The 57,671-nt window shown below is 64.8% G+C and carries 51 protein-coding genes (1 of these 51 running past the window's edge); 32 read left to right on the top strand and 19 right to left on the bottom strand.

The window, feature by feature from the left end; genetic code table 11:
• Positions 1-7, top strand: the end of a protein-coding gene (locus BLIN9172_RS11155) for an MgtC/SapB family protein (RefSeq protein ID WP_101555150.1). Its footprint begins 740 nt before the window's first position; only the last 7 of its 747 coding nucleotides appear in the window; its start codon lies beyond the left edge, outside the window; it ends in the stop codon at positions 5-7.
• 31 nt (positions 8-38) lie between these two features.
• Here BLIN9172_RS11155 and BLIN9172_RS18145 read toward each other — a convergent pair whose 3' ends face one another.
• A complete protein-coding gene (locus tag BLIN9172_RS18145) occupies positions 39-641 on the bottom strand; it encodes a TetR/AcrR family transcriptional regulator (RefSeq protein WP_083532605.1) in 603 nt (200 codons plus the stop codon).
• Between the two features lie 138 nt (positions 642-779).
• Here BLIN9172_RS18145 and BLIN9172_RS11145 point away from each other — a divergent pair, with 138 nt between their 5' ends.
• The 3 genes from BLIN9172_RS11145 to BLIN9172_RS11135 all read left to right on the top strand — a co-directional run bounded on the left by BLIN9172_RS11145 (position 780) and on the right by BLIN9172_RS11135 (position 2,848).
• A complete protein-coding gene (locus BLIN9172_RS11145; RefSeq protein ID WP_101555149.1) occupies positions 780-1,214 on the top strand; it encodes a hypothetical protein in 435 nt (144 codons plus the stop codon).
• Positions 1,215-1,220: 6 nt separating this feature from the next.
• Positions 1,221-1,916, top strand: coding sequence for a hypothetical protein (locus BLIN9172_RS11140; protein WP_101555148.1), 696 nt, complete (start codon positions 1,221-1,223; stop codon positions 1,914-1,916).
• Between the two features lie 104 nt (positions 1,917-2,020).
• Complete coding sequence (locus BLIN9172_RS11135) at positions 2,021-2,848, top strand: MBL fold metallo-hydrolase (RefSeq protein ID WP_101555178.1); 828 nt, start codon at positions 2,021-2,023, stop codon at positions 2,846-2,848.
• A gap of 46 nt (positions 2,849-2,894) precedes the next feature.
• On the opposite strand, the gene BLIN9172_RS11130 is transcribed toward BLIN9172_RS11135, so the two are convergent.
• The 5 genes from BLIN9172_RS11130 to BLIN9172_RS11110 all read right to left on the bottom strand — a co-directional run bounded on the left by BLIN9172_RS11130 (position 2,895) and on the right by BLIN9172_RS11110 (position 8,099).
• Entirely contained in the window at positions 2,895-4,070 is a 1,176-nt protein-coding gene (locus BLIN9172_RS11130; protein ID WP_240812092.1) for a fatty acid desaturase family protein, read from the bottom strand.
• Between the two features lie 104 nt (positions 4,071-4,174).
• Entirely contained in the window at positions 4,175-4,825 is a 651-nt protein-coding gene (locus BLIN9172_RS11125; RefSeq protein ID WP_101555147.1) for a response regulator, read from the bottom strand.
• Positions 4,822-6,129 (bottom strand): sensor histidine kinase, encoded by a 1,308-nt coding sequence (locus BLIN9172_RS11120; protein ID WP_101555146.1) that lies wholly within the window; start codon positions 6,127-6,129, stop codon positions 4,822-4,824. Before BLIN9172_RS11120 ends, BLIN9172_RS11125 begins: the two co-directional genes overlap by 4 nt.
• 120 nt (positions 6,130-6,249) lie before the next feature.
• Positions 6,250-7,623 (bottom strand): purine-cytosine permease family protein, encoded by a 1,374-nt coding sequence (locus BLIN9172_RS11115; protein ID WP_240812091.1) that lies wholly within the window; start codon positions 7,621-7,623, stop codon positions 6,250-6,252.
• The gene (locus BLIN9172_RS11110; protein ID WP_101555145.1) at positions 7,620-8,099 is read right to left on the bottom strand and encodes a YybH family protein; all 480 of its coding nucleotides are present in this window, start codon (positions 8,097-8,099) and stop codon (positions 7,620-7,622) included. Before BLIN9172_RS11110 ends, BLIN9172_RS11115 begins: the two co-directional genes overlap by 4 nt.
• Positions 8,100-8,410: 311 nt before the next feature.
• On the opposite strand from BLIN9172_RS11110, the gene BLIN9172_RS11105 reads away from it, so the two are divergent.
• A complete protein-coding gene (locus BLIN9172_RS11105) occupies positions 8,411-9,676 on the top strand; it encodes an SLC13 family permease (protein ID WP_101555175.1) in 1,266 nt (421 codons plus the stop codon).
• 30 nt (positions 9,677-9,706) lie between these two features.
• Here the strand turns inward: BLIN9172_RS11105 and scpC are convergent, their stop codons facing one another.
• Together scpC and BLIN9172_RS11095 are read right to left on the bottom strand one after the other, a co-directional pair.
• Positions 9,707-11,212 (bottom strand): succinyl-CoA:acetate CoA-transferase ScpC, encoded by a 1,506-nt coding sequence (scpC, locus tag BLIN9172_RS11100; RefSeq protein ID WP_101555144.1) that lies wholly within the window; start codon positions 11,210-11,212, stop codon positions 9,707-9,709.
• A gap of 10 nt (positions 11,213-11,222) precedes the next feature.
• A complete protein-coding gene (locus BLIN9172_RS11095; protein WP_101555143.1) occupies positions 11,223-12,572 on the bottom strand; it encodes an MFS transporter in 1,350 nt (449 codons plus the stop codon).
• A 178-nt stretch (positions 12,573-12,750) separates the two neighbouring features.
• On the opposite strand from BLIN9172_RS11095, the gene BLIN9172_RS11090 reads away from it, so the two are divergent.
• On the top strand, positions 12,751-13,683 hold the full coding sequence (locus BLIN9172_RS11090) for a LysR family transcriptional regulator (protein ID WP_101555142.1): 933 nt from the start codon (positions 12,751-12,753) through the stop codon (positions 13,681-13,683).
• A gap of 9 nt (positions 13,684-13,692) precedes the next feature.
• On the opposite strand, the gene BLIN9172_RS11085 is transcribed toward BLIN9172_RS11090, so the two are convergent.
• Positions 13,693-14,565 (bottom strand): formylglycine-generating enzyme family protein, encoded by an 873-nt coding sequence (locus tag BLIN9172_RS11085; protein ID WP_101555174.1) that lies wholly within the window; start codon positions 14,563-14,565, stop codon positions 13,693-13,695.
• 414 nt (positions 14,566-14,979) lie between these two features.
• Here BLIN9172_RS11085 and BLIN9172_RS11080 point away from each other — a divergent pair, with 414 nt between their 5' ends.
• On the top strand, positions 14,980-15,768 hold the full coding sequence (locus BLIN9172_RS11080) for a fructosamine kinase family protein (protein ID WP_101555141.1): 789 nt from the start codon (positions 14,980-14,982) through the stop codon (positions 15,766-15,768).
• Between the two features lie 2 nt (positions 15,769-15,770).
• On the opposite strand, the gene BLIN9172_RS18750 is transcribed toward BLIN9172_RS11080, so the two are convergent.
• On the bottom strand, positions 15,771-16,586 hold the full coding sequence (locus tag BLIN9172_RS18750; protein ID WP_101555140.1) for a DUF4352 domain-containing protein: 816 nt from the start codon (positions 16,584-16,586) through the stop codon (positions 15,771-15,773).
• Between the two features lie 159 nt (positions 16,587-16,745).
• On the opposite strand from BLIN9172_RS18750, the gene BLIN9172_RS11070 reads away from it, so the two are divergent.
• From BLIN9172_RS11070 to BLIN9172_RS11060, 3 genes are all read left to right on the top strand, one after another.
• The gene (locus BLIN9172_RS11070; RefSeq protein ID WP_240812089.1) at positions 16,746-18,167 is read left to right on the top strand and encodes a sensor histidine kinase; all 1,422 of its coding nucleotides are present in this window, start codon (positions 16,746-16,748) and stop codon (positions 18,165-18,167) included.
• 68 nt (positions 18,168-18,235) lie between these two features.
• Positions 18,236-18,901, top strand: a complete 666-nt coding sequence (locus BLIN9172_RS11065) for a response regulator (protein ID WP_101555138.1) — start codon at positions 18,236-18,238, stop codon at positions 18,899-18,901.
• 108 nt (positions 18,902-19,009) lie between these two features.
• Positions 19,010-19,744 carry a phosphatase PAP2 family protein gene (locus tag BLIN9172_RS11060; RefSeq protein WP_240812088.1) on the top strand — a complete coding sequence of 245 codons (735 nt, stop codon included), beginning with the start codon at positions 19,010-19,012 and terminating at the stop codon, positions 19,742-19,744.
• A gap of 6 nt (positions 19,745-19,750) precedes the next feature.
• Here the strand turns inward: BLIN9172_RS11060 and BLIN9172_RS11055 are convergent, their stop codons facing one another.
• Positions 19,751-21,607, bottom strand: coding sequence for an acyl-CoA dehydrogenase (locus tag BLIN9172_RS11055; protein ID WP_240812087.1), 1,857 nt, complete (start codon positions 21,605-21,607; stop codon positions 19,751-19,753).
• A gap of 174 nt (positions 21,608-21,781) precedes the next feature.
• On the opposite strand from BLIN9172_RS11055, the gene BLIN9172_RS11050 reads away from it, so the two are divergent.
• The 6 genes from BLIN9172_RS11050 (at position 21,782) to rraA (ending at position 26,136) form a co-directional block, all read left to right on the top strand.
• Positions 21,782-22,009, top strand: coding sequence for a hypothetical protein (locus tag BLIN9172_RS11050; protein WP_101555136.1), 228 nt, complete (start codon positions 21,782-21,784; stop codon positions 22,007-22,009).
• A gap of 113 nt (positions 22,010-22,122) precedes the next feature.
• Positions 22,123-22,395: a hypothetical protein gene (locus tag BLIN9172_RS11045; RefSeq protein ID WP_101555135.1), complete on the top strand. Its 273-nt coding sequence runs from the start codon at positions 22,123-22,125 to the stop codon at positions 22,393-22,395.
• Positions 22,396-22,540: 145 nt separating this feature from the next.
• Positions 22,541-23,848 carry a dicarboxylate/amino acid:cation symporter gene (locus tag BLIN9172_RS11040; RefSeq protein WP_101555134.1) on the top strand — a complete coding sequence of 436 codons (1,308 nt, stop codon included), beginning with the start codon at positions 22,541-22,543 and terminating at the stop codon, positions 23,846-23,848.
• A 211-nt stretch (positions 23,849-24,059) separates the two neighbouring features.
• Positions 24,060-24,524, top strand: a complete 465-nt coding sequence (locus BLIN9172_RS11035) for a hypothetical protein (protein WP_101555133.1) — start codon at positions 24,060-24,062, stop codon at positions 24,522-24,524.
• Positions 24,525-24,607: 83 nt separating this feature from the next.
• On the top strand, positions 24,608-25,630 hold the full coding sequence (locus BLIN9172_RS11030) for a D-cysteine desulfhydrase family protein (protein WP_101555132.1): 1,023 nt from the start codon (positions 24,608-24,610) through the stop codon (positions 25,628-25,630).
• Positions 25,631-25,668: 38 nt separating this feature from the next.
• Complete coding sequence (rraA, locus tag BLIN9172_RS11025; RefSeq protein WP_025777722.1) at positions 25,669-26,136, top strand: ribonuclease E activity regulator RraA; 468 nt, start codon at positions 25,669-25,671, stop codon at positions 26,134-26,136.
• A gap of 12 nt (positions 26,137-26,148) precedes the next feature.
• Here rraA and BLIN9172_RS11020 read toward each other — a convergent pair whose 3' ends face one another.
• The gene (locus BLIN9172_RS11020) at positions 26,149-26,658 is read right to left on the bottom strand and encodes a hypothetical protein (RefSeq protein WP_101555131.1); all 510 of its coding nucleotides are present in this window, start codon (positions 26,656-26,658) and stop codon (positions 26,149-26,151) included.
• 184 nt (positions 26,659-26,842) lie between these two features.
• On the opposite strand from BLIN9172_RS11020, the gene BLIN9172_RS11015 reads away from it, so the two are divergent.
• On the top strand, positions 26,843-27,802 hold the full coding sequence (locus tag BLIN9172_RS11015; protein ID WP_025777720.1) for a VOC family protein: 960 nt from the start codon (positions 26,843-26,845) through the stop codon (positions 27,800-27,802).
• A 92-nt stretch (positions 27,803-27,894) separates the two neighbouring features.
• Here BLIN9172_RS11015 and BLIN9172_RS11010 read toward each other — a convergent pair whose 3' ends face one another.
• Positions 27,895-30,003 (bottom strand): heavy metal translocating P-type ATPase, encoded by a 2,109-nt coding sequence (locus BLIN9172_RS11010; protein ID WP_240812086.1) that lies wholly within the window; start codon positions 30,001-30,003, stop codon positions 27,895-27,897.
• Positions 30,004-30,223: 220 nt separating this feature from the next.
• Between BLIN9172_RS11010 and BLIN9172_RS11005 the strand changes: the two genes are divergently transcribed.
• The 5 genes from BLIN9172_RS11005 (at position 30,224) to BLIN9172_RS10985 (ending at position 36,417) form a co-directional block, all read left to right on the top strand.
• The gene (locus BLIN9172_RS11005; RefSeq protein WP_101555129.1) at positions 30,224-31,285 is read left to right on the top strand and encodes a 2,3-butanediol dehydrogenase; all 1,062 of its coding nucleotides are present in this window, start codon (positions 30,224-30,226) and stop codon (positions 31,283-31,285) included.
• A gap of 323 nt (positions 31,286-31,608) precedes the next feature.
• Positions 31,609-33,105: a GntP family permease gene (locus BLIN9172_RS11000; RefSeq protein ID WP_180956968.1), complete on the top strand. Its 1,497-nt coding sequence runs from the start codon at positions 31,609-31,611 to the stop codon at positions 33,103-33,105.
• The gene (locus BLIN9172_RS10995) at positions 33,102-34,511 is read left to right on the top strand and encodes a four-carbon acid sugar kinase family protein (protein ID WP_240812085.1); all 1,410 of its coding nucleotides are present in this window, start codon (positions 33,102-33,104) and stop codon (positions 34,509-34,511) included. Before BLIN9172_RS11000 ends, BLIN9172_RS10995 begins: the two co-directional genes overlap by 4 nt.
• Before the next feature lie 65 nt (positions 34,512-34,576).
• Positions 34,577-35,623, top strand: coding sequence for a 4-hydroxythreonine-4-phosphate dehydrogenase PdxA (gene pdxA, locus BLIN9172_RS10990; protein WP_101555128.1), 1,047 nt, complete (start codon positions 34,577-34,579; stop codon positions 35,621-35,623).
• Positions 35,624-35,691: 68 nt separating this feature from the next.
• A complete protein-coding gene (locus BLIN9172_RS10985; protein ID WP_101555127.1) occupies positions 35,692-36,417 on the top strand; it encodes a DeoR/GlpR family DNA-binding transcription regulator in 726 nt (241 codons plus the stop codon).
• Positions 36,418-36,445: 28 nt separating this feature from the next.
• Here BLIN9172_RS10985 and BLIN9172_RS10980 read toward each other — a convergent pair whose 3' ends face one another.
• On the bottom strand, positions 36,446-38,023 hold the full coding sequence (locus BLIN9172_RS10980) for a BCCT family transporter (protein ID WP_101555126.1): 1,578 nt from the start codon (positions 38,021-38,023) through the stop codon (positions 36,446-36,448).
• Between the two features lie 227 nt (positions 38,024-38,250).
• Positions 38,251-39,222 (bottom strand): NADPH:quinone oxidoreductase family protein, encoded by a 972-nt coding sequence (locus BLIN9172_RS10975; RefSeq protein ID WP_101555125.1) that lies wholly within the window; start codon positions 39,220-39,222, stop codon positions 38,251-38,253.
• Between the two features lie 176 nt (positions 39,223-39,398).
• Here BLIN9172_RS10975 and BLIN9172_RS10970 point away from each other — a divergent pair, with 176 nt between their 5' ends.
• The 4 genes from BLIN9172_RS10970 (at position 39,399) to BLIN9172_RS10955 (ending at position 44,305) form a co-directional block, all read left to right on the top strand.
• Positions 39,399-40,421, top strand: a complete 1,023-nt coding sequence (locus tag BLIN9172_RS10970) for a phosphotransferase family protein (RefSeq protein WP_101555124.1) — start codon at positions 39,399-39,401, stop codon at positions 40,419-40,421.
• Positions 40,418-41,212, top strand: a complete 795-nt coding sequence (locus tag BLIN9172_RS10965) for an SDR family oxidoreductase (protein WP_101555123.1) — start codon at positions 40,418-40,420, stop codon at positions 41,210-41,212. Before BLIN9172_RS10970 ends, BLIN9172_RS10965 begins: the two co-directional genes overlap by 4 nt.
• Positions 41,213-41,295: 83 nt before the next feature.
• Positions 41,296-42,501, top strand: a complete 1,206-nt coding sequence (locus BLIN9172_RS10960; RefSeq protein ID WP_101555122.1) for an acyl-CoA dehydrogenase family protein — start codon at positions 41,296-41,298, stop codon at positions 42,499-42,501.
• An 85-nt stretch (positions 42,502-42,586) separates the two neighbouring features.
• Entirely contained in the window at positions 42,587-44,305 is a 1,719-nt protein-coding gene (locus BLIN9172_RS10955; protein WP_101555121.1) for a class I adenylate-forming enzyme family protein, read from the top strand.
• Positions 44,306-44,404: 99 nt separating this feature from the next.
• Here the strand turns inward: BLIN9172_RS10955 and BLIN9172_RS10950 are convergent, their stop codons facing one another.
• The 3 genes from BLIN9172_RS10950 to BLIN9172_RS10940 are packed head-to-tail and all read right to left on the bottom strand — an operon-like array spanning position 44,405 to position 48,425.
• Positions 44,405-44,638, bottom strand: coding sequence for a hypothetical protein (locus BLIN9172_RS10950; RefSeq protein WP_101555120.1), 234 nt, complete (start codon positions 44,636-44,638; stop codon positions 44,405-44,407).
• 53 nt (positions 44,639-44,691) lie between these two features.
• A complete protein-coding gene (locus BLIN9172_RS10945) occupies positions 44,692-47,295 on the bottom strand; it encodes an ATP-binding protein (protein ID WP_101555119.1) in 2,604 nt (867 codons plus the stop codon).
• A complete protein-coding gene (locus tag BLIN9172_RS10940) occupies positions 47,292-48,425 on the bottom strand; it encodes a metallophosphoesterase family protein (RefSeq protein WP_101555118.1) in 1,134 nt (377 codons plus the stop codon). Before BLIN9172_RS10940 ends, BLIN9172_RS10945 begins: the two co-directional genes overlap by 4 nt.
• Before the next feature lie 123 nt (positions 48,426-48,548).
• Here BLIN9172_RS10940 and BLIN9172_RS10935 point away from each other — a divergent pair, with 123 nt between their 5' ends.
• From BLIN9172_RS10935 to BLIN9172_RS10925, 3 genes are all read left to right on the top strand, one after another.
• On the top strand, positions 48,549-49,373 hold the full coding sequence (locus BLIN9172_RS10935) for an ABC transporter ATP-binding protein (protein WP_164742783.1): 825 nt from the start codon (positions 48,549-48,551) through the stop codon (positions 49,371-49,373).
• 105 nt (positions 49,374-49,478) lie between these two features.
• Entirely contained in the window at positions 49,479-50,522 is a 1,044-nt protein-coding gene (locus tag BLIN9172_RS10930; RefSeq protein ID WP_101555117.1) for an ABC transporter substrate-binding protein, read from the top strand.
• A 3-nt stretch (positions 50,523-50,525) separates the two neighbouring features.
• The gene (locus BLIN9172_RS10925) at positions 50,526-52,661 is read left to right on the top strand and encodes an iron ABC transporter permease (protein ID WP_170286902.1); all 2,136 of its coding nucleotides are present in this window, start codon (positions 50,526-50,528) and stop codon (positions 52,659-52,661) included.
• 3 nt (positions 52,662-52,664) lie between these two features.
• Here the strand turns inward: BLIN9172_RS10925 and BLIN9172_RS10920 are convergent, their stop codons facing one another.
• Positions 52,665-53,576 (bottom strand): LysR family transcriptional regulator, encoded by a 912-nt coding sequence (locus BLIN9172_RS10920; RefSeq protein ID WP_101555116.1) that lies wholly within the window; start codon positions 53,574-53,576, stop codon positions 52,665-52,667.
• A gap of 64 nt (positions 53,577-53,640) precedes the next feature.
• On the opposite strand from BLIN9172_RS10920, the gene BLIN9172_RS10915 reads away from it, so the two are divergent.
• From BLIN9172_RS10915 to BLIN9172_RS10905, 3 genes are all read left to right on the top strand, one after another.
• Positions 53,641-55,122, top strand: a complete 1,482-nt coding sequence (locus BLIN9172_RS10915; RefSeq protein WP_101555115.1) for a malate:quinone oxidoreductase — start codon at positions 53,641-53,643, stop codon at positions 55,120-55,122.
• A 212-nt stretch (positions 55,123-55,334) separates the two neighbouring features.
• Complete coding sequence (locus tag BLIN9172_RS10910) at positions 55,335-56,897, top strand: ABC transporter substrate-binding protein (protein ID WP_101555114.1); 1,563 nt, start codon at positions 55,335-55,337, stop codon at positions 56,895-56,897.
• Between the two features lie 2 nt (positions 56,898-56,899).
• Positions 56,900-57,583: an ABC transporter permease gene (locus BLIN9172_RS10905; protein WP_180956967.1), complete on the top strand. Its 684-nt coding sequence runs from the start codon at positions 56,900-56,902 to the stop codon at positions 57,581-57,583.
• Positions 57,584-57,671: the final 88 nt, after the last annotated feature.

The following is a 57,671-nucleotide window of genomic DNA, read 5'->3' as shown; positions in this document are numbered from 1 at the left end:
CGTCTGAGCAGCGGAGGAACGAAGAAGTCGACGCTGACTCAGAACTCGATGCTGGAGAGCACGGCTTCGATTCCGGCACGGACTCGCACTCTGGAGGGTTCGCCGAAGACGGTCGACTGGACGACTGCGCCCTGGATCATGGCCAGCAGGCCGGGCACCAGAACCGCGGCCCGAGCCCGCGCGGTCTCTGCATCCACTCCCCGTTGGTCCTGCAGGTAGAGAGCGAGGTAGTCGGTGAACTCTGCGATGAGCGTTTCGAAGGTACCCCTGGCGAAATTCGCGAACTCCATGTCGTAGGAGGACTCACCCCACACCTGAACCATCACCGGTGAGAACGGGTTGTCGATGAGCAGTGAATCGATGATCTCGACGAACACCTCCGCAGGAGCCGTCACCTCACCACCGGATGTGGCTGCATCGAGCACCGCCATGCGCGGCCCCATCACCCGGCGGGCGACGTCGATCATCAGGTCGGCCTTCGACGCATAGTAGACATAGACGGCTCCGGCCGACAGCCCCGCCTCCTTGACGATATCGGCCATCGACGCACCGGCGAATCCTTTGCGGGCAAAGCATGTCAGAGCCGCATCCTGGATCCTGGTACGCATCGCGGCCTTGTGCTCCTCGGTGACCTTCGGCACTTCTCCCCCTAAAAACGAATGGCCATTCTTGATATATCCTAGCCGATGGTTTCATAATGAACGAGTATTCGTTTTCGATGATTGGACAGAGATGCCGACACAGATACTCAAAGAGAAGACCAGGCCGATCGCTAGGCCGTGAGCAAGACACCGGGGAATGCGGCGCAAGCCGCTCCCCTGCAGTTCAGGCGGGCGATCCTCGTCGCCGTCCTCGCCGCCGCTGTCGTCAGCCTCGTCCTCCTCGCCTTCAGCTGGCCGACTGTGACCACGGACCCCAAGGACCTGCCGATCGCCGCGGTCGGGGACGAAGAGCAGATCGACCAGATCGCTGACAACGCTACCGACGGCATGCTCTACCTCAAACAGATCGACTCCCGCGCCGAGGCGGTGCGGATGATCGAAGAACGTGAAGTCTACGGAGCCTTCGTCCCCGAGGACGACCCGGAGATCCTCATCGCCAAGGCCGCCTCCCCGGCAGTCGCTCAGCAGCTCAGTTCGATCGGCGCCCAGATGCAGCACAGCATCGATGAACAGGCGATCTCGGGCTTCCAAGAAGGCACGAAGAAGATGTAGGAGCAGATGCAGAAGGCCCTCGAAGCCGCTGCCGCCGGCCAAGCTCCGCCACAGCGCAACCCGGCAGGAGCCGGGTCCGATCCGGCCGCCTCGGCGAAGGACATTCCCCAGGTGACGATCACCGACGTCGCACCGCTGTCCGATGACGACCCCTCCGGTGTGGGACTGGCCATCGCGGGTCTGCCGTTGACGCTCGGCGGGATCGTCGGCGGTGTGCTCACCTGCATGGGCATCCGCTCACGGCGGATGCGTCTGGTCGGCACTATCGTCTACGGCGTCGTCGGAGGACTCGCTCTGGCACTCATCATGCAGACCTGGTTCGGGATCCTGCAGGGCAACTTCGGGATCAACGCGCTGGCGATCGGACTGTCGATCGCGACCGCGGTCGGCCTCATCAACGGCTTCGTCTCCGTCATCGGTCCTGCCGGCATCGCTGTCGGTGCGGTGCTCACCATGATCATCGGCAACCCGATCGCCTCACTCAATCAGCCGAAGGAATTCCTCGCCGGTTCCTGGGGTGATATCGGCCAGTTCTTCGTCCCCGGTGCCGCAGGCACCCTGCTGCGCGACCTCTCCTACTTCCCCGACGCGCCCATGGCGCTCCAGTGGTGGGTGCTCAGCGCATGGCTTGCCGTCGGCATCGCACTCATCCTCGTCGGCCACGTCATCGCTCACAGGAAGGCGCATACCGCCGCCCACTGACGAGCCGTGCAGGTGCTGGATCCCATCGATCCTGGTCTTCACTTGATCGGAGGACTAAGCTCGGTGGGAGTCTGTGGTTTCACATGTGGGACCGAGAGGGTGACATGGTGGCACCGAGCGATGTGACGATCTGCCGCACCTGCGGGGTGGAGACGACGACGCCTCCGCCCGCGCAGTGTCCGATCTGTACCGACGACCGGCAATGGGTTCCGGCCTCCGGCCAGCAGTGGACGACTCGGGCAGAGCTCGAGTCCGAGGGACATCACATCAGCACTGCGCAGCGCGAACCCGGCCTCTTCGCCATCCGCGTCGAACCGAAGCTCGGGATCGGGCAGACCTGCTATCTCGCCTGCACCGATTCCGGCAATCTGCTCTTCGACGTCCCCGCTTATATCGACGCCGAGGCGGTCGCGGCGGTCCGCGAGCTCGGCGGAGTTGCCGCCATCGCCGCCAGCCACCCGCATATGTTCGGCGCCCAGTTGGAATGGAGCGCCGCGTTCGACGATGCCCCCGTCTTCGTGTGCCGGGCCGACCTCGAATGGGTGCAGCGGACCGGGCCGGCCATCTGCCCCTATTTCCACGAGACGGAGCCGGTTCCGGGAGTGAGGCTCCGGCGCGTCGGCGGTCATTTCCCGGGCAGTGCGGTGGCGATGTGGACGGGCTCCGACGGCACCGGAGTCATGCTCAGCGGTGATTCCATCGGCCCGGTGCCGCGCTCTGGTTGGGTGAGCTTCATGCGCAGCTTCCCGAACTATCTGCCCTTGTCAGCTGCTGTTGTCAGGCGGATCGCCGCCTCGGTGTCCGATCTCGATTTCGACCGCATGTACGGCAACTTCGGCCAGATGATCGGAAGCGAGGCATTTGCTGCGGTGCAGAACTCGGCTCAGCGCTACGCCGAGTGGGTCTCCGGCGATCACGATCACCTCACCTGAGCTCTCCCGCCTGTCTGCCAGTGCGCACGGACCGGACGTCGGTGTCTCAGCGCGACCGGAACTGCGCTGTGATGGGGCAGTCGAAGGGATCGGCTTCGCCGAGGCCGACGCGGTTGAGGTAGGCGATGATGATCTTGTAGGACTCGAGCAGAGTCGTCTCCGTGTAGGTGATGTCCTTCTGGCGACAGTATTCGCGGACCATCGGCTGGACTTTATGGAGATTGACGCTGGGCATGCTCGGGAACAGGTGGTGTTCGATCTGGTAGTTCAGACCACCCATGAGGAAGCCCATGAAGCGGCCGCCGGAGATATTGCGTGACATGAGCGTCTGCCGGCGGAGGAAGTCGATCTTCACATCTTTGGGCACGATCGGCTGGCCTTTGTGGTTCGGGGCGAAGGATCCGCCCATGTGGATTCCGAAGACGGCGAGCTGCACGAGGAAGAACACGCTGCCGATGAGGGGGCCGGCAGCCCAGATGGCCAGGGCCGGAAATCCGATGAGGCGAATGCCGATGAAGATGCCTTCGATCCAGCGGCGCTTGACCGAGGACTGTCCGCGGACGATGGCTTTGACGGATTCGACGTGGAGCTGCAGACCGGCCAGGGTCAGCAGCGGCAGGAAGAACCAACCTTGACGGGCGGCGAACCATTTGGCCAGACCTGTGCGCTCACGTGCGTCATCGGGGGTGAAGACGAGGGCGCCGGGAGCGATGTCGCCATCGACTCCGGCCTTGTTCGGGTTGGCGTGGTGGAGGGCATTGTGCTTCTTCAGCCACCAGCCGTAGCTCAGCCCGATGAAGAGGTTGCCGATGATCGTCGACACCCACTCCCCCACTTTGCCGTTGGTGAAGATCTGGCGGTGCGCCGCATCGTGGGCGACGTAGGCGGTCTGAGTGAACAGAGCACCGAAGACCACTGCAGTCGCCAGCTGCCACCAGGACTCTCCGATGAGGAAGAGCATGGCAAAGGACACGACGTAGCCGAGGCCGAGGAGGACGAAGCGCAGAGTGTTCCAACCGGGGCGTCTGGCCAGCAGACCGGCCTCTTTGACCAGGGCCATCAGCGCGGAGAAGTCGCTGGTGAATTCCTGTTCGGTCGTTCCCCTCTTGGCTCGGCGGCGTTCGAGCACTTCGGCCCGCGACGCCCGATCTGGGGCGGGAGTCGCCAACGGGGTCGAGGCAGGAGCGGTCGGTTCGGAAGTCATGAGGTCAGACGGGTTCATAATGACTACCGTATGGATCCGGGCGTGGCTTTTCGTCACCCCTGGGAGCCGTTCTTCACCCCCTACTCGGGTAGGGGGTGCGAGACGAAGACGAGCGCTCGGACTCAGCTGTTGGGAATGACGAGACCGGATTCGTAGGCGGCGATAACTGCTTGGGCGCGGTCGCGGGCATCGAGTTTGTACAGGATCCGGGAGACATGGGTCTTCACGGTCTGCACCGCGATGTGCAGGCTCGACGCGATCTCTGTGTTCGAAGCTCCGCGTGCGACTTGGATAAGGATCTCGCGTTCCCGGTCCGTGAGTTCGGGCAGCGCTGTGCGGTTGGCCGTCTTCCCACCGGTAGCGAAGTGCTCGATGACTCGCTTGGTCACGCTCGGTGCCAGCAGCGCTTCGCCTCCGGCGACGATGCGGACCGCCTCGGCGAGTTCACCGGGTGGAGCGTCTTTGAGGAGGAATCCGCTGGCCCCGGCACGGATGGCGTCGAAGACGTAATCGTCGATGTCGAAGGTGGTGAGCATGATGATCCGGGTCGCGGCCTTCGCCGCGACGATCGTGCGGGTCGCTTCGATTCCGTCCATCAGCGGCATCCGGACGTCCATGAGGACGATATCGGGGGCGAGGTCGGCGACGAGCTCGACGCAGTGTGCGCCGTCCTCGGCCTGTCCGATGACGTCGATATCCGGATGGGCGCTCAACAGTGCGGCGAAACCGGCGCGCACCATCGCCTGGTCATCGGCGATGACGGCCCTGATCATGGGATCTCCTTGTCCGTGCCCGAAGTGTCCGTACCCGGAGTGCCGGTGGTCGATTCGCTGCCGTCGGTGAGAGGTTCGCGCGGCGCCAGCGGCAGCACTGCTTCGACTTCGAAGCCTCCGTCGGCAGTGGCTCCGGTGCGGATCTCCCCGCCGACGGAGGCGGCGCGTTCGCGCATGCCGATCAGTCCCTGCCGGTCGTGTTTGTCGTGTTTCGCGGCGTCGCCGGGGCCGTCGCCGTGGTCGTTGGTGACGCTGATCCAGACGGCGGAACTGCCGCCGCGGATGCGGATGGCGATGGTGGAGTTGCGGGCGTGGCGGACGGCATTGCTCAGGGCCTCTTGGATGATGCGGTAGCCGACGAGTCCGGTGCTGTCGCGCATGAGGTCGTCGATGGGTTCGCCGCTGCGTTCGACGCTGACCTGCACTCCCGCCTGTCGGGCTTTGTCGACGAGCGGATCGATCTCGGAGAACTTCGGCTGCGGGGCCAGTTCGCCTTTGCCCTCATCATTGCGCAGGACACTGAGCAGACCGCGCATCTCCGTCAGCGCGGTGCGGGCCGAGGTGGAGATGACGTCGAACTCTTTGGCCACCTCCGGGTCGATACCGGCATGACGGAAAGGCGCGCTGGAGGCCTGGATGTTGATGATCGACATGCTGTGGGCGACGATGTCGTGGAGTTCCCGGGCGATGCGCGCCTTCTCCTCGATGGTCACTCGTTTGGAGTGCTCCTCCGCCGTGTTCTCCTTCTCCTGGACCAGCTGGGAGCGGATGAGCTGCCATTGTTGGATGATGACCGCGGCGAGATAGACGCCGCCGGCGATGCAGGAGTAGATGAGGATGTTGACGATGGCGCCATCGGTGCGGGTGTCTGCGACGAGCAGATGAGTGATGAGCACCGCGGCTGCCGAGCCTGCGATGCTGCCGAGCAGTGCGCCCAGGGCCACTCCCCAGTGGGCCCGGAGTCCGATGATGAGGATGATGACAATCTGAGTGATCATCATCGGGACCATCCACGGCCACGGCACCCCGGACACGTGGGGCCCCAGCAGCGGCAGCACCGTGCAGGCGGCGATCGACATGAGCGTGCCGAAGAGCGGACGCAGCATGGACAGCAGCATGGATCCGACATGGACGATGGTGACGATGAAAGCCAGTGCGACGGGGACATCGTTGACGGACACGGCGATCGACGACTCCACGGCCAGCATGACGATGGCCAGAACGATCACCGCGACCCAAGCCAGCGCCTCGGGGTTGAGTCGACGGTTCGGCGGCATGAACCTGTCGAAGACTTTTGTGACCATCACAGACACCCGGTTCCCTTCTGCGATTCCGGCCGACCGTTGCGATCATAGCGCCTGAACTGCGTCATCACCTGGGAACGGCACATGGTGGTCGGCCAGGCCGGGACCGGGCACACCCGCTCAGTCTCCGCGGATCCCGTCGGCCAGGTGCGCGTGTTCCGTTCTCGCGAACTTCTCTCGGCTGCCCCAGGACAGCACGAGATAGAGCACGAAGGAGACGGCGAAGGACGGGATCGTCGCTCCGATCGGGCGCGGATAGGCGTAGGTGAGCACATAGGAGGCAAGAGCGCCGAGGACCCATACGCCGACTGCCACCCAGTTGACTCCGCGAGTGTAGGCGTAGACGCCGCCGGAGTCCTTGAGGATGTCGGGTGAGTAGGCACCGCGTTTGATGATGTAGTAGTCGGCGATGAGGATCGCGAAGACGGGGACGAAGAAGGCACCGATCATCACCAGGAAGTCGGTGTACTGGTCGAGCAGGGCCAGCCACGTCGACCCGATGATCGAGATCGCGCCGAGGATGAGGGCCGTCGGCAGGAATCTCAGCTTCGTCTTGCTCTGCGCGCCGACGACGGAATTGACCATTCCGTAGACGACCATCGTGTTCGTGGCCATGACGGACAGGAAGATGACGATGGCCAGCGCCCACCCGAACTCGGCGGCCAACGCCGTCGGGTCGAACTCGGCCGGGTCTCCCCCGTCGAGCAGGATGAAGCTGAACGCCGTGAGACCGAGCAGCATCGCCAGCACGGTCGAGCTCAGGTAGCCCAGCCCCGATCCGACGATTCCGGCTGTCTGGGTGCGGGCCAATCGGTTGAGGTCACCGGAGAGCACGGTCCAGGAGATGGCTGTGGAGATGACGATATCGAGTGCGAGAACCGGAGTGAAGCCGAGTTCCGGCAGGCTCTCGATCCCTGCGTATTCGCTCGGTGAGTGTCCGGTGAAGGCGATGACGAAGATATAAGCCATGACCAGCAGGATGAGGAGAGCGAACCAGGGTTCGGCCTTCTCGATGCCTTCATGGCCGAGAATCGCCAACCCGACGACGAGCGCCTGGCAGAGCACCGAGAAGAGGATCGGATTGGAGAACCCCGTCGTCTGGGCGACCACATAGTTGACGCTGATTCCCGCCAACATGGCCTGCACCCAGCTCCAGCCCATGAGGATGATGACGTTGGCGGCGACCGGCAGGAAGCTGCCCTTGGCGCCGAAGGCACCGCGGGTGATGGCCATGGTCGCCAAGCCCGTACGGGTGCCGATGTTGCCGATGAGCGTGAGCACGATGGTGCCGATGACCGTCCCGAGAATGATGACGATGACCGCTGTGGTGAAGTCGATGCCGGGAACGAACAAAGTTCCGGTCAGCAGGGTCGTGACGACGAGGTTCGCGGCCAGCCAGATCATGAACATCCGTCCCCCGCTCAGGGTCCCGCGGATGGCTCCGGAATCGTGCCCGGATTCCAATCGCTGTTCCAAACGGCGGTACCAGCTCACTGCGGGACCTCCTCGGTGTCGGGTGTGCTCTCGTCGGCACTGGGGCCAAGCGCCGACGAGCCGTCGGCAGGGTCCGGGACCGTGGAGAGGTGTTCGTGGATGGCGATGAGTTCACCGTCACCGAGGCGGCGGAAGACGATCGATTCGCGTTCCCGGTACGATTCCCGCCCGTCTGCGGTGTTCACGGTCGTATCGACGGTGTGGGAGAAGACGGCTCCGCCGGGGAAAGTCTGCACGAGCTGATCCGACGAGGCGCAGGCGGCCACTGACCAACCGTCGGCCAACCACGAAGCCCACTCCCTTTCATATTCCGCACGAGTGTTCAGGCGTCGCGCTTCGGGGTGGAAGACGAACGAGGCGTCCTCGGCGAATCGGGAGAAATACGACTGAGTGTCCGTGGCAGCGAAGGCATCGACGATCGCCGAGGCGGCCGTGAGCACATCTGATGCGCTGGGCTCCGGTGTGGATTCGTTCATGATCGACGGCGACCTTTCGCAGACTGAGAAACAGAGGATGCCGCGTTGAGTCCAAATGATTCGCGTGCGGCCCGATGAAGCTGAATGACACACTAACGAGTCTGTGATCGTCCGCACTATCCGCGATGGACGAATTCTGACCTCAGTTGTACGAAGCGGCGAATCGGCGCGTGAATTCTTCCGCTGAACGTCACTGTGAGTTCATATGCCGAATGGACCTGATCGCACCAGGTGACATGCATGAATTTGAGTCGCATGCCCGTGTGCCGCCGGACATTCCGCGGCTGACGTTCGAAGGAGAAGCTGAACCCATGAGTGCAGAACTGATCTGCGTCGTCGTCCTCGGACTGATGTTCGTCATCGGAACCTGGCGAGACATCAATATGGGACTCCTCGGCTTCCTCGCGGCCGCCGGGGTCGGCGGCCTCGTCCTCCACCAGGCACCCGACGAGTTCCTTGCAGGATTTCCCGTTGATCTCTTCCTCACCCTTGTCGGCCTGACCTACCTCTTCGGATTCGCCCAGAACAACGGCGCCATCGAAGTGATCGTCCATTGGTGCGTGAAGCTCGTCGGCGGGCGCGTCGGACTCATGCCGTGGATCTTCTTCGCACTGACGGCTGTCCTCATCTCGCTGGGAGCGCTCTTTGCGGTGGCCATCATCGCCCCGCTGGCGCTGACAGTCGCACGCCGGCACCGGATCAATCAGTTCATGGTCGGTCTGCTCGTCGTGCACGGAGCATTGGCCGGCGCGTTCTCCCCGATCAGCGTCTACGGCATCTTCATCAATGACTATCTGACCACGAACGGTCTCACACCGACGCCGCTGACCTTGTTCCTCGCTCCGTTCGTGTTCAACGCCGCCTTCGCTGTCGTCGTCTACTTCGTCCTCCATCGCAGGCCCGGATTGCGCGCCGAAGCCGACGACGCACTCACCCAAACCGAGTCCGTCGGCAACGACGGAACCGCTATCAGGCTCACACGCTCTCAGATCCCGACCCTCATCGGGCTCGTCGCCATGGCGCTCTCAGTGATCATCTTCAGCTGGGATGTGGGCCTGGTGACCATCACGATCTCGGTGGTCCTCGCCGCCATCGACCCCGCCGCAGGCAAAGCCGCGATGTCGAAGGTCTCGTGGTCGATCGTCATCCTCATCTGCGGTGTGCTCACCTACATCGCCGTGCTGCAGGAGGCCGGAACGGTCGAATGGGTGTCGGCCGGAATCTCAGCGATCGGCGTCCCCCTGCTGGCAGCGCTGCTGCTGTTCTACATGTCCGGCCTGATCTCTGCGCTGGCGTCGTCTCTGGCGATCATCGGTGTCGTCATCGCTCTGGCGGTGCCGTTCCTCGAATCGGGAGACGTCGATGTCGGCGGATTCGTTGCGGCTCTGGCGATCGCTGCGACCATCGTCGACATCAGTCCGTTCTCCACCAACGGCGCCATGCTCCTGGCGAACGTTCACACGACTATCCGCGACCGCTACTACAGGCAGATGATCGGCTACGCCGGTCTCATGTGCCTCATCGGGCCAGGACTCGCCTGGGTGGTCGCGGCAGCACCGACCATCATCGGCAGCTGAACCGGCGGGGCCGTACGGCCCCGCAGCTGATCACATATGACCGGTCGTGAGGAAGTTCTCGTGCCAGGACAGAGCCTCGGCGAGGATATGCGGGGTGTGTCGACCGGTCGGGTTCGCCGCGAGCGCCCGCTCGAGGTAATCGGTGAGACGGTCCCGGTAGTCCGGGTGGGCGCAGTTGTCGATGATCTTCCGTGCCCTGGCCACCGGCGGCAGTCCGCGCAGATCGGCCAGGCCCTGTTCGGTGACCAAGATCTGAGTGTCGTGTTCGGTGTGGTCGATATGGCTGGCGAACGGCACGATCGCCGAGATCGCTCCCACTTTGGCCTGCGAACTCGACACGAAGAAGTTGAGGTAGGCGTTGCGGGCGAAGTCACCGGAGCCGCCGATGCCGTTGATGATCGACGATCCGGTCACGTGCGTGGAGTTCACGTTGCCGTAGATATCGGCTTCGACCATCCCGTTGATCGCAATGACGCCGAGGCGGCGGATCGCTTCGGGATGGTTCGACATCTCCTGAGTGCGCAGCAGGATCCGGCCCTTGTACGACTCGATCCGGTCGTTGAAATCCGCCGCCCGTTCGGCCGAGAGTGAGAACGCCGTCGCCGACACCGAGGCGAGCTTTCCGCTGTCGATGAGGTCGAGCATTCCGTCCTGGATGACTTCCGTATAGGCGCTCAGTCCCTCGAACTCGCTGTCAGCGAGATTGCCCATCACCGCGTTGGCGACATTGCCGACGCCTGACTGCAGCGGCAGCAGCTCCGGTGGCAGTCGATCGGCTGCGATCTCATGACGAAGGAAATCAACGAGGTGGCTCGCAATCGCCTTCGAATCCTCGTCGGCGGGTTTGAACGGCAGGTTCCGGTCCGGCGCGTTCGTCTCCACCACGGCGACGACCTTCGCCGGGTCGACACGCAGATAGGGGTCACCGATGCGCTGCATCGGCTCGAGCAGCTGGATCGGCAGCCGCTCGGGCGGGCGCCGGGTTCCGTAGTAGACGTCGTGGAAGCCTTCGTACCCACGCGGGTGCCAATCGTTGACTTCGAGGATGACCTTATCGGCCAGGTCGAGCCACGTCTTCGAGTTCCCGACGGAGCTGCCGGGCACCAGCAGACCGTTGGGCAGGATCGCCGCGACTTCGACGACGGCGACGTCGAGGTTGCCGTAGAAGCCGAACCACGCCTGCTGCGCCGCATGGCTGAGGTGAGTATCGACGTAAGCGGTGTCGCCAGAGTTGATCGAGGCCCGCATCGCCGGATCGGATTGGAACGGCAGACGCTTGCTCACCGCGTTCGCTTCGGCCAGCACTCCGTCGAGTTCCGGTGCCGTCGACGCTCCCGTCCACAGTTCGACGCGGAAGTCTGCGCCCTTCTCCTGTGCGGCCTGAGCGCGTGCGGCCACTGCCCCCGGCACTGCCTTCGGGTAGCCCGAACCGGTGAATCCGCTCATGGCCACACGTTGGCCATTGTCGATATGGCGGGCCGCCTCCTCGGCGGTGACGGTCTTGGTACTCAGCTCGGGGCAGGTGATTCTCGACATGGCTGGCAGTCTATCGGGCGGCCGAGTCCGCGGCCGAGTCGGTCCTGCTGTCGCCGTCGGACGCACCGCGGCCGTCGTCGACGCGCCCGACCTCGACGAAGCCGAATGCCGACTCGGATTCGCTGCGTCGGATCACAGGCTCAGCCTTCGACTGTCGAATCGCCGTCTGAGACAGGCTCGGCACTGGAATCGCGACGATCGTCGCCAGCAGCAGAGCCAAGGTGAAGATCATCGTGCCGATGACCAGAGGCATACTCAGCGCCAGCACCCCGACGATGACAGCCGGCGCACCGGCGCCGGCGTAGAAGGCGAGATAGAGTGCCGCGGATATGCCGGCACGGTTCTTCGGCGGAGTGAGCACGTCGATCTCCCGGTTGGCTCCCCAGTAGCTCAGCCCGTGACCGACGCCCGTGGCCACGGCTGCGAACACCATGATGATCTTCACCGCCGAAGGGCTGATCTCCGGCAGATTCGATGACAGCAGAAGAGCCGCTCCGAGTCCCATGAGCGTCAGCCCCAGGGTCTGCGCCGCGCGAGGCTGGAGCTTCGGCGCTATCAGCTGGCTCGCGGCCGAGACGACCAGAACCGAGCCGACGATGAGTCCGGAGGTCAGGGTGCCCGATTTCGGGATGATCGATTGCGCCATCGACGGCAGCAGAGCAAGGAAGAGACCAAGAGCCGTCCAGCCGATGAAGCCGGTCAGTGCGGCGATGTTGAAGCTTGTGCGCATGGCTCCCGGCACGGACGGCCACGTCGGCCTCCATCGCTGGCGTGTGATCGGCCGCTGCAGCGGCATCATCGCGATGAGGACCATGACGCTGACGATGAGGACCACCATGACGAGGAACGGCAGAAAGAGCGGCGCGGTCGACAGCGAGGAGACGACACCGGCGAGTATCGGGCCGAGTCCCGACCCCAGGACGAACGAGACCGTCGCCAGAGTCGATCCCAACCAGACTCTTCGTGCCGGTGAGGCCTCGACCATCAGAGCGATTCCGGCACCTGTGCCGAGCCCGAGTCCGATGCCGACCAGTGCCCTGCCGATGAACAGGCCGGCGATTCCCGCCGTGTCGATCCCGAAGATCGCCGTGCCGAACCCGACCAGACCGATCGCGGCCAGCAGCACCGGCTTGCGACCGAAGGTATCCGCCGCCGATCCGAACAGCAGCAGAGACGGCAGACAGCTGAAGACATCCGTAGCGTAGAGCGACGTCATCAGAGATTCCGACATACCGTGCGCTTCTTGCAGCAGCGGATACAGAGGGCTGGCCATATTCGCGGCCGCAGAGAGGATGAGCAGGACCAGCGCACCGAACCACAGCTGTCGCCTCGTCCCTCTGATACGTGCGTTCTCAGCCAATCGGAACCTCCATCTCTTCGCCTCGGCATCTGTGGTCACAGGAGCTGCAGGTGCGTCCCCAAGTCGGATCTGCGGATCGTGGAGACCACTTCGTCGCGCCCTGTCGGTTCCATGATGGAGCCACGCGAGTATTGTTGTCTATCGTAAGAACTTATACGTAACCATTCGATAGGATCACATGATCGACAGTCGGCTCACCATGTTGAGCATGATCCAACGACACGGCACAGTCACGGCCGCAGCACACTCATTGCGCTACTCGCCGTCGACGGTGTCCCATCAGGTCAAGCAGCTCGCCGCGGAGCTCGCGGTCACTCTGCTCGAACAGCATGGACGCAATGTCAGGCTCACTCCGGCGGCCGAGGCGCTGCTGCGACATGTCGATGTCATGTCAGCGGAGTGGGAGTTGGCGCTGGCCGATCTCGGTCGGTTCTCCGAAACTGTGTCCGGCTCGTTGGGTCTGTGCGGTTTCTCCACCGCCGCCAGTCTGCTGCTGCCGCCGACGATGCGGGCTCTCAACAAGCAGTTCCCGCATATGCAGACCCAGACGATCGAAGCCGAACCCAGCGAATCCTTCGACTATCTGCTCTCCGGAGATGCCGATATCGGCATCATTGTCGCGGCCCCCGACATCCCCGCAGGCGTTGATGATCGGTTCAGTCACCACTTCCTCATCGACGATCCGCTCGATCTCATGGTTCCCCTCGACCACCAGTTGGCAGACCGCGCATCGGTCACGATCGCCGAGACCGTCGACGAGACATGGATTCTGGGCAGACCCGGCACCGGATACCACCAACTCGTCATGGCCAGTTGCGCGGCGGCCGGGTTCGCGCCCCGCATCGGGCATTTCGCCGATGATTGGAACACGGGAACCGCACTCGTCCACGGCGGCTTCGGAGTATGTGTGGCCTCACGGATGTCGCGGTCGCAGGATCTTCACCCGGTGCGGCGGATCCCCATCAGCGGCGACAATGCCCCGTCACGGCACATCACGGCCGTGACTCGGACCGGAGCAGATGCCCGTGAGACGGTGGCTTTTGCGCTCGAGACCTTGTCGGTCGAGACGGAGCGCCTGATGAGCCGCCTCGGAGAGGGACTCCGAGGTTGACTACAGCGCTCAGTGTGCCTCTCTGACGACCCGGAATCCGATATTCGACGCCGAGGAATCCGGTGTGTTCGAGGAGCGGGCTGCCACCCGATAGCGGTTGCAGTAGGAGTCGTGGCACAGGAACGATCCTCCGCGCATGATCCGCTTCTCTCCGGTGTCGGGACCGCGGGGATCGGAGTGCGGGGAATGCTGGTAGTAGTCGCGAGCGAACCAGTCGGCGCACCATTCCCATACATTGCCGACGGTGTTGTACAGGCCCAGACCGTTGGGGGTGAACTGTCGGGCCGGCGCGGTGCCGACGAACCCGTCGTCGAGGGTGTTCGTGCGCGGGAATTCGCCCTGCCAGATATTGCAGTTCCATTCCCCGTCGATCAGCAGCCGGTTGCCCCACGGATAACGGCGGCCCTTGAGTCCGCCGCGAGCGGCGAGTTCCCACTCGGCCTCGCTCGGCAGCCGTGTTCCGGACCATGCGCAGAAGGCGCGGGCATCATCCCAGCTGATGTGGGCGACGGGATGGTCGCCCCGACTGTCGATGGTGGATCCGGGCCCTTCGGGCGCGGCCCAGTTCGCCCCTGAGACTTCCACCCACCAAGGCACACCCGGCGCCTGCCCGAGGACGTGAGCTCGTGCTCCGGGATTGGATTCCAGGAGCATTGTGAACACCGCCGAGGTGCCCAGGTGCTCAGCCGTGGTGACATACCCGGTGTCAGCGACGAACCGGGCGAAATCATCGTTCGTCACGCTTGTCGTCGCGATCTCGAATTCGGTGAGGCTCACGCGGTGACGCGGTCCCTCACCGTCGGAGGGGTGCCCGTCGCCGAAGGGATCGCCCATGTCGAAGGTGCCGCCGGAAGTCACGAAGTCGAAGCTCAACGCAGGCATCGATTCCGAGCGCACAGCAGGACGAGCAACGGGGCTCGAAGGATGACTGCCCGCCGCCTCGGCACGGCTGACCGCCGGGGCGCAGCACGAATGGTCGTTCTGTTCCCCGGCGGCGCTCAGATCTCCGGTCGTCGTCACGTCTGGGCTCCCTTGTCTCTCCGGTTCCGCCTCTGCGTCGGGCAGAGTCTGGGTTCACCTTATGACCTCGGCAGGGGTCGGGGACAGTCCGGGTCATCTCGCTCAGGTGAAGAAAGCTGACTCCGCGGACAACTCAGACCATCGCCGCCGAGATCGAGGCAGGTCTGCTCACCGTCGACGATACGACCTCGTTGCGACTGCGGCCGGTCTCCTCGCCGAACATGGGCGCTGATCCGAGATCACACGGTCGATGGCTTCCCCGACTACCCTGTGCCCATGACTGATTTCCTCAAACTGCGGAAGTCCGCCCCGGACGGCTTCTTCGCCGCCGAGGCCGCGGGGCTGAAATGGTTGGCCGAACCGGGTGTGGTCCCGGTCGTCGAAGTGCTCGAACATGGGCCGGATTTTCTGCGGCTGCGCCGTCTCGAAGAAACCGGTCCCGACGCCGAGGCGGCCGCCGCCTTCGGTCGCGACCTCGCTCGGCTCCACGATGCCGGTGCTCCCGGGTTCGGATGGTCACCGGCCCCGCAGGCATTCTTCGGCCCCCTCGATCATCCCTTTGAGGTGCCCGCCGAGTCCGTCGGCGATTTCACCGGCTATTGGGCCGAGCAGCGCCTGCGCCCTTTGGTCACAGCGGTTGCCGGGGATCTCGAGGGTGAGGATCGGGCCATGATCGCCTCGGCGATCGATACCATCGCGTCGGGTGCCTTTGCCGGGATCTGTGGTGAGGGCGAGGAGGCACCGGCGCGCATCCATGGGGACCTGTGGGCGGGCAACCTCATGTGGACACCGACCGGGGTGACTCTCATCGATCCGGCCGCACACGGCGGTCACCGACTGGAAGACCTCGCCCTGCTCGCGCTCTTCGGCACCCCGTTCCTCGAGGAGATCTTCTCCGGCTACGAACGCGCCCACCCGATGCCGGACGGCTGGCAGGAGGACCTGCCGGCGCACAGCTTCTTCGCGCTGCTCGCTCACATTCGTCTGTTCGGGCGCGGGTTCCTCGGACAGACGGTCCGTGCCGCCCGGTCGGTCATCGCCCGGGCGGCACAGCTGGATCGGTGAGGTCACTTCAGGGAGATCTCCACCGGGTCGGAGAACAGTCCGCCGGCGAAGGTCAGTGTGGTCGGGTCGACGTCTTCGGGCACATCGAAGACGAGGACGCCCTCAGCGGTGTTTCCGGGATTGATCTCTTCGAGGAAGAGGATGTTGTCCTCGGCCGCATAGATGCCGGCTTCTGAATCCGCAGAGTAGGTGTTGCCGGAATCATCACCGAGTTTGATGTCGTCTTCGAAGAAGAAGCTCGGATCCGATCCGGTGTTCTTCACCGACAGTTCGACCTGGACGAACTGTCCCTGTGCCTGGGCGTTGAGGAATTCGTCACCGACCTGCGAGACACCATCGTCGACCTTGGCGACGGTGATCTCCCAGTCATCGGCAGCCACGGTGTCTCCGATACCGTACGAAGCGTCCTCGGCAGGCTTGTCCGCGGCTTCCTTCTCAGCGGCCTCATTCTCCGCAGACTCCCCCGACTGCTGGGCGTCGGACGAGCCGCTCTCCGAGGTGCCGGTGTCCTCTCCCCCGCCGCCGAGCGCGCTGGCAATGGCGATGACGACGATGACGACGAGCAGCCAGAACCACCAGCGTTTGAGCAGCGGTTTCTTCTGTTTCGGCGGCTTCTGGCCGTAGGGCTGCTGCGGGTAGCCGCCGGTCCCGTAGGCCGGTGCGTTCTGTGCCGGTCCCCACTGCTGGGGGCCAAAGTTCTGCGGCGAGGTCTGGTGCTGGGCGTTGTGAGGGGGCTGGTGCTGCGGGGACCACTGATGCTGGGGCTGTGGAGACTGCGGCTGCTGCGGGGTGTTCTGGGGATTCTGGGGATGGGACATGACGCTCCTTCGAAGCTGGATCTGGCTGACTGCTCCAGCTTCGTCCCGTCCGCGCTTCGGCGCGTCCACACTCGGGCTGGATCCTGCCAGCCGATCGGTTGACCTCCTCCAGCCTGAAGGTGGACTACGCGTGTCAGCCCCCGCGGTTACGATTCTCTTGTGTCAGAACAAACCGTCCCTCGCCGCAGGATCCCGCGCGGTGTGCGCATCGCCGGCAGCATCCTCATCGGTGTCATCGCCTATCTCTTCGGGTTCTTCACCTCGTCGATGGCGCTGACCGCGAACGCCTGGGCTTTCTCCGACGGGGAACTCAATGACACGGGGCTCGTGGCCGTCCTGCTGCTGTTCCTCGTGTGGGGACTCGTCTTCCTCCGACACAGATGGCCCTGGGTGCCTTTCGTCGCCGGAGCACTGCTCACAGCGGGGTGGGGCGATGCGCTGATGCTCCTCATTGCGGTCTTCCACCTCGTCATCCGAGCACCCCGGCGGCAGGCGATCATCGCCTCGGCGGTGAGCACCGGACTGATGGCGTTCTCCACGGTGAGGATGTGTCTGGCACCGCCGGAGCACAATCCGTTCAGCATCTTTTTCCTGCCCGACCCGGCACAGGTCACGGGACTCGAGGCGACCATCCCTCCGGAGGATTCGCACCTGGCGATCAGAATCATCACGATCGCAGCCGGCGTCATCGGATTGTGTACGGCGCTGGGGGTCGGCGCGCTTCTGCGTCGGACGCGGAGGATGAGAGCGGTCGAGTCGATCGCCGAACGGCAAGCACAGCGCAATGAGTCGCTCACGGCCGAGATCGCGCGGCAGTCCGAACGAGAGCTCTTGGCACGCGAACTTCACGACACGCTCTCCCACCGCCTATCGGTGATCTCGCTGCACACCGGCGCCCTTGAGGTCGGAGCACAGACCGACCCCGAGGTCGCTTCGACGGCGTCAGCTCTGCGGGAGGAGGCCCGCGCGTCACTGGAGGATCTGCGTCATCTGGTGGGTGGCGTGAGGAACGGCGATCTGGCTGATCCGCGGCCGGGCCATGAGAACTCGTCCCCTCCGAGCCGCGCAACGATGGCTGCGATTCCCGAACTCATCTCCTCCGTGGCGTCCACCGGCACGGTCATCCGTCCACTCATCGTCATCCAGGACGTGGACTCGTGCCCGCCCGCGCTCGACCGTGCGGCCTATCGAATCGTCCAGGAGGCACTGACGAACGCGATGAAACATGCGCCGAATCTGCCGGTGACGGTGGACATCGCAGTCTCGGCGGCCCGCGGCATCCGGATCTCAGTGAGCAATCCGCTCCCCAGCGCTCCAGGCCCAGTCGATGTTCCGCCGCGCCCACGATATGCGCCGGGACCGGCGCGAGGAGCCGGTGCCGGCGCGCCCGATCACGGACCGGGACCGGCCGGTCACCGCCCGGGTCCGCAGGACGCTCAGTTGGGATCGACCGGATCGGGATCCGGTCTGGTCGGCATCCGCGAGCGCACCGAGATGTTCGGCGGCGAAGCGTCGATCGGGGTGTTCGGCAATGAGTTCCGTGTCCAGGTGTGCTTTCGATCCCTCTCACCCCAGACCTGAGGCGATGCGGAACAGGGACTTCCGCGCCGCGCCGGTCCGTGTCATGGGCCTCGGGTATTGTGACGATCATGAACCAAGCCGCCCCGATCCGAGTCATGGTCGTCGATGACGATCCCATGGTCATCACCGGGATCCGGGGAATCCTCCAGGCCGCCGACGGCATCGACGTCGTCGCCTCGGCGCTGAGCGGGGAAGAGTCCATCGAGAAGGCGTCTCTGCACTATCCCGATGTCGTGCTCATGGACATACGGATGCCGGGAATCGGCGGGATCGAAGCCACCCAGCGTCTGCTCAACAGCGTACGACCGCCGAAAGTGGTGTCCCTGACGAGCATGAGCAGTGACGAGCACCTCTTCAACGCGCTCGAAGCGGGGGCCGCCGGATACCTGCTCAAAGACATCGGCCCTGTGGAACTCGCCGCCGCAGTCCGCAAGGTCCACGCCGGTGAGCCCATTCTCGCCCCGCAGTCCATGCGGCAGGTCATCGCCAAGGTCAGGTCGAGCTCCGATCATCGTCTGCAGCAGGAGGCCGTGGCCCTGCTGTCGGAGCTCACCGACCGCGAGCGCCAGGTCGCCGAGCTCGTGGCCGAAGGTCTGTCGAATCCGGAGATCGCCGAGGAGACATTCATGAGTCTGGCCACGGTCAAGACTCACCTCAACCGAATCAACGTCAAGCTGGACACGAACAACCGCGTGCGCATCGCCACGATGGTGGTTCGTGCCCGCAGGCACTGACCTCAACAATGCGACTGGTAGTTTCCTTCGGGAATCCTCGCAAGAATTCACCGTTTCTTTATCCCCCACAGCAGAAGTGATTGTCCACCCCGTCTAAAATCGACCTTGATGGTTGCTGAACACTATGTCGAATCCGAGAAGACGATCAGCAGCCCCTCAGATCGCAGTCAGTGGACGGTACGAGCACAGGGGTTGCTGTCCTGGGCAACCTCATTCTGGGTCTTGGCAATCGCCTTCGTCGTCGTCACAATCGCTGCGGCCGGTCCACTGCGAGTCTGGGACTACAAGCTCAATCGACGATGGCTCTATCTCTTCGAGCCCGACCTCGTCTGGTTCTTTCAGCACATCCTCGATCCCATCGCAGGCCAGGCCGTCTGTCTTCCCGTTCTGGCGATCACCGCGATCGTTCTGGCACGCAGACGCCGGTCGTGGCGACCGATCGTCTTCGCGATCGCCGTCGAAGCCGCCTTCTATCTCGGCGTCGGTTCGCTCAAGGTCCTCTTCGCTCGACCGGCGACGACCCTGCACGATCCGCGGTTCTTCCACGGCGGTCTGATCGAGATCGGCGGCCGTGGGATCAGCTACCCATCCGGGCACGCAGCCGAAGCCGTACTCATCTACGGTGCTGTCGCCTACCTCATCGCCACTTACAGCAACGTCACCACCAGGACCGTACGCCTGCTGTGGTGGGGGGTCGCTGCGGTCAGCGTGAACTCAGTGGTCGTGTCCTTCATCCTCGGCTGGCACTGGGCCACCGACCTCATCGGGGGTCTGCTGATCGGCGGAGTCTTCCTGCGACTGCTCGTCATCGCCGACAGGCGAATTCCCGTTCTCAACTCCTGAAGGCTGTCACAGCCAGGTATCGTCGAGACCCGCGAACGTCGTCGCTCTGCTTTCAACGAGATCGAACCACGGTCCGGTCTGCGGCAGCTCGTGGGCGAAGAAATACCGCGCCGCGGCGATCTTGCCATTGAGGAACGCCGAATCGCCACGTGCGCCCGCGGTCGCTTCGGCCGCCATTCCCTGTTGCAGCCACAGCCACGCCATGGTTGTGTGGCCCACTGCTTCCAAATAGGTCCACGCATTGTCGAGGGCCACCATGGGATCTCCGCTCGACCACACTGCAGCGGTGACGGATTCGATCCGATCGACGGCTGACGTCAGCGCCGCGGTCTCAGCGGACCATTCGGAGCGGTCGGCCGCCTCGGCGAGGGTCTCGCGCATCTGCTCCAACAGCACCTGCAGACCCGCCCCGCCCTTCATGATGACCTTGCGCCCGAGGAGATCCTTGGCCTGGATGCCGTGCGTGCCCTCATGGATCGGGTTGAGCCGATTGTCGCGGTAGAGCTGTTCGACATCGTGATCGCGGGTGTAGCCGGCCCCGCCGAGAACCTGGATGGCGTGATCGTTGGCCTTCAGACACCACACGCTCGGCCAGCTCTTGACGATCGGGGTGAGCACATCCAGCAGCAGTGCGGCACGATCGCGGTCCGCCTCGGAATCAGCGGTTTCGGACTCATCGAGCAGGCGTGCGGCATAGAGGATGAGTCCCAGCCCGCCCTCGACGTAGCTCTTCGACGACAACAGCATGCGACGGACATCGGAGTGCTCAGCGATCGGGACCGGCGAAACCTCGGATCCATTGGCACCATCGGGACGACCCTGACGGCGGTCGCGGGCATAGCGGAGGGCATCGAGGTAACCGTGGTAGCCCAGTCCGACAGCACCGGCACCGACACCGATGCGGGCCTCGTTCATCATGTGGAACATGCAGGCCAGTCCCTGGCCCCGCTCCCCCACGAGGTAGCCGACGGCACCGGCAGAACCGGCCGGAGTGTGTGCGCCCTCGCCGAAGTTGAGCAGCGTGTTCGTCGTTCCGCGCCATCCCATCTTGTGGTTGAGCCCGGACAGGACGACATCATTGCGCTCACCGAGGCTCCCGTCGTCATTGACGAGGTACTTCGGGACGAGGAACAGGCTGAGTCCTTTGACACCCGGCTGGTCACCGTCGGCACGTGCCAGGACGAGGTGGACGATATTCTCCGAGAGCTCGTGATCGCCACCCGAGATCCACATCTTCGTGCCATGGACGCGGAAGGCATCGTCGCCGCTGTCGGGATCCGGTACAGCCTTCGTCGTGACGTCGCCCAACGAGGAGCCGACCTCGGGCTCGGACAGGCACATGGTGCCGAAGAAGCGACCGTCGAGCTCGGGCAGGACGTACTTCTCGATCTGCTCCTCGGTTCCATATTCGAGCAGCAGATTGGCGTTGGCCATGGTCAGCATCGGGTAGCTGGCGGTGCCGATATTGGCCGCCTGGAACCAGGCGAAGCAGGCCTTCGCGATCGCCTGCGGCAGCTGAATGCCGCCGACGCTCTCATCCATCGTCGCCGAAAGCAGGCCGATACCGGCGAACTGGTCGAGCGCAGCCTTGATCTCAGGAATCAGCGTCACCGAGGTGCCGTCGAAGGTCGGCTCGTTGAGGTCGGACTTGCGTGCATGAGTGGCGAACCGTTCCTTGGCGAGCTCCTCGCTGGCTTCGAGCACGGAGTCGAAGACCTCACGCGAATGGTCGGAGAAGCGAGGACGTTCGCAGAGTTCGTCGACCTTGAGCCAGTCATAGAGTTGGAACTCGATGTCCTTGGTGGAGAGGATGGATTCTGTCGCAGTCGTCAAGACGCCATTGCCTTCAATCTGTTCAGTCACGAGACCAAGCTATGGCTAATCATTCGTTAAGTAAAGTGATTCGCTCTCTCACGGTGCAAGGATTTGGCTGATGCCCAGCTGTGAGGTCTGCCAGACGCTTCCCACCTCTGGGTTTCGGCCCCCGGGAGAGCTATAATTCTCTCTACAATCTGCGTGGGAATGGGGCGAAGGATCATGACCGCAGAAACGAATCGATCGTCGAAGTTGGCCCAGACGATCAGACAGATCCCGAAGGCGTTCAAGAGCGCCAATATCGGCCAGGGGCAGAAAGTCGGCTATCGAGAAGACAGCTCCGAAGAACGGCTGCAAACCACGGCTGAGCACGAAGGAGTGAAGCTCTACCGCAATCCCGACGGCTCACATCTCGCCGTCGACGAATCCCACTCGAGCTACGATGACTGAACATCGGCTCTGTATCCGGCGCTGCGTCTGCAAGCGAGGCACCCCCTGGACGAATCAAAGAAAACGACTATGGTCACGAGTACAGCGTCTTCGCAGCAGTGAGGTGATGACAGATGACCGACCAGACTGATTCACAGAAGAAGGTCGACAAGATCAACGACAAGCTCGACGAGCTCGGGGCGAGGGCCAGCGGACCCGATGTCGCCTATGGTGCGACTCCCGGATATGCCGACGATGTATCCGAAGAGGACCTGGAGAAGCTCGCCGAAGCGGAAGGTGTGACCCTCCGACGCCTCCCGGACGGCTCGCATGAGGCGATCGACGAGTCCGCCGTGACTCCATCCTCGGACACTTCGAGCGCCGAGGATTCGTCAGCTGAGAGCTGATTCGTCGGCTCGAGCGAACATCGACAACCCGGTACATGGTCATCCATGTGCCGGGTGTCGCTGTGCCCCAGGTAGGATCGCCGGGGCCATGGCGCCACGCCGCACAGTCGGCGGAACAATGATGCTGATATGAAAGGCAGAGCCTATGCCCTCCCCCGACGCCTCGCCTGCGCAGACCTCCGTGACGAAGACGGAGCCGTCAGGCTTCCTCCGGATTCTGCGCAACTACCGCTTCCCGATCTTCATCCTCACAGGGGTGGTCATCGGCGCGATCATCGGCCTCGTCTTCGGGGAACGCGCCACCGTCATCAAGCCGTTCGGCACGCTGTTCATCAATATGATGTTCACTCTCGTCGTGCCGCTCGTGTTCTTCTCCATCGCCTCCGCGGTCGCGGGAATGTCCTCGGCGGCGCGACTCGGCAAGATCATGGGCAGTATGCTCGGAGTCTTCGCCGTCACCGGCATCGTCGCCTCCATCGTCATGGTCGCCGCGCTGCGCATCTTCAACGCCACCGACGGCGTCGAAGTGGAGATGCAGGAGCCGGAGAACGTCGAGGACGTCGGGCCCATCGGTGACCAGCTCGTCCAAACCGTCGTCGTCGACGACTTCTCGAAGATCCTGTCCGCCGAGCACATGCTCGCCCTCATCGTGTTCGCCGTCATCGTCGGCTTCGCCACCAGCAGGATCGGCGACGCCGGCAAGTCGTTCGCCCAGTTCCTCAATTCCGGCACCGAGGTGTTCCTCAAGTTCACCTCAATCATCATGTACTACGCCCCGATCGGCCTCGGCGCCTACTTCGCCGCACTCGTCGGCGACCTCGGCGCCCAGCTCGTGGGGGACTATGTTCGCGCCTTCCTCGTCTACTATCCGGTGGCGATCGCCTACTTCATCCTCGCCTTCACGTTCTACTCCTTCGTCTCCGGCGGCCGCCGAGGCGTCTCCCGCTTCTGGGGCAATATCCTCGAACCCACAGCGATCTCCTTGGGTACGTCGTCCTCGGTGGCGGCGATCCCAGCGAACCTGCGTGCCGGAGAGAAGATCGGAGTCCCACGGGACATCCGGGAGACGATCGTGCCGATCGGCGCCACGATCCACATGGAAGGATCGAGCCTGTCCGCGATCCTCAAGATCGCCTTCCTCTTTGCCGTGTTCCAGCGCGACTTCTTCACTCCGGAAAACATCCTCATCGCCATCGCCGTGGCGCTGCTGGCCGGAATGGTCATGGCAGGAATCCCCTCTGGCGGCTTCATCGGCGAGCTCATGATCATCACCCTCTACGGCTTCCCAGCAACGGCGCTGCCGATCGTCCAGATCATCGGAACCGTCATCGATCCGCCGGCCACCACGGTCAATGCGGTTGGCGACCAGGCGAGTTCGATGATGGTCGCTCGCATCCTCGATGGAAAGGACTGGATGGATCGGACAGAGGACGGTCACGATTCGGTTCCGTAACCGCTGTGAATCTGTCACAGTCCGGAATCCACGGATTCGGACAAGACTCCTTCTGACGGAATGTCTCGGAGATGTCATCGCAATGCAATAGAACCTCCGTATTTCCGACGACGCGTCTCAGCTTCTGTTCAGGCTCGGGGAATCGGCTCTCACCTGGGATGACGATACTCGATTCCAGCAATGTTCCTGTCCCGGAAGAGGAGAAGTCATCATGCCCGCCTTCATCAGCACTCACGCCGCAAAGTGGGGCGTCGCTGCACTAGCCGGTCTCACATCTCTGGGCCTCGCAGTCGGTCCGGCATCGGCCTCCGTTGATTCAGCACCCGCGCCCAGTGCCGCTCAGGCACCCGCGCCCAGTGCCGCTCAGGCACCCCAGAGTTCGGGACACCCGAAGGGTGCCGTCAAGTACGCGGACAAACTGATCACCGCCTACGGCATCGGTGATGACTCGGTCATGGATCGCCTCGCCACACGCAACGTCGTCGCTGCCCTCGCCGAACACAATGACGGGCACGCCACACGCTGGCACCGGACCTCAGCCGACTCCGGCAAGGGGTACACCTGGGTGTCCTACACGAACCTGGACACCCACGAGGTCATGACCCTGACGGTCAGAGACACCACCCCCGTGGGCAAGGGCGGCGACGCTGTTCGTGAGGTCGAGTCCGTCGGCTGAGGACGACCCGCTGTCATGCCGTTGCCCGAATCCTGAACGGTGTCTTGCCAGCTTCGCCGACCCGCTCGGTAGACTCGGGAACCATGGTCGCCCTGAACGAAATCCCCCGTCGCCGCTACACCGCGGGCGCGACACCGCTCGAGCATCTGCGGCGACTGTCCGCCGAGCTCGGCGGACCGCAGATCTGGATCAAACGCGATGACCGGCTGGGGCTGACACAGGGCGGGAACAAAACACGCAAGCTCGAGTACCTCATCGCCGACGCACTGAACCAGGGAGCGGACACGCTCATCACCGTCGGCGGGGTCCAGTCCAACCACTGTCGGCTGACCTTATCCGCTGCACGCGCCGAGGGCCTCGACTGCCATCTCATCGTCGAAGAGGACCTCGGACCCGACGGCACAGCACTCGGCCCAGCAGGGGCGAACCCTCCGGAGCACACGGGCAATTTCCTGCTCTTCGACCTCCTCGGCGCGGATTCGGTCACCGTGCTCGGCCACGGAGCTGACCTCCTCGGCGAGGCCGAGATTCTGGCCGAGAAGCTGCGCGGCGAGGGCAGGATCCCCTACATCATCCCCGTGGGCGGGTCGAATCCGATCGGCGCGCTCGGCTATGTCGACTGTGCCCACGAGCTGCTCGATCAGTTCGCCGAGGAGGGAGTGGACTCCCCCACGATCGTCACGCCCAGCGGCTCGGCCGGAATGCAGGCCGGGCTCATCGTCGGACTCCACAGCGCAGGAAGCACCGTCCCGATCATCGGCATCAACGTCAGCCGGTCACAAGCGGAGCAGGAACCGAAGATCGTCGACCTCGTCGATTCCACGGCGAGATTCCTCGACCTACCGCACGTTCCCCGCGATGCCACGACGGGACTCGGCGACTATGTCGGGACCGGCTACGCTCTGCCGACACCCGAGATGGCTGAGGCCGTGCGCCTCTTCGCCCGCACCGAGGGGATCCTCCTCGACCCCGTCTACACCGGCAAGGCTGCGGCCGGTCTCATCGACCTCATCAGATCCGGCCGCTTCCCTTCCGAGGACACGGTCGTCTTCGTCCACTCCGGCGGAGTCCCCGGACTCTACGCCCGCACCCAGGCGTTCACCTGAGCACCTCCCACCACCCACCATCGACGAAAGGCAGACAGATGACAGTTTCGACAGCAGACCTGTGGGACGAACGCGGCGACGACCTCTATTCGATCGCTCTGAACTTCGGCGACTTCGGAGCCAAGACCTCATTCTCCGGACCGGCCCGCACGATCCGCTGCTTCCAGGACAACGGACTGGTCAAGCAGACCCTCAATCAGCCAGGCGACGGCGCCGTGCTCGTCATCGACGGTGACGGTTCGATCGCCACCGCCCTCATGGGTGACATGATCGCCGAGGCCGGGGTCCGAAACGGCTGGAACGGAGTCGTCATCAACGGCGCTGTCCGCGACCGTGAAGCTCTGGCCGAGATGGAATTCGGAATCAAGGCTCTGGCCAGCAATCCGCGCAAGAGCGCGAAAGACGGTGCCGGTGAGATCGACGTGACCGTGGAGATCGGCGGCGCGACGATCCGCCCAGGAGCGATGGTCTTCGCCGACGCCGATGGTGTCGCCATCGAGAAATAGAGCAGCCGCGGCTCAGCGATGAATGGTGTCGAAGCTCTGTTCGGCTGAGTCCCAGATGTCGGCAACGTCGATCCGACCGTCAGCGGTGAGATCCTCGACGGTCGAACGGTCGTAGAGGTATCTCCATTCCCCCGCCGCGACGTCTCCCGTGACCACGAGGATGTCGTAGTCGAAGGCTGCCTGTGAGGTCGCCTGGACGATGAACGCCGTGGCTTCCAAGTCCTTGGCCCTGTTCTCATCGGAGGCGAACTCGACATGGAGGCGTTCGGGTTCGGCCTCCTGGTTGAAGTCGGGGTTCGTCTCGGACTCGAGACTCACCTCGACACCATCCAAGGACTGCGCCACATAATCCGCGAGCTCGTCGAGGGAGTCGAAGCCCTGCGCCACGACATCCAGAGTCGCCGTCGGAGTCGTTTCGGGTTCCGACGATGAGCCAGAATCGGAGCCGCAGCCACTGAGGGCGATGAGTGCGGCGGTCAGGAGCCCGGCGAAAGCAGGGGCGGACTTCGAATCGAACCTCATGGCACCAGCCTATCGACGAGAGTGCGCTGGTGCCGCATCGAGTCAGTCACTCAGAGCGTGGGGCTTCAATGGGATCGGATTCCCTTCGGCGCGGATCGGGAATAGGGTCATCAGCCTATTTGTTGAATGTTCAACTAGCTTGATCTAGACTGGACCCAACAGCCCATCCGCTCAGGAGAACAGCATGACCGCCACCCCCATCCAGGCACCAACTTCCACCGCCCCGCAGACACTCGCCGTCGATGAGAAACGACTCAGCGCGGCCACCGGAATGGACGCGGTGACCCTGCGCGTCGGCGACCTCGAGAAGATGTCGAACTACTACTCGAACGCCCTGGCGATGGAACCCCTCGAGGAGACCGCCCGCGATGGCGAAGTCCACCGTGTGCTCGGCCGCGGCGCCACTCCCCTGGTCAAGCTCGTGGCCACCCCGGGCCTGCCCGGCGTCGACGCCAAACAGGCCGGCCTGTTCCACACCGCCTTCCTGTTCGACACCAAGGAAGCCCTGGCCGCCACGGTCGCCCACGCCGCGCAGAACACCAACAGCACCTTCGTCGGCTCCAGCGATCACCTTGTCAGCCAGGCGTTCTACTTCACCGATCCCGAAGGCAACGGCATCGAGCTCTACGTCGACCGCGCCCGTTCGGAATGGACTCACTCGCTCGACGGTGAGGTCCAGATGGACACGCTCTACCTTGACCCGAACCGCTTCCTCGAACGCCACCTGAATCAAGACATCCTCGCGAACACTGCCGCCGAACCCGGCATCGTCGGCCACGTCCACCTGCAGGTCGGCAACATCCCTCAGGCCCGCGAGTTCTACGTCGATGCCCTCGGCTTCGAGCCGTCGCTGTCGTCAATGCCCGGAGTCCTCTTCGCGGCGGCGGGCGGATACCACCACCACGTCGCCATGAACACATGGAACAGCCGCGGCGCCGGCCCTCGCGCGGCCAGCCTCGGCCTCGGGGATGTCGCGATCACCGTTCCCGGACGCGAGGACCTCGACGCGCTCGTCGCTCGCCTGCGCACGCACAACCTCGACTTCGCCGATGACGGACGCTCCGTGCGCGTCGTCGACCCGTGGGGCACGCAGGTCACCCTGGCCACCGGAACCAGCTCCATCGACGAGACCCTGGCGCGCTGACGACCTGCCGGTGCGAACATCTCCACCGGACAGATCGCACTGAGGCGGGTGATGCTCAATGGCATCACCCGCCTCAATCGTCTGCGCCGAGATCAGCTCGTGGAGTGCACTCGCCCAACCACCGCCTGCGGATGCAGGTCGAGTCGGCGCAGCAGCTGAGCATTGAGGGCGACGACGATCGTCGAGATCGACATCAGGATCGCACCCACACTCATCGGCAGCACGAATCCGACAGGAGCGAGCACTCCTGCCGCCAGCGGCACCGACAGCAGGTTGTACCCGGCCGCCCACCACAGGTTCTGCTTCATCTTCCGGTAGGTCGCCCGAGAGAGTTCGACGATCGAGAGCACGGACCGCGGATCGTCGGAAGCGAGGATGACTCCGGCAGAGCCGATGGCCACATCGGTTCCGGCCCCGATGGCGATGCCGACATCGGCCTGCGCGAGCGCAGGAGCGTCATTGACACCGTCACCGACCATCGCCACACGACGCCCCTCCCCCTGCAGCTCGGAGACCTTCGCCGCCTTGTCGGCGGGATGAACGCCGGCAAAGACACGGTCGATGCCGAGCTCGGAGGCCACAGACTGCGCGACCGCCTCGGCGTCTCCGGTGATCATCACGACCTGTGCACCGATGGCGTGGAGAGCATCGACGGCATCGCGAGACTCCGGCCGGATCTCATCGGCCAACCGCAGGGCACCGACGACAGATCCGTCGACGAGCACGTGGAGGATGATGGCACCTTCGGCTCGCCAGGCCTCCGCAGACTTCGCCTCGGGCGCGTCATGCGCCTCGAGCAGTCTGGGACCACCGACCTCGACCGTCTGGCCCGCGATGACGGCCTTGACCCCCACCGCAGGTGACGACGAAAAGTCGGAGGCTCTCGGCACGTCGACCCCCCATTCAGCCGCAGCCGTGACGATGGCTGCGGCCAACGGGTGCTCGCTGTCGGCTTCGGCCGCAGCCGCCAGGCCGAGCACTTCACTCTCGGCCCGCGTGGCCCCGGCACCCTCGACGACTTCGATGGCGGTGACCGTCGGCTGACCCTTCGTCAGAGTGCCGGTCTTGTCGAAGAGCACGGAATCGACCGTGCGCATCGTCTCGAGCGCGAGCCGGTCCTTGACGAGGACGCCGGCACGGGCGGCACGTTCGGTGGCGATCGACACGACCAGCGGAATGGCCAGCCCCAAGGCGTGAGGACAGGCGATGACGAGCACGGTGATCGTGCGCACGACCGCCGAGTCCGGCATGCCGATGAGCGACCAGACGACCGCTGTGATCACGGCAGCGCCGAGAGCGAACCAGAACAGCCATGCCGAGGCTCGATCAGCGATGCGCTGGGCTCGAGATGACGAGCTCTGAGCGTCGGAGACCAGCTTCTGGATACCGGCCAGCGTTGTGTCGTCACCGATCGCGGTGATCTCGACTCGAAGCCCGGAATCGGCGGCGACGGTGCCGGCCACAACCGAGTCGCCTTCGCCGCGTCGGACCGTCGCGGATTCTCCGGTGACCATGGATTCGTCCACATGGGCCGAACCGTCGATGATCCGTCCGTCGGCGGGCACCGAGGCACCGGGTCGAACGAGGACGATGTCCCCGACGACGAGGTCGGACGGAGCGACGCTCACCGCCTCCCCATCGATGATCTTCTCGGCCTCATCCGGCAGCAGCGCGGCGAGACTGTCGAGCGCCGAGGTGGTCAGTGCCAGTGAGCGCATCTCCATCCAGTGGCCGGCGAGCATGATCACGACCAGCAGAGCCAGCTCCCACCAGAAATCGAGCTGCGGGTCGAGCAGGCCCAGCGACGACCCCCAGGAGGAGATGAAAGCGACCGTGATCGCCAAAGCAATGAGCAGCATCATGCCCGGACTGCGCCCCTTGATCTCGTCGAGTCCGCCGGCCAGGAACGGCTTTCCGCCCCAGACGTACATGACGGTGCCGAGGATCGGTGAGAGCCAGCGAAGCGCACCGAGGATGCCGGTGTCGGGAACCTCGTATCCGACGAGGTGGCCGAACATCGGACTGAATGCGACGACGGGCACGGCGATGACGAGCATGATCCAGAACAGCCTCCGGAACTGCGCGACGTGATCGCCATGGCCGGCATGACCCGCGTGGCCCGAATGGCCGGAGTGAGCCTCGTGACCGGAGTGGTCGCCATGACCACTGTGGTCATGGCGAGCGTGATCGGAGTGGGCCATGGTCTCAGTGTGTGCGGAATGGCCTGTCTCAGCAGACTGCATTCCGTAATGACGATGATTCTGCGGCTTGTCCATACCCACAATCTATACCCCTAGGGGGTATAAATCAATGGTGATGCCTCTCATATGCAATCGCCTGCAACCCTGGCTCTCACGTCGCAAGCGTTCTAGCGTCGAAGAACACCGAATGGCACGGATACGCCCCACGAAAGGACTCATCATGAGGGCAGCACGATTCCACGCTCGCAAAGACATCCGAATCGAAGACATCCCAGAACCCGAATTGCGGCCAGGCACAGTCGCCATCGACGTCACCTGGTGCGGGATCTGCGGAACCGATCTCCACGAATATCTGGAGGGGCCGATCTTCGTCCCGCCGGCGGGCCACCCGCATCCGATCTCCGGCGAATCAGCCCCAGTGACCATGGGGCACGAGTTCTCCGGCACGATCACCCACCTCGGCGACGGCGTCACCGACCTGAACGTCGGCCAGAACGTCGTCGTCGAGCCCTACATCATTGCCGAAGACGTCGACACCGGCCCCGGCCAGAGCTATCAGCTGTCGAAGGACATGAACTTCATCGGCCTCGGCGGCCGTGGTGGCGGACTGTCGGAGAAGATCGTCGTGCAGCGTCGCTGGGTGCACCCGATCGGCGATATTCCACTCGATCAGGCTGCGTTGATCGAACCGTTGTCAGTCGCCCACCACGCAGTCGTTCGCTCGGACGCCGAATCCGGCCAGACCGCCATCGTCGGCGGCGCAGGACCCATCGGCCTCCTCACTGCCGCCGTCCTCAAAGCCAAGGGACTGACCGTCTACATCTCCGAGCTCTCCGAGGCGCGCAAGCAGATGGCACTCTCAACAGGCGTTGCCGACGAGGTCCTCGATCCACGAGAATTCGATGTCGCCGAAACCATCCGAGAGCGCACGGGCGGACGTGGAGCCGACGTGGGATTCGAATGCTCGTCCGTCCCCGCGGTTCTGGACATGCTCCTCGATGCCGTCCGTCCCGGCGGAGTCATCGTCAACGTCTCCATCTGGGGGCATAAGCCCGAGGTCGATATGCCGAAGCTGGTCCTCAAGGAGATCGACCTGCGAGGAACCATCGGCTACTCCGGCGACCACCCGGAGACGATCAGACTGGCCGCCGGCGGCACCATCGATCTCTCAGCCTTCATCACCGCACGCATCGGCCTGGACGAGCTCATCTCGGGCGGGTTCGACGAGCTCATCAACAACAACGAGCAGCACGTGAAGATCATCGTCGACCCCCGCGCCTGACAGGAACCTCCTCGACACCCTCTCCACGCGCACCCCGCAGTTTCGAGGGAACAGAATGTCGATTCAGTCCGCTGAAATCAACATTCCGCTCCCTCGAATTTCTGCATTCACGCTCTTGGCCCCGCATTCACGCACCCGCCCCGCAGGAGGAACGCACCCGCGCTCGACATTGCATATACGTGCAGTTATGACTCATACTTGCTCATACTGTTCAACTTCGCTTCTGATCGTCGACTGCCCTCGGGCATCGCAGATCGTGTCGAAGTCAATGAGAACCACACACCCTGGCTCGCCCGCGAGCCGGCCTCACCGCGGAGGACCCCATGGACCTGCAACTCATACTGGCGTTGGCCGCCGGCATCGCGACGATCGTCGTCATCGTGCTCGCGACCCGACTCGACGCCTTCATCGCCCTGCTTCTGGCGGCCGTCGTCACCGGCATCGTCGCCGGTCAGGATCTGCTCTCGATCATCGACTCGATCACCACCGGCTTCGGCGACACCCTGGCCAGCATCGGCATCGTCATCGGCCTCGGCGTCGGCATCGGCAAGATCCTCGAAGTCTCCGGAGCCGCCGACTCCCTCGCCCGCGCCTTCCTCCGTGCCTTCGGCAAGGGCCGTGAGCCGTGGGCGATGGGAACCGTCGGCTCGCTCGTGTCCATCCCCGTCTTCTGCGACTCCGGCTACGTGATCATGAATCCGCTGGCTCGTTCGATCGCCCGCGTGAAGAAGGGCGGCTACGTCACCCTCGCGCTGGCTCTGGGCTGCGGTATGACCCTGACTCATCACATGGTGCCGCCGACGCCGGGCCCTTTGGCTGCCACCGGCATCCTCGGTGCCGACATCGGATCGGTCATCCTCGCCGGCATCGTCTTCACCGTCATCCTCCTGCCCGTGGTCGTCGTCTACGCGCGCTGGATCGGGCCGAAGCTCGAACCCGTGCTCAACAGCAAGGTCAGGCACGACGTCTATTCCGAGGTCTCGGCCGCCTCGGCGGAGGGCACCGACGAAGGAGCATCCAGGGTATCCACCCTCACGGGCGACCATGAGCACTCCGGCGACAGCTCCACCGACTCCGCGACGTCGCAGGACGCGGCCGGCGCCGCCCGGTCCGCGGGCCGTGCCAAGAAGCCCGGCGCCTTCCTCGGCTTCCTGCCGCTCATCGTCCCGCTGCTGCTCATCGTGGCCAACACGGTCGGCACCGCAATCGACAAGAGCGCACAGGGAGAGCTCGCCGGCGACGCGTACGAACCCTCCGCCTGGGTCGCTCCGCTGGCATTCTTCGGCAACCCGGTCGTCGCCCTGATCATCGGCCTCATCCTCGCCGTCTACACGCTGCTGCCCCGTGTGACCCCACGCAATCAGGTGCAGAGCTGGCTTGCCGACGGTGCCGCCTCGGCCGGTCTCATCCTCCTCATCACCGGCGCCGGCGGCAGCTTCGGACTGGTCCTGCGCGAATCGGGTGTCGGTGACGCCCTCGCCGAGGCGATCGCCTCGATCAGCCTGCCCGCGCTTCTCGTCCCGTTCCTCATCGCCTCCTTCGTCCGCCTGGCTCAGGGATCGGGTACGGTCGCGATGATCACCGCCGCCTCGGTGACGGCGCCGCTCATCGCCCCGCTGGGACTCGATCCGCTCGTGGCCGTCATGGCCTGCACCGCCGGTTCGATGGTCTTCTCCTACTTCAACGACTCCTACTTCTGGGTCGTCACCCGATTCGCCGGACTCGACGGCATCAACGCCATCAAGGGCTGGTCGGGAATCACCACTGCCGTGTGGATCTGTTCCCTGCCGCTGCTGTTCGTGCTCGACTTGATCGTATGAGCACTTCCCACATGCCGGACGCCGGCACGACGGCAGCGTCCCCCTCGGCGCAGGCGAGCCCGCGCATCCTCATCGTCGCCGACGACCTCACCGGCGGCAACGCCTGCGGAGCCCTGTTCGCCGAGGCGGGACTGCGAACGATCACCGTCACCGGCACCAGCCCAGCCGGCAGCGTCGACCTCGGAGGTCTGCTCGATGACTTCGATGCGGTCGTCGTCAACACCGACTCCCGCCACCTGCCGCCGCAGCAGGCTGGCATGGTCTACTCAGAACTCATCGAGTCCGCCGGTGCCGTCGACCTCGTGGCCTGCCGCATCGACACCACTCTGCGCGGCAACGTCGGGCCAGCTGCAGCAGCCGCCATCTCGGCGCGCAGGCGTGCGCTGACCGCGTCCGACGGTCCGCAGTGCCGCGTCCTGGGACTGTGCATGCCGGCCTTCCCTGCCGCCGGCAGAACCACCGTGCAGGGGCGGCAGCTGCTGGGCGGTCGTCTGCTCGAACACACCGAGCTCGCCTACGATGTCCGCTCCCCCATGCACACCTCCGTCATCGAGGAGATCCTCGCCGCCGGCACGGATCTCGACTGTCACGTCATCGCTATCGCGACCGTCCTGGCCGGCCGTGAGGCCGTGGCCACCGCCGTGCTCGACGCCATCGGGGAAGGGGCCGACGTGCTCATCGCCGATGCCCTGACCACCGACCATATCGAACTCGTCGGTTCCGTCATCGCTGAGATCAGCCACGACCTCGCCGAGGCGGCCACTCCGGAGATCCGCAACCGCGCAGGTCTGGCCGACGGTGAGCTGTTGGACTGGGTGACCATCGATCCCGGACCCGGCAGCCTCGCCCTGGCCCAGTCACGGCTGCCTGCTCGTGCCGATGGCCTCCTGCTCGGCATCTCGGGCTCGGCCACCGAGGTCACCCGCTCTCAGCTCGCGGCCGTAGCCGAGGACCCCACAGTCACGGTCCTCCGTGTGCCCGTCGACGATGCGGGCCTGCCCGATGTCGAGGACACACTCACGCTCATCGATCGGACCGCCTCGGCGCGGGCGATCATCATCGCCACCGTCCTCGAATCCAGCGATCTGCGCGAACTCACAGATGCCGAATCCGAGCAGACGACACGGCGATTGGCATTGATCGCCTCAACAGTCATCTCCACCATCCCGATCTCCGGCCTCTATACCACCGGCGGAGACGTCACCGCTACGGTGATGCGCGAGCTCGGCGCGATGGGGATGGAGATCGACAAGGAGATCGTGCCCCTGGCCGTGGGCGGCCGTCTCGTCGGCGGGCGCGCCGACGGACTGCCGATCGTCACCAAGGGCGGTCTCATCGGCAACGCCGGCACTGCCGTCGAGTGTCTCGAGTTCCTGTCGACCACCGCCCGCGTCAGACGAGACTGAATCGTGCACGACGAACCTTGCACCGCCACCCGCCGACAGAATCCGAACCATCTGAGGAGACAGCAATGACAGCACCAGCACTCGCCGTGACCGTGGGCGATCCCGTCGGAATCGGACCGGAGATCACCGCCACCGTGCTCGCGGAGTTCGCGGGCAGAGACGATCAGCACGGAATCGCCGTCGCGGATCTGGCCGTGATGAGACGTGCCGTCGACGTCCTCGGACTCGACGTCGAGCTGCGCGCCATCTCCGATTGGTCGACGCCTTCGGCAGGCGAAGGCGTCATCGACGTCTTCGACATCGGCGTGCTCGGCGATGACCTTCCCGAGTGGGGCGTCGTCGACGCTCGCGCCGGCAGGGCTTCGGTGGCCGCGATCGAGCTCGCCACCAAGGCCGCCATGGATCAGCAGGTCGCCGGCATCGTCACCGGCCCCATCAACAAGGAAGCCGTGTGGAAGTCCGGATCGCAGCACCTCGGGCACACCGAGATGCTCGGTGAGCTGACCGGAGTGACGAAGCAGGACACGATGTTCGTCGTGGAGAACACGAAGGTCCCCGACCATAAACTCCAGATCTTCTTCGCCACCCGCCACATGTCCCTGCGCAAGGCCATCGACGCCCTCACCGTCGAGACCCAGATCGACTCGATCGAGCGCGCCCATCGCGCCCTGCAGCTCTACGGCGTCGCCTCGCCGAGGGTGGCCGTCGCCGCGCTCAACCCGCACGGTGGTGAGAACGGCGCATTCGGCGACGAGGAGATCGAGATCCTCCGTCCGGCCGTCGAGAAGGTCAATGCCGGCGGCGCCGTCGAAGTCGCCGGACCGATCCCGGCCGATTCCGTCTTCCATCAGGGGCTGACCGGCCGCTTCGACGGCATCCTCTCGCAGTACCACGACCAGGGACACATCGCGTCGAAGACCTTCGACTTCGACGGGACGATCTCCGTCACCGTGGGCCTGCCGATCCTGCGCACCTCCGTCGATCACGGCACGGCCTTCGACATCGCCGGTCAGGGCATCGCCGATGCGGGCACCATGCGCTCGGCCTACCGGGCGGCCATCGGCTACGCGCCGTTCGTCGACGGCATCCGCGCGGAGTACCTGCCGAAGTAGGCTGAGTCATATGGCCGACCGCGGCGACTGAGCCGCGGTCGGCTCCGTGACCGAGGAGAGGAAGACAGATGGCGATCCGATCAGGGACCCAGCGGCGCCGCGAAGCCATTCTCGGCCTGCTCAAGACCGGATCGTGGAGCATCCCCCGCCTGGCCGGGGCCCTCGAGACCTCGGAGTCGACGATCCGCCGCGACCTGCGCGATATGGCCGCAGACGGTGAGATCATCCGCACCATCGGCGGAGCCGCTGCGGCAGGGTACGTCGAACCGCCGCTGGGCGAACGGATGGAACAGCAGGCCGAAGCGAAGGACGCCATCGCCGCCCGCGCTCTCGCACGCCTCGACGATGCGCGAGTGCGAACCGTCTTCCTCGATGCCGGATCGACGGCTGTGCGTCTGGCCGAGAGGATCAGGGACCGCAGCGAGCTCACCGTCGTCACCCGAGGCCTCGAGATCGCACTGACCCTTGCCCATCCTGCCGGACCCACCGTCATCATGATCGGCGGTGAGGTCTCGACCCTGTCCCACGGGACGACCGGGGCGCTGTCGGACCATGCACTGGCCCGCATCCATGTCGACATCGCCTTCCTCGGCGCCGATGCGGTCGACACCGCTCAGGGGCTGGGCGAACCGAGCCTCGACGAGGCCCGGACGAAGGAACTCATCGCCGAGCGGGCCGGCGCCGTCATCGTCCTCGCCGACAGCTCGAAGGCAGGCCGCGAGGTCGTCGCCTGGGCGCCGCTGCCGCCCGGCTGGACGTGGATCGACGAACACGGGGAGCACGCGCAGGGCTGACGCCCCGCAGCCGCCGATCCGAGCGTTCTCACACCTGCTGTTCGCGCGCCATCTGCCGGACATAGACAGGAGCGGCGACGAGCGCCGGCAGCATCACGAAGCCCACCGGCACAGCGGTGATGACGATCGCCGACTGCAGAGCCTCCACTCCCCCGTCGCCGAGGCTGATGAGCACGGCCGCTGTGATGCCGATGAGCAGAGCCCAGGTGGCGCGCAGCCTCGGAGAGGGTTCCCCGGAGGTCATGCACGACTGGGACATCGCAAACGACATCGAGTCCGTGGTCGTGGCGACGAACGTCATCGTCAGGACGAGGAAGCCGAGGCTGATGACCAGCGACAGCGGCAGGTGACCGCTGATCGCCATGACCGCCGCGGGCAGTCCGCCCTCCATGAGCGGCTCCGAGATCGCCCCATCCGACTTCTGCTCAAGGAAGATGCCTGTGCCGCCGAGCACTGTGAACCAGAAGGTCGTGGCCACGGGAGGCAGCACCGTCGTGCTGATGAGCAGATCGCGGACCGTGCGGCCCTTGGAGATCCGAGCGACGAAGATCGCCATCAGCGGCGCATAGCCGAGGAACCAGCCGAAGAAGAAGACGGTCCACCCGGACAGCCACTCGGTGTCCCCGCGGTAGAGGGTCATGCTGAAGAAGTCGGTGACGTAGAGGGCGAATCCGTCGAAGAAGCTCTTGACGACGAACCACGCCGATCCGAGCACGAGCACCGCGGCCATGAGGCCGAGCGCCAACCACACGTTCGCGGAGCTGAGGAATCGGATGCCGCGGTTGACTCCGGAGAAGACACTGACTCCGGCGACCGCGGTGAGCGTCGCGATGACGAGGAGCTGGACGGGATAGACGTCGGGGATCCCGAACAGCGAATTGAGACCGTAGGAGACCTGGAGGCCGAGGAAGCCGACCGGGCCGATGGTGCCCGCCGCGACTGAGATCACGCACACGACGTCGACGATCGCAGCGATCGGTCCGGTGGCCGCACGCCTGCCCATGATCGGATACAGAAGGCTGCGGGGGCGAAGCGGCATGCCTTTCTCGGCAGCGCGCATCATGACGATGGCACCCAACGAGCCGAGAATCGCCCAGGCGAGGAAGCCCCAGTCGATGAAGCTTGTGGCCAATGCCGCGGCCACTGCGTCGACTCCGCCGCCGTCGGAGAAATACGGTGGTCTCGAGGTGTAGTGGTACATCGGTTCGGCGGCCGCCCAGAACACTCCCCCTGCGGCGAGCAGGGTCATCATGATCATCGCGATCCAGGAGAAGCGGTTGAAGTCCGGTCGCGCCTGGTTGCCCAATCTGGCCTTCGCCCAGGGAGTGAAGACGAGGACGAGCGCGATGAGGAATGTGGCCAGCAGCAGGATCTGCCAGTACATGCCGAAGATCTCGGCGCAGGCGGCGAACCCGGCCCCCACCCAGCCCGACATCCGATCAGGGACGATGAGAGCGAGGGCGACGAAGCTCGCGAGGATCCCCACGCTCGCCCCGGCCACGGGCCGGTCGAGGCGGCGGGGGCCGATATGGCCGGGGTCGTCTGTCGCAGGAGGCGGCTCAGCCGCCTGATCGGCGGTTACCGTGGTGGTGCTGGTCTGGCTCATGGGTGGCGCTGCCTTCCGTGCCCCGCTGACTCTGCCGTCGGCTGCGGGGCTGTTGGGTATCGATGCTCGTTCCGTCTGGAATCGAAGCGGCCCAGTCTAGGGGGCGGAGCACCGAAACGGTCCGGCGGCCGAGGGATTTCCGCTCGAATGTGGGACGACTCACCCGCCTCGGTGGTCTGCCCTGGGACATCCGCGCCGTTCCCGGTTGAGTACGGTCGTCGCCGGTCTCACTCCCCCGCGATCTCGAGCAGCACCTTGCCGATCACGGAGCGGGATTCGAGTTCCTTGATCGCTGCTGCCGCCTGCGCCAGCGGATACCTCGCATGGTTGCGCGGATTGAGACGCCCGGCGGACACATACTCGGCCACGGCCTGCCACTGTTCGTCGATGAGAGACGGATGACCGACAGTCGCCGCGCCCCACGCGACACCATCGACGGAGATGTTCTTCAGCAGCAGTCGGTTGACCTTGATCGAGGGAATCTCGCCGGCAGTGAAACCGAGGACGAGCAGCCGGCCGAAGGGTGCGAGCACTCGCGTCGAATCGGTGAAGCGGTCGCCGCCGACAGGGTCGAAGACGATATCGACGCCGCCCGGGAAGGTCTCCTTCGTCGCGTCTTTGAAACCGTCGGCGAAGACGACATGCCTCGCGCCGATCTCACGAACCGCGTCGGCCTTCGCCTCGGTCGAGACGACGGCGACGACGTCGAGTCCCATCGCCGAGCCCAGCTGCACCGTGGCCGAGCCGAGGCCACCCGCAGCACCGTGGACGAGGAGACTCTGGCCCGGCCGGGCATCGGCGCGCACACGCAGCGCGAAGTCAGCAGTGAGCACGTTCATCGGCATACCTGCGGCATCGGCCAGAGAGACCGTGTCCGGCACCTTCACGGTGGCCTCGTCGGCGGCCACAAGGTACTCGGCGAAAGTGCCCGAGCCCGTGATCGCCGCGACCCGATCACCGACGGCGAACCGGGAGTCCGGCCCCGCCTCGGCGACAGTTCCGGACGCTTCGGAACCCAGGGTGAATGGCAGGTCATGCTTGACCTGATACATCCCGCGCGTCTGCAGCAGCTCGGGGAAGGTCACTCCGGCGTAGGCGACCTTGATGAGCACTTGGCCCGGCCCCGGAACCGGACGCTCCACGTCGAGATGCTCTACATCATCGGGCCCGGTCAGAGCAGTGACGCGAATGGCTTTCATAGTTTCCTCGCTAACGTTGTGGCCCACGCGGAACGCTAGAGCTCCGGTGGCGGCGGTCTTCTCACGTCTATCACACCGCGCGGCTATGACCGTGATCACTTTCACGGCTTGACTCCCCCGCCCGGGATGAATACTGTGAACTCTACTGAACGATTGTTCACTCGGGAAGGTCAAGGATGACACAATCACCGGCAGGGTTCGATGTGGACAGCATCGGCAGATGGATCGAGCAGAGATTCGCGATCAGCGACTTCGACGTCGAAGTGATGTCGGTCGGTCGCTCGAATCTCACGTTCACCATCCTCGTCGACAGCAGCCCGCGCTGGGTCCTGCGACGCCCGCCCCTCGGCCACGAAGGCGGCAGTGCTCACAACGTCGCCCGCGAAGGCCGGATCATGGCCGCTCTCAACGACAGCAGCGTTCCGGTGCCGACCGTCCTCGACATCGTCGATGACCCCGAGGTCCTCGACGTGCCCTTCGTGTTCATGGATCACTGCCCCGGGTTCCCGATCAACACACCCACCGAATGGGAGTCCATCCCTGCTGATAACCGCCGCGACTGCGCCTTCGGCATGGTCGACGCACTGGCGGCGATCCATTCCGTCGACGTCGATGCTGTCGGATTGTCCGACCTGCGCCGGCCGGGCGGACTCATCGACCGACAGCTGCGTCGCTGGATCGGGCAGGTCGAGAAGATCGCGATGCGCGAGACCCCGATCATCCATGAGGTCCATGACGTCCTCCGCGAGGCCATGCCCGACCCGGCGGGCTCGCCCGTGGGAATCGCGCACGGGGACTTCAAACCGAACAATCTGATCTTCGGTCCTTCCGGCGCGGTCAACGCCGTCGTCGACTGGGAGCTGACGGCCATCGGTGAGGTGCTCACCGACCTCGGCTATTTCGTCGCGATGCTCACGGTGCCCGAGCAGTACACCAGCATCTGGGTGCCCCGAACCGATGACGGCTTCCCGACCACAGACGAACTCATCGACCGCTACCAGGAAGTCAGCGGTCACGAAGTCCACGATGTCGGCTACTACTCGGCGTTTGCGATGTGGAAGCTCGCCTGCATCCGTGAAGGCGTCTACACACGGCTGGCGACAGGAAAGATGGGTGACCTCGATCTCGACCCGGACGAGGCCGGAGCCGGTGTCGAAGACCTCGCTCGCCAAGCACTCGACCTGCTGGAGAGATCATGACCTCGCCTCTGACCGGCAAGCGCGCGGTGGTCACGGGGGCCGCAGGCGGCATCGGCGCAGCACTGGCCGCTGAGCTCATCGACCGCGGGGCCGCCGTCGTCCTCGCCGACCTCTCCCCCACGGTCGACGACACAGCCGCTGAACTCGGCACATCGGCATTCGCGTGGACCGGGGATGTGTCCTCGGTCGAGGGAATCGGTGCGCTCATCGACTTCGCCGACGACTGCCTCGGCGGGATCGATCTGTACTTCGCCAATGCTGGGATCATCGGGCCGGCGATGCTCGGTGAGGACGACGCGGACTGGGACTCGATCATCGACGTCAATATGCGCGCTCATATCCGGGCCGCTCAGGCGCTCGTCCCTCGCTGGCAGGAAGCCGGGTCCGGATATTTCGTCGCCACCGCCTCGGCGGCGGGCCTGCTCACGCAGATCGGTTCGGCCGCCTACTCGGTGACCAAGCACGCTTCGGTCGGATTCGCCGAATGGCTGGCCATGACCTACCGCGACGACGGAATCCGCGCCTCGGTGGTCTGCCCGATGGGAGTGAACACGAATCTGCTCGACGACGCCGGACCCGCCGGCGGCGCCGCCCAGAAGGCCGTGACCTCAGCCGGGACCGTCCTGGAACCCGCCGAGGTGGCCGCCATCGTTCTCGACGCCGTTGAGAACGAGCAGTTCCTCATCCTGCCGCACCCCGAAGTGCTCGAGATGTACCGGATGAAAGGCAGCGACTACGACCGCTGGCTGCGCGGAATGTCCCGATACCAAGCCCGACTCAGTGAACAGTGACACCGAGCCCCACCAGCGGGTGAGACTCGCCTGAGACCAGACCTCACAGCAGTGTGAGACCCACCGAGAAGCAAGGAGCCCACGTGTTGGAAATCAGCGAACGTGGACGTGAGTATCAGCAGCGTCTGAACGCGTTCATGGACGAATTCGTCTACCCGGCCGAGCCGGTCTACGCCGAGCAGATGGCCGCGGCGGCCAGCCCCCACACACAGCCGCAGATCCTCGAAGACCTCAAAGCCGAAGCGAAGAGGCAGGGCCTGTGGAACCTCTTCCACCCGCACCCGAAATGGGGGCCCGGGCTGACGAACCTCGAATACGCTCCATTGGCCGAGATCACCGGGCGCAGCCTGGAGATCGCCCCGGAAGCGATCAACTGCAATGCGCCGGACACCGGCAATATGGAGGTCTTCACGGTCTTCGGCACGGAAGAGCACAAGGAGAAGTACCTGCGGCCCCTGCTCGAAGGCGAGATCGCTTCGGCGTTTGCGATGACGGAGCCGGCCGTGGCCAGCTCCGATGCGACGAACGTCGAGATGAGCATGGAACGCACCGACGACGGGTTCGTGCTCAACGGCCGCAAGTGGTTTGCGTCGAACGCGATGCATCCGAACTGCCGAGTGCTCATCGTCATGGGCAAGACCGATCCCACCGCCGAGGTGCACCGTCAGCAGTCGATGCTCGTCGTGCCGATCGATGCCGCCGGAGTCACCGTTGTGCGCAACCTGCCCGTGTACGGCTACGCCGACCGGGAGGGCCATGCCGAGATCATCTTCGAGAACGTGCTCGTGCCGTTCAAGGACATTCTCAAGGGTGAAGGCGAAGGCTTCGCCATCAGTCAGGCGCGCCTGGGTCCGGGACGCATCCACCACTGCATGCGTGCCATCGGAGCCGCCGAGCGGGCGCTCGAACTCATGGTCAAGCGCGCAGAATCTCGCGTGACTTTCGGTGAGAAGCTGTCGAATCGGGCGAACATCCAAGACTGGATCGCCGAGTCCCGGATCGAGATCGATCAGGCTCGGCTGCTGACCCTGCACGCCGCGGACATGATGGACAAGTACGGCAACAAAGTGGCGAAGAACGAGATCGCTGAGATCAAGGTCGTCGCACCGACGATGGCGCTGAAGGTCATCGATCGGGCGGTTCAGGTCCATGGCGGCGGCGGAGTCACCGAGGACTTCCCGCTGGCCCGGATGTGGGCGCATATGCGCACCCTGCGTCTGGCCGATGGGCCGGACGAAGTGCACAAACGCTCCATCGCCCGCAATGAGATCAGGAAATACCGCGGCTGAGGTCGGCTCTTCCGCGATACAGTGATAACCCACCGGGCCCGCACCAGTGTGCACGGGCCCGGTACCGCCTGCGAAAGGATGTTCAATGACGAACAATTGGTTTGAGGATCGCCCATGGATCACCACCTTGGGTGATCTCGCTCAGGAGCCCTATGTGCTGCCGGAATCGACGCCCTTGGCCGACCTGGCCGCCACAGTCGACGCCCGTGGCGACGAGGAGGGCATCACCTACTACGGATTCACCCTGACCTGGGCGGAGTTCGACCGCTGGTCGACGGCTTTCGCTGCCTTCCTCTCGGCCCACGGGATCAAGCCCGGCGACCGTGTCGGCATCTATGACCAGAACACCCCCGCGTTCGTGATCGCCACCTACGGGATCTGGAAGGCCGGAGGCACCGTCGTCCCCCTCAACCCCATGTACCGCGGCGAGCTCGAGCACATCTTCGCCGACTCCGAAGTCAAGGGACTCATCGTCTCTCAGGCCGCCTATCTCGATCGGGTCAAGGACTATACGGCAGACGTGCCACTCGTCGTGCTCAGCGACGACCGAAGCTTCCAGACGGCCGGCCCCGAAGCGATCTACGCAATGTTCGACTCGCTTCCGCGGTTCGACGAGCTGCCGCCGGCCGAGGGACGCTTTGCATTCGCAGACGCGGTGCAGAGCAATCTCGATGCCGACTTCACCCCGCACTCCCCCGCCCCTTCGGACCTCGGGCTCATCGCCTACACGTCCGGCACCTCGGGGCGGTCGAAGGGAGCGGCAGCCACACATGCGAATATCTCGAGCAATTCGCGCTACTGCCTGCGCAACCCGGTACTGGGCCCCGGCGACGGCTACGTCTCACTGGCGCCGCTGTTCCACATCACCGGATTCATCTGCCAATTCCTTGCCGCTGTCGCCGGCGGCGCCCGTCTCATCCTCAACTACCGTTTCGAGCCCGGTTCGCTCATCGCCCTGTGCGAACGGGAGAAGCCTGCATACATGGCCGGCCCGGCCACGATCTACACAGCGATGATGGCCCACCCGGATTTCAGCGCCGAGAAGTTCGCTTCCTTCAAATCGCTCATGTCCGGCGGTGCAGCGCTACCCGAGGGGCTGGTGAATAAGTTCGAACAACGTGCCGAAATCTATGTCGGTCAGGGCTACGGCCTGTCGGAGACCTGCGCTCAGGTCGCCACCGTGCCGCACGGATTCCAGGCCCCGGTCGACCCGGACAGCGGGAACCTCGCCTGCGGTCTGCCGCAGGCAGACGTGATGATCCGCATCCTCGATGATGACGGTCAGCCGGTGGGGCCCGGGGACGTCGGGGAAGTTGCGATCTCCGGACCTCAGGTGGTCTCCAGCTACCTCAACAACCCGCAGGCAACGGCCGAGCAGATCCCGAACGGCGAGCTGCACACCGGCGATGTGGGGTTCATGAATGAGGACGGGTGGCTGTTCATCGTCGACCGGAAGAAGGACATGATCAATGCCTCGGGCTTCAAGGTGTGGCCGCGTGAGGTCGAGGATGTGCTCTACACTCACCCGGCGGTGCAGGAGGCCGCTGTCGTGGGCATCCCCGATGACTACCGGGGAGAGGATGTGGCGGCCTTCGTCACGCTGCAGCCCGCCGGCGAGGCGACCGCAGAGGAGATCATCGCCTTCTGCCGACAGAGGCTCGCCTCCTACAAGGCTCCGCACCGGGTGACGTTCATCGATCAGCTGCCGAAGACGAGTTCCGGTAAGATCCTGCGGCGGACCATCCGCGCCGATGCCGTCGAAGCCGCCCAGGCGGCCCGAGCAGCGGCGGGTCCCGCCGACTGAAGGCAGCCGCCTCGAGTCGCGGACGATTCGTGCCGGATTTTCAGCAGAATTCGACACGGATCGTCCGCAACTCGATCAGTCGGGTCGCGTCAGCGTCCGTCAGGGGACGGGTGATGCCGGGTAGTTGTCTGCTTCGCTGACGATTTCCGGAGTCTGGTCGGCTTCCTCGACGATGCTTGCCATCTCCCAGCGGCCATGGACCGGGCAACGCTGGAAGCGGTAGGCACCGAAGCGGATCGATTTGAATGAAACCAGAGGAATCCAACGAGTGCGGTAGTGTCCGCCGCCGGAGCAGCGGACGATGACTTCATCGGCATACGTCTTCTCGCTCATCACCTCAGGCTACTGCATGGTGCCTTAACGACGCCGAAGCGGGACGCTGAGGTTCAGTTCAGGCTGACGGTTTCGGCACCGCCGATGGAGGCAAAGCGGTCGGGCTGACAGGTGAGCAGGATGACCTGGGACTTGCGCCCGACATTGCCGAGGATGACGTTGAGCGCAGCCAGACGCTGCTCATCGGAGAAACCGAAGGCATCGTCGAGGATGACCGGGGCACCGGAGTCACTGTCGACGAGCGTGGCCACGGCGAGGCGGCCGATGAGCGCCAGCTGTTCCTTCGTCCCGCCCGAGAGCGCCTCGAAGGCGACGGTGCGCCCGTGGAGCGTGCGAGAGACGATTTCGAGATTCTCGGAGATCTCCACCGACAGCCCCTGCCCGAAGATCACTCTCCCCAGCTTCTCGATCGCCTCCTTGAACGGGGCGACGTACCTCCGCTGAGCCTCTTCCTTATGGGTGAGCACGGTCTCGCGCAGCAGTCGGATCGCGTTCGCCTGTCGCTGCAGACGGGAGAGCCGCGAACGCAGAGATTCCAAGGATTGCTCTGCGGCTTTGAGCTTGTCGTAGATGCCTTCGGCGGCACGATCGTCGATGAGTGCCGAGAGCTGGTCGACCTCTTGCCGGTCCTTCTCCTGCTGCTTCTGCTTGCTCTCGACGAGCTGGCGAGCGTTCTGCAGTCGCATCTCCAGGGTCTCGGGGTCGGCGGCCTCGTACTTCGAGCGTGCGGCCGCGGCCTCGTCTTCCACTTGCGTCAGCGTCTCCGCAGCAGCAGTCAGGGCTGCGTCGAGTGACTCATCGGAGTTCGCTTCCCTGTCCGTGCTGAGCCGGGTGCTGAGGTTCTGCAGCGTCGTCGCGGCCTGCTCACGCGTCGACTGCGCACGCACGGCCGCCACACGTGCCTCATCCCGGTCAGCACGGATGCGGTCGAGTGCGGTCCTGGCCGTCTCGACCTGAGCAGTCGCGTCGTCGACGACTGCCGTCGTCGATTCGACCCTGTCCTCGAGATCGTCGATCGACGCGACGGAACCGCTCGGATCAGCCGAGTCCCCCGCCACATGTTCGGCTCGACTCAGTGCGGCATCGAGTCCGTCGCGGTCGTCGTCTCCGATGAGCACGCGAAGAGTCGATGTGGCCTCGGCCAGCACAGCCTCGGCGTCGGTGCGCACTTCGCTGCGTTCGCGTGCTTCGTCGAGGGTGGTCACGCCGAGGCGGCCGAGTTCGGCGTCGAGACGGGACCGTGCGGATTCGAGTGCCCGGTCGAGTTCGGCCGGAGACTGTCCGGGGCGAACGGTGATGTCGACAACGGAGTCGATATGGATCTGCAGGTCCGTGGTGACCGCGAATTCCTCGGCCACGTCCTTCGGCACATCGGTTCCGTCGATGCACACTGTGGTGTCGCCGAGGCGACGGGCGATGATCTGGGCGGCAGCTGAGGTCTTCGCGTTCTGCGCAATGCGCAGCTCGGTGAACAGTCCTGCGAGTTTCTCCACGTCTTTCCCGGTCACAGTGATCGACCCGATCGTCGCTCTCGCTTCGGCGCCTCTGCGCTCCTGCTCGCGGATGTCGGTCAGCCTCTTCCGCAGAGCGTCGACCTGACTGCGAGCGCGAGTCCGAGCGAGATCGGCGGCTGCAGTCTTCGCCTCGTCCTGAGCGGTGGCGAGTTCGGCCTGTCTGGCCCCGAGGCTCTTCTGCGCCTCGGCAAGGGACGAGTCCTCTTCCCGCTGTGCGGTCGTGACCTTCTCGAGCGTATCGTCGGCAGTCTTGACCGCTCGTTCAGCAGCAGTCACCTCGGTGATGAGTGCCCGGCGACGGTCTAGCGCCTCCTCGGCACGCTGGCGTTCTCTCTGTGCGACGCCTGCGCGTTCGAGAGCTCGGTCGAGTTCGGTCTTGAGCCCGGACACGGACTGCACCGCCTGTTCGGCGTCTTCGCGCTCGATCACGGCCGATTCCAGTTGAGAGCGCCCGGTCGTCAACCGTTCGGTTGCTCGAGCATGCCGGTCGACCAACGACTCCATATCGGCACTGCGATCCTTCAGCTCGCGATACTGTGCTTCGGCGCCGGGGAGTTCCTCGGTGAGTCTGCGCAGCTCACCTGTCTCCTTGCCTTTGGCCGTGAAGAACCTCAGAAATTCGGATTCGACCCGATCGAGGAAGACATCGTGGTCGGCCGGCTCTTCCCCAGCATCGCCCAGAGCTCCGTGCAGGGCCTTGATCTCAGCCAAGGACGCCTGGTCGAGGCTGCGGCCCTGAGCGACGTCGAGGGCGTCGAGCAGGTCGACGTCGACGGTTTCGTCGAGGATCGCCAAGAACCTCTCATGCGCTTCGCTGCCGCTGAGCTGTTCGGGCACGGGCGCGAGGACGCTCAGCTCGGTGAAGGGCTGTTTGATCCAGCGTTTGCTGTAGCGGAGTTCGTAGTCCCCGGTGCTCAGGTGCAGTTCGACCTGCGGGCCGACGTCGGAGCCGACCGGTTGGGTGTCTTTGACACTGGCCTTGCGAGAGCTGTCCTTGTCCTCGCGCAGCTGGGCGATGGCCTGATGGATCGAGGACTTCCCGACCTCGTTCGGACCTTCGACGATCGTCACCCCGGAACTGAAGTCGACGGTGGCGTCGGTGATGGCGCGGTAGTCGGTGAGGCGGATGGAATGGAGTCTCATGAACCGCTCCTGGCGAATCGATAGAGCAGACCGAGTGCGTCTTGGGCCGTGACTGCTGAGTCGTCGTCTGCTGTGGCTCGTGCGGAGAGCTCGTCGAGGGTCTCCTGCAGGTATCCGCTCAGTCCGAGATCGGCGAAGTCGTCGTCGGCGGCGACGACAGCCAGGTCCATGTGCCGCTCCCAGAGTGAGACGAGCGCGAACAGGTCGGAGAAGTGGTCGAGCTGTTCGTCGAGGCGGGCCTTCGCCGCCGTCGGCAGAGTGCCGCGCAGGACCAGCCACACCGCTGTGCGGTCCTTGTCGGGAACGGCATTCATCCGCTCTTCGAACTCGGCGACATCCTCGGCGGAGTTGAGGTCGGCTTCGATGACGGTGAAAGCCCATGTGCCGACATGGACCTTCTCGACCTCGGCCCGGTGGGTGTCGGCATCGATGTCGACGACGAGCACATTGCCCGGATCGGTCTCACGTCGAGAGGTCACCTCCGGTGCTCCCGGGTACCAGATGCGGTCGGCGACTTCGTAGGTCGCGTGCCGGTCACCGAGCGCGACGAACTGGACGCGATCCTCACGGAGCAGAGCCTGCAGATGGTCGGTGTCGATGGTGGCCAGCGACTCCCGGTCGGGGTCGAGGACGCTCACGGCTCCGTGGCCGGCGATGATGCGGATGTCACGGTCGGCCACCTCGGCGAGGTCATTCGTCGCTGCGGCGACGAGATCCCCCTGGGGATGCTTGGAGAACCAAGGGGCGCCGACGATGTCGACCCCGGGGACGACGGTGAACGGATCGCTGCTGCGCAGGACGTGCACATGGGAGGGCACTTGCGAGGAGAAGGCCTGAGAGTCGTAGATCGATGCGGCGTCCAAGGGGTCGTGATTGCCGGGAAGCAAAACGACAGGGACCGTGAACGCGTTGAGGACTTCGAAGGTGCGGGCGATGATGGCTCGGTCGAGCTGGTTCGTTTCGAACACGTCTCCGCAGACGAGGACGAACTCCGCGTCCGTCTCGGCGGCGAGCGCACCGATGCGGGCGACGGCGTCGAGGCGGGCACGGTGGAATCTCGGGCGCGCCTCTTCACTGAGGTAGTGCGCGGTCATACCCAGCTGCCAGTCCCCCGTGGCGATGAATCTCATCTGCTCCTCCTAGTCTCGTTCCCATCCTACGGTCGCGGGTTCACCCTATCGGCAGCCACTGACGTGAGTGATCTGCACCACATATATGCCCTCAGATCAGAACTTAGGTTAGGCTAAGCATTTGTGAACGCGATTGCACTGACTGCCACCGGCCTCAGCCTGGGCTACGACCGCACCGAGGTCGTCCACGACGTGAGCCTGACGATCGTCCCGGGACGGGTGACCGCCCTACTCGGACCCAACGGGTCGGGCAAGTCGACCGTCCTGCGGTCGTTGGCCCGGCTGCACCCGATCGCCTCGGGCGATGTCGTCATCACCGAGGCTGATGCCGACACTCCGGCAAGCACTCTCACGGCCAGAGAATTCGCCCGGTTCGTCACCCTGCTGTCCCAGTCACGCCCGCACCCGTCGGGACTGAGCCTCCGTGAGATCGTCACCTTCGGCCGCCACCCGCACCGCAAGCGCTTCGCCGGGCTCACCGACGCCGATCGCGCTGCCATCGATCGCGCTCTCGTGCTCACCGGCACCATGACGATGGCCGACCGCCCGGTCGACCAGCTCTCCGGCGGCGAACTCCAACGCGCATGGTTGGCGACCTGCTTGGCTCAGGACACCGGTGTGCTGCTGCTCGACGAACCGACGAACCATCTTGACCTTCGCTACCAGGCAGAGATCCTCGACCTCATGCGCGAACTCGCCGTTGACCACGACATCGCCGTCGGCGTCGTCCTCCATGATCTCGACCATGCCGCCACCGTCGCTGACCACGTGGTCCTGCTCGAGCAGGGCCGCATCCGCTCGGCCGGCACCTGCGAGGACGTCTTCACCGCCGAGACGCTCAGCGAAGTCTACGGACTGCCCATCGCGACACGCATCGATGCCGACACCGGATTGGTCCGGGTCGAGGCTCTCCACCGACGGACCCGCCGCCCGGCCGCAGCCCTCTGAGCGCCCATCACCCTCGCCGCTGTTCACACCCCGTCCTCTGACGTACACACTCCGATATCGCACCAGCCCAGACCCGATCGCTGATCGGCCCACAGAAAGAAGACCATGACCACAACTCCTCTGTCGCGCACCTCGTTCGCCGCCTTCGCATCGGCGACGGCGGTCTGCGCACTCGCCCTGACTGGGTGCGGGACGACCGACACCGACGCTCCCGCCGATGCGAAGTCACAGACCTCGGCCTCATGCGCGGACGACTCGAGCACCACCTCGGCGGATCCGGTCACGGTCATCGACGACACCGGTCACGAGATCGAACTGGACAAGCCGGCAGCAAAGGTCGTCTCGCTCGAATGGCAGTACACCGAGGATCTCCTCTCCCTCTGCGTCGACCCCGCCGCCGTCGCGGACGCGAAGGGCTTCACCACCTGGGACACAGCAGAGAAGCTGCCCGACTCCACCACCGACGTCGGCACGCGCCAGGAACCCAATGTCGAGTCGATCCTGTCGGCCGATCCGGATCTCGTCATCATCGAAACGACGAACCGCAAGGACAAGATCGTCGGTCAGCTCGAGGACCATGGAATCCCCGTGATGGCGATGGCCGGCGCCGACGGCAAGGATCCCGTCAAGTACATGAAGGACACGTTCACCACCGTCGCCGAGGCGACCGGTCGCACCGAACGCGCCGAAACCGTCTTGGGCGACTTCGATGCGAAGCTCGACGAATCGAAGAAGGCCATCGCCGAGGCGGACCCAGCGACCACCGAATTCGTCTACTTCGACGGCTGGGTCAATGGTTCGAATGTGGCGCTGCGCCCCTTCGGTCAGGGATCGCTTATCGGCGAGCTCGGTGAGGAGTTGGGCTTGAAGAACGCGTGGACCGGTGAGGTCGACCCCGCGTACGGACTCGGCCAGACCGATATCGAAGGCATCTCGAAGGTCGGTGACGCGAACTTCTTCTACACCGGGACCGAGGACCCCGAGTCCGAGGACTATGTGGAGCTGCTGAAGAAGAACGACATCTGGGCGAACATCCCCGCCGTCAAGGACGACCGAACCACGGCCTTCCCCGCAGGGATCTGGACCTTCGGCGGACCCAAGTCGTCCGAACAGGCCCTCGACGCATACGTCGACGCACTGACCAAGTAGACCGTGGCATCTCCCCTGACCCGCCCGAGCGCCTCCCAGCAGACGAGCGCGGCACCGGAACCGACCGAGGTTCCCGTCCGCGGTCGCGGTCTCGTCGGCGTCCTGTCGACCTTCGCCGCTCTCCTCGGACTCGTCGCCGTCCTCCTCATCGTCTCCGCATGGCATATCACGCAGGGGACCTCGGGGATCGGTGTCCCAGAGCTGTTCACGGCCGCGACCGGTACCCTCTCCCCCGCCGAGGATGGTCCCAGTGCCCGTGACATCCTGCTGGGATCCCGGCTGCCGCGCGTGGGGGCGGGCATCCTCGTCGGCATCGCCTTGGGCGTTGCCGGCGCCCTGTTCCAGTCGCTGGCACGCAACCCTTTGGCTTCGCCGGACACGCTGGCGGTCACCGGCGGTGCGTACTTCGCCGTCACCGTGGTCACCGCCTTCGGCATTGCGATTCCGCTCTGGGCCTCGGGCGGGGTCGCCTTCCTCGGCGGTCTGCTCGCCGCAGCCCTGGTCCTCGGCCTGGCTGGAGGCGCAGGTGCCTCGACGACTCGGCTCGTGCTGGCGGGCACGGCCACGGCGATGGCGCTGCAGGCGGGGACGTCGACTCTGCTCATCCTCTTCGCCGAAGAGACGACGAGTCTCTTCTCCTGGGGCTCGGGCACTCTCAACCAGCTCGACGGCACTGCGGCCCTGCGCAGCATTCCGGTCATCGCCGTCATCGCCGGCGCCGCGATTCTGCTGTCGAGGCGGCTGGATCTGCTCGGTCTCGGCGATGATGCCGCCTCGGTGCTCGGAGTTCCGGTCAGGTCGACCCGGGCCATCGGGATCCTGCTGGCCGTCATGCTCACCGCCACTGCGGTGACCCTGGCCGGGCCGATCGGCTTCGTCGGTCTCTGCGCTCCGGTCATCACCAGGCTGTTGGCCCGCGTGGTACCGGGCCTCGGCCGTCATGCCGTGCTCTTTCCGGCCGCCGGTCTCATCGGCGCGATCATCGCCATCGTCGCCGATGCCCTGCTGCGCGCCATCGTCGGCGCCACCGAGGCGATCACCCTGCCGTCGGGTGTGACGACGACCGTGCTCGGGGCGCTCGTCCTCGTCCTGCTGGCGCGGTCGATGCGCACTGCATCAAAGGCGGCGACCACCTCGGCGGCGAATTCGACGGTGGTCGGTCCTCGACGGGCCGGCCTCGTCATCGTCACCGGCACCGTCGTTCTCGTCGCCGTCGCCGTGATCGGTCTGCTCACCGGGGAACGGTTCTACCTCCTCGGCGATATGCTGCTGTGGTTCCAGGACCGGGCGGCACCCGTCATCGACTTCGCCTTCGATTCCCGGGCGCCACGGGTCGCGGCTGCCCTGGCGGCCGGTGCTGCGCTCGGACTCTCCGGCACCCTCGTCCAAGCCAGTGCACGCAACCCTCTGGCAGAGCCCGGCCTGCTCGGCATCACCGGTGGAGCCGGACTGGGAGCCGTCATCGTCGTCACCCTTATCCCCGGCGCCGGGGTCGGTCTCGTCTCCGCAGTCGGCATCGTCAGCGCCCTGGTCGCCTTCGCCATCGTCTACGGGCTGTCGTGGCGGGGCGGGATGAATACGGATCGTCTCGTCCTCATCGGCATCGGCCTGTGGTTCGGTTTCACCGCGCTGACCACACTGTTCCTCGTCCGTGCGAATCCCTGGGACACGCCTGCCCTCTTCACGTGGCTGTCCGGATCGACGTACGGACGGACGTGGGCCGACATCGCACCGGTCGCCCTCACCCTGCTCGTCGCCGTACCGTTGGCGTTCGTGTGGACGCGCGAGCTCGACCTGCTCGCCCTTGATGATGACACCCCACGGCTGGTCGGAGTTCCGCGTGAACCGGTGCGCCTGGCGGTGCTCATCACCGCTGCCGTGCTCGCAGCGGTGAGCGTATCGGCTGTCGGCGTCGTCGGATTCATCGGTCTCGTCGCCCCGCACGCTGCCCGCGCTCTGGTCGGCGCCCGTCATATCCGGGTCGTGCCCACGGCGATGCTGCTCGGATCCGTGGGCCTCGTCGTCGCCGACGCCGTGGGGCGCACGGTCATCGCTCCGGCGCAGATCCCGGCCGGTCTCATCGTCGCCCTCATCGGCGCCCCGTACTTCGTCTACCTGCTTGCACGCACCCGCGCCTGAGCATCAGCCCTCAATTGCCCACGCGGCCGCGTGCTCGCGGATGAAATCGCGCAGGCGCTCGACGACGCGGCCAGGCCGGCGCACGGCCGAACACAGGGCGATCTCACGCACGTATTCGGCCCCGTCCAGGGCCACCTCGGTGATTCCGTCGACCGGACGCACCGCGGGCGGAATCAGCGCCACACCCATTCCGCGGCCGACGAATTCGCGGATCGTCGAGAATTCGGTGACCTCGATCTTCACCTCCGGATCGAATCCGCTCGCCCGACACCACCGGTCGGTCAGCGCCCGCAGATTGTAGCTCGCAGGAGTGGCAATGAACTCCTCGTCGGCCAGCCTCTCCAGGGCGATGCTGCGAACGCCTGCCAACGGGTGCACACCGGGCAGGGCCGCGATGATCGTCTGCCGCGCGAGCACCTCGTGGTTGACCTCGGCCGGAGGCGGAATGATGATCGCCAGATCAAGGGTGCCTCTCTGCAGATCAGCGACGAGCTCGGCACCGTGGGCCTGTTTGAGATCGAGTCGGATCCCGGGATGAGCACGATTGAACGCCGCGAGCAGATCGGGTACCTCACCGGCACCCATCGTCAGCGGAAAGCCGAACCGGATCGTTCCGTGCTCGGGGTCGGCCGCCTCGGCGAGATCGACCAGCGCCGCATCGATCTCCGTCAGCGGGGCACGCACCGCGGCCACGAGATCCAGTGCCGCCGTCGTCAGACCGATGGCGCGCCCGCGCGGGACGGTCAACGGCACGCCGAGGTGGCTCTCGAGGGCATGGATGCGTCGGCTCATCGTGGACTGGGGTATGCCGAGGGCGGCAGCGGCCTCGGTCAGATGCCCGTCCTGATCAGCCAGTTCGACAAGTTCCCGCAGTGCCGTCAGCGGAGCCGTGCCGGAATCCGATGATCGTTCCATATCCGGATCATACAGTTCCGATCGCTCATTGGACGGATGATTCCTGCGGGCGCATGGTGAGAATATGACTGCGAACCCCCAGCACACCAACCAGCTGCCGGATGCCGATGTCGTCCTCATCGGTGCGGGCATCATGTCCGCTACTCTGAGCTCAATCCTGACCTTGCTCGATCCTGATCTGCGGATCCTCGTCCTGGAGAAAGCCGAGGACATCGCCGGTGAGAGCAGCGACCCGTGGAACAATGCCGGCACCGGGCATTCGGGGTACTGCGAGCTCAACTACATGCCCGATCCGGCAGACGCGGCGAAGTCTGCCGAGATCGCCGGGCAGTTCCACCTCACCCGGCAGTGGTGGGCCCATCTCGTCCGACTCGGGCTCCTCGACCCGGCGGACTTCGTCCATTCGGCCCCGCACATGAATCTCGTCTTCGGCGACACAGACGTCGCCTACCTGCGCCACCGAGTCGACACCCTCAAAGCCGATCCGCTGTTCTCAGAGATGGAATACACGGAGGACCCGGACACCATCGCCCAGTGGGCTCCGCTGACGATGGAGGGACGTGTCGACAGCGACGAGCCCATGGCGGCGGCGCGGCATCCGCGCGGCACCGACGTCGATTTCGGGGCGCTGACCTCTCAGCTGCTGAGGATCGGGTCCACCGAGGTGCACACGGGTCACGCAGTGACCGGGGTCGAATCGCGCGCATCGGGCTGGACGGTCAGCGGTTCGACGCCGACGGGACCATTTGCCGTGCGCGCGAAGACCGTGTTCGTCGGGGCGGGCGGTTTCGCGCTGCGGCTCCTGCAGAAGGCGAAGATCCCCGAAGTCCGCGGCTATGCGGTTCTGCCGGTCGGTGCCGCCTTCTACCGGTGTTCGACGCCGTCGGTCGTCGCCCGGCATGATGCGAAGGTCTACGGTCAGGCCGACGTGGGTGCCCCGCCGATGTCGGTGCCGCATCTGGATCGGAGAGTCGTCGACGGCAGGGAGCATCTGCTGTTCGGCCCGTATGCGACCTTCAGCACGAAGCTGCTCAAGCACGGTCGCCTCTCGGATTTCTTCACGACCGTCCGGCCGGGCAACCTGCACGTCATTGCGGCAGCCGGTCTGCAGAACCTCAGCCTCGTGTCGTTCCTCGTCAAGGAGCTTGCGGCCAGCCCGTCGCGGAAGTTCGCGCAGCTGCGTCGCTATTTCCCGTCGGCCCGGCGCAACGATTGGACCCTGCTGTCGGCCGGGCAGAGAGCGCAGCTGGTCAAACCGGATCCGAAGAGGATCGGCGTCCTGCAGCAGGGCACCGAACTCGTCGTGTCCGCCGACGGTTCGATCGCAGGCCTCCTCGGGGCCTCCCCCGGAGCGTCCACGGCGGTGCCGATCATGGTCGACCTGCTCGCGCGGGCCTTCCCCGCCCAGTGGCACGGCGGCTGGAAGTCACAGATCACCGAGGCGGTCCCCGACCTCGACCGCACCGACTGGACCGCCGAGGCGGTCGCCCGCTCCCACAGCGACACCGACGAGGCGCTCGGGCTGACCGTGCTCAGCCGCGGGTGACCCGCGCGGACTTCCGCTGCGCGTACTCGGCGGGCGGATGATGAGGACGGCGGCGGCCGACAGAAGCCGCAGATCAGAAGCCTCATCTCGCCGGTCGAGACGTTGGCGGAAATGCACAATGGAATTCCGCCAGCTTTGTGGCAGGTTGAATTGCACGGCGGGCCTTTCAGCCCTAATGTGACTCACAACACTTACTGTTAGGGAGACCACATATGAGGCGCCTGTCCCGCAATCTCGTCGCAATCTGCTCCACCCTCGCACTGACCGCCGGGCTCGCTGCCTGCGGCAGCGGCTCCGACCAAGCCGGCGGTGCCGGCGACACGCTCGTGGCTGAGACTGCCTTCAACCTCAAGACGATCGACCCACATCGACAGTTCGAGTTCACCGGATCGACGATCGATAATGCTGTCTACCAGACTGCTCTCGAGTTCGCGGACGGTGACCTCACCAAGCCGACCGACGGACTCTGCTCCTTCGAAATGTCCGACGACGATAAGGAGATGACGCTCACCCTCAAAGACGAGGACGCGAAATTCTCCAACGGCGATCCCGTCACAGCCGATGACATCGTCTTCTCCTTCAAGCGTCTTCAGGGCATCAAAGGCAATCCCTCTTTTTTCCTCGACGGAGTCAAGGTCAAGAAGGTCGACGACAAGACGGTCTCGCTCACCAGCTCAGAACCCAACCCTGCACTGCCCTACATCCTCCCAAACTCCTCGATCGGCATCGTCAATTCGAAGGTCGTCAAGGAGAACGAGGGAACCACTGATGAGAACGACGGCGCCGAACAGTTCCTCAATGAGAACTCGCAGGGCTCCGGACCGTACAAAGTGGAGAAGTACGACGCTGACAGCCAGGTCGTGCTGACAGCGAATGAGCACTACAACGGTCCCGAACCGAAGTACAAGCGCGTGGTGCTGCGCAATGTCTCTGCCGAGACCCAGCTGACCGATATCCAGTCAGGTCAGGCGCAGGTCGCTTTCGACCTCAACTCTGATCAGGCGAAGCAGATCGATGAATCGATGGGCAAGATCTCCAGTCTACCCTCGACTCGCAGCCTCTACATCTTCAACAACACGGATGAGAAGATCGGCGGACCTGCAGCAGACCCGAATTTCCGCAAAGCTGTCATGGCGGCGATCGACTACGACAAGCTCATCGACCTCGCTGGGAAGGGATCGCAGCGAATGGCCAGCCTCGTACCCAACGAGTTCGTCGGCGCCGTCGCAAAGGACGAAGCCCCGGAACGCGACCTCGCAAAGGCGAAGAAGCTGCTGAAGAAGGCCGGCTACGACGGAGAGAAGGTCCCCTTCCACTACTCGAGTGATCAAGCCGTCAACGGTGTCGATCTCGCGCAACTCGCCGAGACACTGCAGGCGCAGCTGAAGGAAGCCGATATCAACCTCGATCTCAAACCGGCACCGAGCTCGACTCAGCTCGACGGCTTCCGCTCGGCCAAGCAGCCGATGGGCATCGGGACCTGGGGTGCGGACTTCCCTGATCCGACGAACTACAACGTCTTCATTCCCGGCGGCAGCGTTGCCGAACGCGTGAACTGGAATGACGACCCGAAGCTGGAGAAACTTGCGGACGAAGCGGCCAAAGCGAAGGGTGATGCGCGAGATGCCGCCTACGCGAAGCTGTTCAAAGCGACCACCGACACCGCGGTGTGGATCCCGCTCGTCCAGCCGGTCAGCACCGTCGCCGTCGGTTCGAGCATCACGAAATTCGTATCCAACGCCGACGTCTCGTTCGACTTCGCAAAGGCAGAGTGAGGATGGCGGAAGCCGCCGCTGCGCCACAGCGTGCACATGTCGCGTCCGCTTCTGGTGAGGCGGACGCGGCTCAGCGAGTCAAACCGCCGAAGCTCCACCCGCTGCTCCGATTCATCCTCATTCGGATCGGTATCTCGATCATTCTGATCTGGGGCGTGACCGTGGTGACATTCCTGCTCACCAACCTCGTGCCCACTGACCCGGTCGCCGCCATCCTCGGCGACCGGGCCGCGGCAGATCCCGAGATCGTCGCACAGACACGGGAGAAGCTCGGACTCGACCAGCCGCTCCTCATCCAATACTTCACCTACCTTGGCAATCTGCTCCAAGGAGATCTGGGAGTCTCCAACCAGACGCGAACCCCGGTGCTCACCTCGATCGGACAGGTCTTCCCCGCCTCGATCGAGCTCGGCATCGGAGCGATTCTCATCTCCGTCATCCTCGGACTGCTCCTCGGACTGCTCAGCGCCCTCAAACAGAACAGCCTCGTCGACCACGCGATCCGCACCCTCAGCCTCATCGGCATCTCGGCGCCGACGTTCTGGATCGCCACCGTCGCCTACTTCGTGTTCTTCTTCAAGCTTCGAGTCGTTCCCGGCGCCGGACGGCTCGACCCGTGGATCACTCCGCCACCGAAAGTGACCGGCCCCCTCTCTGTCAGGCTGGTTGTGAGTCACTCAGTCTGACACTGAGAGGAACACTAACCATGACCATCACTACTGGATACAGCGTGGCAGAGATCCGGTCTTTCCTGGTTCAGTACGACCAGATCCC

The sequence above is a fragment of the Brevibacterium linens ATCC 9172 genome (assembly GCF_900169165.1).
Classification (GTDB): Bacteria; Actinomycetota; Actinomycetes; order Actinomycetales; family Brevibacteriaceae; genus Brevibacterium; species Brevibacterium linens.
Note: the sequence above shows the minus strand (reverse complement) of the source record. Positions and strands in the feature narration are given on the sequence as shown.

Bases quoted from the DNA above. Each gene is read 5' to 3' on its own strand.
- BLIN9172_RS11000 (WP_180956968.1), top strand. From the start codon at position 31,609: ATGGACCTGCAACTCATACTGGCGTTGGCCGCCGGCATCGCGACGATC.
- BLIN9172_RS10940 (WP_101555118.1), bottom strand. From the start codon at position 48,425: ATGAGATTCATCGCCACGGGGGACTGGCAGCTGGGTATGACCGCGCAC.
- rraA (WP_025777722.1), top strand. From the start codon at position 25,669: ATGACAGTTTCGACAGCAGACCTGTGGGACGAACGCGGCGACGACCTC.
- BLIN9172_RS10980 (WP_101555126.1), bottom strand. From the start codon at position 38,023: ATGAGCCAGACCAGCACCACCACGGTAACCGCCGATCAGGCGGCTGAG.
- BLIN9172_RS11045 (WP_101555135.1), top strand. From the start codon at position 22,123: ATGACCGACCAGACTGATTCACAGAAGAAGGTCGACAAGATCAACGAC.
- pdxA (WP_101555128.1), top strand. From the start codon at position 34,577: ATGACAGCACCAGCACTCGCCGTGACCGTGGGCGATCCCGTCGGAATC.
- BLIN9172_RS10965 (WP_101555123.1), top strand. From the start codon at position 40,418: ATGACCTCGCCTCTGACCGGCAAGCGCGCGGTGGTCACGGGGGCCGCA.
- BLIN9172_RS11050 (WP_101555136.1), top strand. From the start codon at position 21,782: ATGACCGCAGAAACGAATCGATCGTCGAAGTTGGCCCAGACGATCAGA.
- BLIN9172_RS11040 (WP_101555134.1), top strand. From the start codon at position 22,541: ATGCCCTCCCCCGACGCCTCGCCTGCGCAGACCTCCGTGACGAAGACG.
- BLIN9172_RS10950 (WP_101555120.1), bottom strand. From the start codon at position 44,638: ATGAGCGAGAAGACGTATGCCGATGAAGTCATCGTCCGCTGCTCCGGC.
- BLIN9172_RS10945 (WP_101555119.1), bottom strand. From the start codon at position 47,295: ATGAGACTCCATTCCATCCGCCTCACCGACTACCGCGCCATCACCGAC.
- BLIN9172_RS10930 (WP_101555117.1), top strand. From the start codon at position 49,479: ATGACCACAACTCCTCTGTCGCGCACCTCGTTCGCCGCCTTCGCATCG.
- BLIN9172_RS11120 (WP_101555146.1), bottom strand. From the start codon at position 6,129: ATGGTCACAAAAGTCTTCGACAGGTTCATGCCGCCGAACCGTCGACTC.
- BLIN9172_RS11125 (WP_101555147.1), bottom strand. From the start codon at position 4,825: ATGATCAGGGCCGTCATCGCCGATGACCAGGCGATGGTGCGCGCCGGT.
- BLIN9172_RS10905 (WP_180956967.1), top strand. From the start codon at position 56,900: ATGGCGGAAGCCGCCGCTGCGCCACAGCGTGCACATGTCGCGTCCGCT.
- BLIN9172_RS11015 (WP_025777720.1), top strand. From the start codon at position 26,843: ATGACCGCCACCCCCATCCAGGCACCAACTTCCACCGCCCCGCAGACA.
- BLIN9172_RS10970 (WP_101555124.1), top strand. From the start codon at position 39,399: ATGACACAATCACCGGCAGGGTTCGATGTGGACAGCATCGGCAGATGG.
- scpC (WP_101555144.1), bottom strand. From the start codon at position 11,212: ATGTCGAGAATCACCTGCCCCGAGCTGAGTACCAAGACCGTCACCGCC.
- BLIN9172_RS10985 (WP_101555127.1), top strand. From the start codon at position 35,692: ATGGCGATCCGATCAGGGACCCAGCGGCGCCGCGAAGCCATTCTCGGC.
- BLIN9172_RS11085 (WP_101555174.1), bottom strand. From the start codon at position 14,565: ATGCCTGCGTTGAGCTTCGACTTCGTGACTTCCGGCGGCACCTTCGAC.
- BLIN9172_RS11020 (WP_101555131.1), bottom strand. From the start codon at position 26,658: ATGAGGTTCGATTCGAAGTCCGCCCCTGCTTTCGCCGGGCTCCTGACC.
- BLIN9172_RS11065 (WP_101555138.1), top strand. From the start codon at position 18,236: ATGAACCAAGCCGCCCCGATCCGAGTCATGGTCGTCGATGACGATCCC.
- BLIN9172_RS11080 (WP_101555141.1), top strand. From the start codon at position 14,980: ATGACTGATTTCCTCAAACTGCGGAAGTCCGCCCCGGACGGCTTCTTC.
- BLIN9172_RS11035 (WP_101555133.1), top strand. From the start codon at position 24,060: ATGCCCGCCTTCATCAGCACTCACGCCGCAAAGTGGGGCGTCGCTGCA.
- BLIN9172_RS11060 (WP_240812088.1), top strand. From the start codon at position 19,010: ATGGTTGCTGAACACTATGTCGAATCCGAGAAGACGATCAGCAGCCCC.
- BLIN9172_RS10910 (WP_101555114.1), top strand. From the start codon at position 55,335: ATGAGGCGCCTGTCCCGCAATCTCGTCGCAATCTGCTCCACCCTCGCA.
- BLIN9172_RS11010 (WP_240812086.1), bottom strand. From the start codon at position 30,003: ATGGCCCACTCCGATCACGCTCGCCATGACCACAGTGGTCATGGCGAC.
- BLIN9172_RS11005 (WP_101555129.1), top strand. From the start codon at position 30,224: ATGAGGGCAGCACGATTCCACGCTCGCAAAGACATCCGAATCGAAGAC.
- BLIN9172_RS10920 (WP_101555116.1), bottom strand. From the start codon at position 53,576: ATGGAACGATCATCGGATTCCGGCACGGCTCCGCTGACGGCACTGCGG.
- BLIN9172_RS11140 (WP_101555148.1), top strand. From the start codon at position 1,221: ATGCAGAAGGCCCTCGAAGCCGCTGCCGCCGGCCAAGCTCCGCCACAG.
- BLIN9172_RS11110 (WP_101555145.1), bottom strand. From the start codon at position 8,099: ATGAACGAATCCACACCGGAGCCCAGCGCATCAGATGTGCTCACGGCC.
- BLIN9172_RS11090 (WP_101555142.1), top strand. From the start codon at position 12,751: ATGATCGACAGTCGGCTCACCATGTTGAGCATGATCCAACGACACGGC.
- BLIN9172_RS11030 (WP_101555132.1), top strand. From the start codon at position 24,608: ATGGTCGCCCTGAACGAAATCCCCCGTCGCCGCTACACCGCGGGCGCG.
- BLIN9172_RS11130 (WP_240812092.1), bottom strand. From the start codon at position 4,070: ATGAACCCGTCTGACCTCATGACTTCCGAACCGACCGCTCCTGCCTCG.
- BLIN9172_RS10915 (WP_101555115.1), top strand. From the start codon at position 53,641: ATGACTGCGAACCCCCAGCACACCAACCAGCTGCCGGATGCCGATGTC.
- BLIN9172_RS11135 (WP_101555178.1), top strand. From the start codon at position 2,021: ATGGTGGCACCGAGCGATGTGACGATCTGCCGCACCTGCGGGGTGGAG.
- BLIN9172_RS10975 (WP_101555125.1), bottom strand. From the start codon at position 39,222: ATGAAAGCCATTCGCGTCACTGCTCTGACCGGGCCCGATGATGTAGAG.
- BLIN9172_RS10955 (WP_101555121.1), top strand. From the start codon at position 42,587: ATGACGAACAATTGGTTTGAGGATCGCCCATGGATCACCACCTTGGGT.
- BLIN9172_RS10995 (WP_240812085.1), top strand. From the start codon at position 33,102: ATGAGCACTTCCCACATGCCGGACGCCGGCACGACGGCAGCGTCCCCC.
- BLIN9172_RS11105 (WP_101555175.1), top strand. From the start codon at position 8,411: ATGAGTGCAGAACTGATCTGCGTCGTCGTCCTCGGACTGATGTTCGTC.
- BLIN9172_RS18750 (WP_101555140.1), bottom strand. From the start codon at position 16,586: ATGTCCCATCCCCAGAATCCCCAGAACACCCCGCAGCAGCCGCAGTCT.